The sequence below is a fragment of the Undibacterium sp. TJN25 genome, from assembly GCF_049339885.1.
In the GTDB taxonomy this organism is placed as follows: domain Bacteria; phylum Pseudomonadota; class Gammaproteobacteria; order Burkholderiales; family Burkholderiaceae_D; genus Undibacterium.
In genome coordinates, this window is sequence record NZ_JBMPPM010000006.1 from 1 (window position 1) to 57,671 (window position 57,671).

Genomic DNA, 57,671 nt, shown 5'->3' on the forward strand with positions numbered 1-57,671 from the left:
GTCCTCTAACTGACATGGTGTCGCTCCTCTTGTGAAGGCTCGACAAGCGTATCACTTCATCTTGCTACCTTGGTCCAGCCCGAGGGGTTCAGTCCAAAAGTGGGTCAGTTTTCAGTGCAAATCAACATGGGTCAATTTGCATGCAAATTGACCCATGTATATACCCTTTACATAATAGGCGCCGTTCATTCTGGCGAAAAGGTTTGCACCACGGTGCTTCGGATTCTAATGCAATTTCTAGAAGAATTTCAATGCAAGTATCCACGACATTGATGACCCTCTGCAAATCTCCAGGGACGTCAGTCAGCCTGCGAAATGGTGAAGCATCTTGTTCAACGTTACGCTGGGTGCCCGCGTCGCTTCGGATCCGCTTGTATACATAAACATACAAGCGCACGATGTTAGTTTAAAAAGTTGGCAAATGTGCTATCTTCTGGAGACTCCACCCTGATGGGCTTGAAGAGAAATGAGCGAACAAGAATCCTTTCCAGACAGTAGCTTCAAGGCACAGGTCGACAAAGTAATCGCCGTCCAGGATTATTCGCCTCTTAGGAGCTGCGTCCGACTGATCGGGATCTCGGACAAGAGCTTTAGTAACAAACTATTCAACACTGACGGGGGTTGCCAGACCTACGTCATCGATTTAAGTTGGACCGATCTTCTGCCGCGTCTACTACTCGATCCGCGGGCGTGGATGAGTTTTTCATTGCGGAGGAGGCCCCTTGAAATGCTGGAAGACGTTCCTCCTGATATATGGCTGGATATCCAGTTCACGAAGGAAATTGGAGAGACCAGCAGCTATGCCTACGAGGCGTTTGCCGACTCGGAACCGACCTACCTAAGCATCAAGAGCGTCCGCTTTATAGTAGGACCTAGGGTGGAACCCATTGCATTTGGGACTGCCAAGCCGATTCAAGCCTCGACCGGCAGTGCGGCGGCGCGCTTGACAGCCTTCCACGTTGGGCAGGGAATGTGCTCACTCATGGAAGACGGCAATGACGGCTACCTGCTCGACGCGGGCGCTGGTACTCCTGTACGGCGTCCGATCTACAGGGCAGGGGTGAAAAATAGTGGCGGGCCATTTCAAAACGATCTGTTGCCGCTCATAGGAGCATTGTCCCTTAATGCGATCGTCTCCCACCCCGACTCTGATCATTGGCGGTTGCTGGATTGGGACAGCACCATTCTAAGTAAGCTAACTTCAGTGTATTTGCCAGCGGGGCAACCGGCCCTTGCATTTAGCTCTCCCGCAATAAAGAAGAAAGTCATCGGTATAGGCGACTCGAATTTCTCGTTTAGCGGAGGCGATTCACTGGAGGTGCGGCGCAGCCAGCCAAAGGTTTCTGATAAAAATGGGGAATGCCTGGTTTGTGTTGCATATTGCGGGGGGAAGAAAGCACTCATGCCTGGTGATTATGTTTACGATCGAATGGCCGTGGACTTCAATGCTAATATCCAAGCCATGAGGATTGGGTTCTTCGATGCAGTCGTCGTTCCCCATCATGGCGACCGTGCCAGCGCTTCCGCTATAGTTTCACCCAGAAATCCAAATCTGTCCGTGGCTTTTTTTTCGGCCGGTACGCACAGTGGTTATGGCCACCCCACAACTGCATCGCTCAATGCCCACCGCGCGAAGAATTTTGATATCGTCGACAACCACTGGTACGACGACATCATCGCAAAGCACCTCCTACCTTGATGGAAATTTACCACCCTTGAAAGGTCGCACGTGAATAGATCTACGATCGGAGCAGGCCGGTTAGCCTGTGACCTGATAATGAAGGGTGGGGTGACCAGTGGCATCGTGTATCCACTGGCCATATGCGAACTGGCCAAAGCCTACGAATTCAAGAACATCGGAGGAACGTCGGCAGGTGCGATTGCGGCGTCCGCTGCTGCAGCTGCCGAATATGGCCGCGGCAGTCATCTGCGCAATCCGGATTCGTTCGAGGACCTGGCGAAATTACCGGCGTGGCTTGGAGAAAAAGGCCGACTACTCGGGATGTTCAAACCGGACGCCGAATTCGCGCCGCTGGTTGAAATCATTTTTCCCTTGTTATCCAAGGACAACATTTTCCTCAAGGCTGCCGATTTCATTTGCGCCGTGCTCGCAAATTTCGGCGCGCAGTTGATCATACTTATTGCTTTGTTTTCCCAGGTACACAGGTTTTTTCCAGAGGATCTCCCGGCTACGGCCAAATGGCTAGTGCTGTTGATGGAATGTCTCTGCCTTGCCATGGTTTTTTTTGTGCTAGTCGGCATGGAAATCATACAACTGATTAAGCTGCTTCCGGCGAATGGCTATGGAATTTGCAGTGGCTTTGTCCCTGGCATTCCAGGATCCAGCATGGAAGGTCCGCTGACGAATTGGCTGACCCACTATTTAAACGACCTTGCGGGAAAGCCATTGTCCGAAGGGCCGCTCACTTTTGGTGACTTATACGGAGTGCGGGAGCCCGGCATTGATCAGGGAGCAAGTGGCAAGAATCCAGGGGTAATCAACCTGGAAATGATATCGACAGCGCTTAATCTGGGGCGGCCGTACCGCCTCCCTTTCCAGGCGCCTAATGCCCACACTTTTTACTTTTCTCTAGAGGAGTTTTCTAAGCTTTTCCCCCGGGAGGTTGTCGATCACATGGTGCGCCACGCTTACAAGTCCAAAAGTCCCTTGCCGACTACGCTCGATAAGCTAAAACTATATGGCTTTCCCGAGGCGGAAAACCTCCCGGTAATCGTTGCGACCAGGATGAGCTTGAGCTTTCCGCTCCTGCTGTCGGCCGTTCCGTTGCATGCTGTGGACCGTACCCTCGAGGAAAACCAGGGCGTGGATGGAGCGGCATGTCGAGCCGAGCGCTGCTGGTTCTCTGATGGCGGTATCTCCAGCAACTTCCCGATCCAGTTCTTCGATGTCCCGATCCCAATGTGGCCGACCTTTGCCATCAATCTGAAGCAATTTCATCCCGACTATCAAAACGAAGAAGATGCGGTATGGATGCCAACAAAAGCCAATTCGGGTTGGCAAGTGAGTTGGACCAGGTTCACGCATACTGGAATCAGCGGCATGGGCGAGTTCCTGGGGGCCGTTGTCAGTTCAATGCAAAACTGGCAGGACAATACGCAACTGAGTCTTCCCGGGTATCGTGACCGCGTTGTCCATGTGAGCCTGCACGACGACGAGGGCGGGCTGAACTTGCAGATGCCGCCGGGAAAAATCGACATCTTGTCCAGACGAGGCAAAAAAGCTGGCGAGATGCTGGTCCAGAGATTCGGGACAAGTCCCTATACCGCCTGGAACGAACATCAATGGATAAGGTTCAGGTCTTGCATGAGCGTGACAGTGAATTGGGTCAATGCAGTCAATGACGGATATGATTCGGCGACATCGAGTGGCGAATCAATGAAAAACATCTTGGCGCGGCCGGAAGGCCCCGCATTGAAATCCTACCAATTGAAAGCAAACAAACTTAAGAATGCCCAAGCGTACATGAATCAATTTTTCACACTTTCAACACAATGGCGGGAGCAAGGCGCAGGTTTTCAGAGCAAGGCGCCTGCGCCAAGCCCGGAATTGCGCATCAAGCCGAGGATCTAGGCAAGCAATAAGTTTTGTGAATACATCATTTTTTCGCTTCAGATACATGATGACCGTTTATCAATTCCGGATTTGTCTTGAGCATGTCCATGACCAGCGAGAAATCATCGTTTGACGAGAATACAAGACGTCCTGCCACGTCTACTTGTAACGAACTGAACCCCCACATTGTCGATGCTCTATTAAAAGGGTTTGCCTGTTAGCAGTGATTCGAGCCAAGATCTGTCCCCCTGAATTTCCCACTTCACCGCCAAAACCTCCCTAGAACTTAGTTCCCACACCTGAAAGAACCAAGTTTCCATCCCGAAGAACTAAGTTTTAACCTGTGCCCAGGGACGCCGCGTGGCAAAAACACGCCCAAATAAATATTTTGCTAGGCATAATTTTTTATGCTGGGCACAAGCCCAGTATCTTTCGACAAATACCCTTACGGTTCAACCATCGCATCCCGCGACAACTATGAGGAGAGTCCAATGCTAGAAAACCCAACCCCCAATCTGAAAATCCTGCGCCTTAAACAATTGCAGATGCGTATCCAGCAGAGCCGCTCAACGATATACGACCGGCTGAATCCGAAGTCGCCGAGATTTGACAGCAAATTTCCGCGCCCAATCAAATTATCCGCTTTGTCGATTGGATGGATTGTGGCCGAGACCGATGAATGGCTAATCGGTAGGATTGCCGTTAGTCGCAGCGGTGGACGGCCTGCACATGCGAAGAGAGTCACTCAGATTTGCGCAATAACTTTACAAACCACGGGATAAATCACACGCGCAGAAATCACGATATGTGATCGTTTCGCAGAGAAAATACGGCAGTTTAGCCAAAGATGGCAGATGTCTTGTTTGTCTATTTGATACTGGCCTCGGGTTTGAGTGCCGATTTGGCCTTGTAGATCATCGGTCAATATCGCAATCAAGTTCTTCCGGGTAGTAAAGTGCGTCGGCATTGCCTGCGCCACGACTATGCCGCCGAGCACCTAGCCTGACGATTGCTGGGAAACAGACTGTCGTTTATCCTAAACCTGGCAGACAACGGGATTCCGTAGGACAGTGTAACTTCATCGAATTGATCCGAGCTTAAAATGATTGTCCCGAAGTGTCGGATTTTGTCAGGGCAACGGCCAATTAATTTGCTGCTTGCTGGGATCGGAAATTTCGTCGTCCACGACCCGTTTAGCGACCGCAATGGCATTCAGTTCGGCTTCTGCACGCGTGTCGACCGGCGAGACAGTGCTTGCTTTGAGCAACGGCACATCATTTTGTAAAATGACGAAAGCACATTTCCATGCCCTGCTGATCAACTGGATTCCGGTCGCGCAAATGGTGTAGCCAGCATGTTCAAGACGGATTTCAGTATTCATGCGCGCCCACCAATGCCAGTTGCGGATTCTGCAGTATAGTAATGAGCACTTGATTCTGCAGTGAAAAAAGCAGAGTATATGCGCGCTGCGAGTACCTTGGAAAATGGAATCGAAAAAGCTCGATTTCTTCGCTGAAGCGATCAAAAAGCTGCGGGTATTGAGTGCCATCTATATTTCGTGTCCCAGAACTTGGGGCGCTGGAACACAACCTGTCGAGGTGTAAGTGAAAGCTCAAATACAGTTGCCTGATGAACTATTGATCGATTATTTGTTTTTTTGCAAGGCGATCGCTCAAGCTATATGTCCGGCAAGAGAACTAGAACTAAAAGGTGTTGATTGTATTACGGGTAAACGGGTAACGAACAACTTCACGCGGCCCGTACCCGGGCGTGGGGATGAGAAGTGGCCAGTTACAGCGGCTTGGCAGTGTGTGCTGCTATCCGATGATGGCCGCACGCTCGATCAACGTCGCATGGATCAACTGGATGCCCCTGCATCGTCTACGCCGCTTCTCCCATTTGGTGGCGAGTTGCGCCACAATGTGTTCGAACTTACGTTGCCGTACAAACTTAGCGACAAGGAACGTCAGATGATGGAAAAGCTACTGGCGGACTTACCTGCGTTACGTTATCCGATGTCGGAAGATGAGGTTGCGACCTTTATGCGTGCCTACTTTGACCTTCCGAATCGGCCTTACTGGGAGCCTATTCTGGTCACAGCCGCGACGATCGAGCAGCGCCAGGTGGAGCAGGACGCAATCATGCTACGTCATCAGAAAGCGCTTCAGGATGAACTCACGCGCGGGCGAATCGTAGCAGTCGACTCTAATCACGTTCCGGTCGCAAGGTTTGCTTTTGGCGCCTTTTTACCGAGAGACCAAGCGATTGCATATTTGGACCAATGCGGGATTTTGCATTGTGATAAGCCAGTGGACAATCACCGCGTTGCGGAATCCCAGACTCCAGCAATTCATCCGGAACCGCTTAAGGGCGAGCAGGGGGCCGTAAGTAAACTAAGGCTCAGCGATAAGCAACGGCATGAAATCGTCACCCTCCACAATGAATTGAAACGTAAGGGGGTTAAAGACTTCTGCAAGCAAGTCGTGGAGAAATTTGGTGTTAGCGACAGCTATGTCCGAAGATTGGTAAGACAGGCCCCGACCAAACAGAATGCAGATCATCACATCGTCAAAGTGTGGGGTACACATAAGAAGCGGAAATAGTTCCGCCCTGGGTTCCGCCCAGTTCCACTCTAGACGCCTGTAAGCCCTATTAGATCAGGGCAAACAAGATCCTCCAACAATTCCTTGCGCGGAACAGCGGTTCCGCCTCGACTATCCGTCACTTACGGCGCAAGCCGGACCACGGTGGGCGACGACAGATAAATCGTCCGCCACAATCAGTGATGGAGAAAGTTATGAATAACCTGAAGCAGACGGCCGCTCTGCACCAATCCAACGCAAGCTGTCTTAATGTCGCGGAAACCGCCAATTTGATGGCCCGTCAGTTAGGCCAGGCGCTTCGCATCCTGCGAATGAAGCAACTGGTCGAGCGCACGGGGCTGTCACGCGCCACGCTGTACGTTTTAATTTCGACGGATCCGACCTTCCCGAAGAAAATCAAGCTGACGGAGCGTACAGTCGGATTTCTTGAATCGGATGTCGATGCCTGGATCGTGACACGTGCCCAATCGCGCTTTGCCGCGCAATAAGGGGGTGCTATGAAACAGATATTTTTAACTCATGCGCCCTCACTTGCCCATACAGTTGACGATTCGACGCATCTCCATTTTGATGGTCTGATTGGATCGAGAAAATTTGCGTTGGCGGTTGCTATGGGGGCTACTTTGGCGTCGCTCAGCATAGCCATGTATGCCGGCTGGCAATCTGGCAGCCTGCTCATTGAACGCCTCATGCGTATGGCCCTTGTCGGTATTGCTGTTTTGGTTGTGCATTGGCTGCCGTTGGCCTGGTCCACATTTCGCCGCATCTCGCAGGTTTGTGCTTTCGCGTTGTGGATTGTCGCTACCGCAGTCGTTTTGTTCGGACAGGCGACGTTCTTCATGAACTCGCAGCGCCATGCCGGCGATCTGCGTGCAGCAACGATCCCAGAGCCCGCCGTGCCGACAAATATCGCCCTTCACCCTGGGCGCTCTCGGGCAGAAATTGCAAGAGAGTCAGCAAAAGTCAGTGCCGACCTGGCCCGTGCGCAGGGGCAACCCTGCGCCGGCGATTGCCTGACGCTGAAGGTGCGTCAGGTTCGCTTGGCTTCAGAAATCGCGGCATTGGGTGTCGAAGCTGACGAGGCAAAGCGTCGCGAAGTCGAAGAAGACCGGCGCAACGAACGGGCCGACCGAAGTGAAGCGTTGCGCGCGGCCTTGCGTGCTGATCCTGTCGCGTTCTCGGTCGCATCATGGCTTGGAACGACAGAACGCCGCCTTGAATTGATCATCGGATTCGCTTCTGCGGTCGCACTCGAAGGTGCGGCCATCCTGGGCTGGACATTCGTAGCAGTCTTTTTGGGTCGTGATGCTGGTCGCAGCGTGACCGTACCCGACTATGCGCACGGGACGCCTGAATCTGACCCTGCAGCGGAGGTTGAGTCCGGCCGTACGGTTATGTCCGACTGTAACCTCGCCAAGCCGGATCGTACGGGCAGTCGCGAAACGATCGCATCCAGCCACGAGGCGACTGCGCGGGAACGTGAAGGGCTTGCGCCGGGTCGGACGAGTACCGTCGGCGAGAGCGCCGGTAGTCTAGTCACGTCCGAAGACAATCTTCTGCTCAAAAAAATCCATGAGGCTGTCGTGGCAGAGCAACTCAAGCCGACGCAGGAAGCCCTCCGTAAGTTTCTTCGATGTGGGCAGCTGAAAGCCGGCAGCCTGGCTCGTCAGTACCGCGCTCGTTTCGGCGGCATGCGCGGACAAGATGGTCGCATTGAAAACATCAGAGAAGCGTTGCTAGACGGTGCGGTTTTCCGGGTCTCGCCGGACATGGCGCACATGCAGAAAGGGGGCTAGTTACCGGTACCGAGGGTGGCGGTGCCGGCCATGGCAGACGGGTAAGGAAGATCAAATTTTTCCGTCGGTCTAATTGTTGGGGGCATTTTGACCAAAACAACTCACTAAAGCGCTCGTAGACAAGTCACTAACCCATTTCTAGGTCGCGATCGCTTGGCGGATCAATTAATCATAAATATCAATCGGTTGAAGCGCATGGTGACAACTAACTAACTAAACAAAGAAAAATTAAATTCTAAAACTATCGTGTTTGGCGCCCGGATCTTGGAGGTTTGCGATGATTTTTTTTATTGAGTTGCTTAGTGGTTTTTGTAATCGCTTGCTGTAAATGCATTGCCAACCAAAAGTCAGACGCAGCGCATCGAACTGATCTGGTTTTGTAATTTTAAGGAATATAGAATGTCGAAACAGAATAAATTTGGCAATAAGGAAAATCCGCGGGAAGCTTTGCCGTTGCGCTACGATGATCAACGGCAGGGGCGCTCCCACTCGTTTTCGAAGTGGAATGACCAGCAGTATATCGCCCAGTCGAAGGCAGTAGATCGGATGCGCGAATGCAATAAGTTGGACGTGCAGACTGCATCAGATGTCACATCGGTACCCAAAAAGTGGGTTTATCTGGATTGGCTGCTAGAGGGTGAGTTGACGGCTCTCGCTGGCCCACCTGGATCTGGAAAAACCACCTTTGTATGTGCACTAGCGGCAGGCGTTACCATTGGGAAGCGCTACTCACTTCACCCAGAATTAAGACCCAGCGGATCAGGGCACGTCATCATCATTAACAGAGAAGACGACCGTGCCAAGGGCCTCAAAGCTCGCTTGCAAGCTGCTGGAGCGGATCTTGATAAGGTTCACTTCATCGGAGTCAAAGTCGCGTCCGGCGATGACTCCCCTTTTTCGTTTTCCAGTGAGCGAGATATGAATCGCCTCGAGGGATTATCCGAACAACTAAAAAATAATGTGGGGTTGTTAATTGTCGATCCCATTTATTTCGCCGTGGATGGCGATCCAAGTTCCAACCACAATGCGCGACAGGCGTATGAGCGCTTAACCGCGTTATCAAAACGTTTGAAGTGTGCAATTCTGGGAATCTCCCATACAGCTAGGAATACGCAAGGCAAGGATCTACTCGGACGAATCGCCGGCCCACCAGCGTTGCGGGAAGTGCCACGTGCCATCATGTTGCTGTCGAAAATTTCAAATGGGCCAACCGAAACTGGTGGTACCCATGTACTCACGCACGCAAAAAACAGCGAAGGGAAAATGGATGGTGGCTTCGAATATCGAATTAAGGCAGTCGAAATGTCTGGTCAGGACGGCACAATCGAAACGCCTAAATTTGTCGTTACTCGCCAACTATTTGATTCTGCTGACGATATCCTTGAACAGGCTGATCGTGGCATAACAGTTGAAAAATTGAGTAAGTCGGAGGTTGCCGTGAGGTTTTTGCGTTCGGTACTCAAGGGTGGACCAAGACCGTGGATTGAGGTCAAAGAACTTGCGCAGGACGCCGGCGTCAAAAACGGCACGCTAATGAATGCCAAGACCTTTTTGAAGATCGATACCGAAAAACGAAAGGGTGATGGTCGCTCAGTATGGCGTCTGCCCGATTTCGAGGGTTCAAGCAGTCCCGTGGATTGAGCGGCAACTGCAACTTCAATTTTTTCGGAATTATTGTTGTAAATCGATGTAGTGTCCGGCAAGGCACTGCATCTCTTATGCCGCATCGGATTCGATCTTGTCCAGATTGCCGTGATAATTCCCCAGAGTAATTGATCTCACGCGCCTGCATGCATTCAATCATTTTTCAATGCTTTTTGATTGACACTCGATCGATATCGGAGAAAATAAATTGCGGTATATGGTGGGATGCTTTATGCAGGGTTTATATATGGCTTTACTTGATGCTTTATGCATTGTTTTATATCTAAAGAATTGACTGCATTAGACATGGCGGTCTTAGCGACGATCAGTCGCCTACTGCGAAAGGATCGGCCAGGCAGCCCTGTTTCGCTCCAACGAAACCAATAACTGAGACGACATCGTCCTATTAGTCAAGCATTCGTTGAGGGTTTTATTTGTGCTCAGTACTTGATCAAATTTCCACGTAATTCCATCCTGGAACCTCTATCCCATTCAGGGATCATCATCAACGGCAATACACAATACACGACGCAGTGTTCACGAACTCAGGTAAAAAAATACTCAACACGATGATGATTTGAACCCATCACTGGAGTATTTACATGACTCGCCACGTCGACAATCCGAATCTGAACATTTATTACGAGAGCACCTACCTGGGATTACCTGTAATGTTCGAAAAGGGACCGTTCATAGGGGAATATCTTGATCGACTTTATCAAACGATGTTCCGCGCGATCCATCAATACCGACGCGTTTTCGCTTTCCGCTGTGACCTTTGTTTTCCCGAGGGTCATAATGCATATAATCTCTCGTACGAGAACGAAATCGTTGACCGTTTCATCGAATCATTCAAAGCAAAGATCAGGCACAATCGTCAAATCGCGTTTCGAGAAAACAAGTATGCACACGACACTGTCGTGCGGTATTGTTGGGCACGGGAACTTGGCGGGCGACATGGTCGCCCTCACTATCATTTTGCTTTTTTCCTGAATTTCGACGCATTTCGCACAGTTGGCAAGTTTTCCTCTGAAAGAGACAACATCTTCAACCGGCTCCAGGGAGCCTGGGCAAGCGCTTTAAGCATGCCATTTGATGCGGCGGTGGGGTTAGTCGAGATACCGAAGAATCCCTATGTCCACATTTACCGCGACGACCATGAAAGCATTGCTGCGTTCTTCCACCGGGCAAGCTACCTGTGCAAATTAGCTACCAAGGCATTCGGCAATGGCGGCCATGGATTTGGGGCAAGCAGAACTTAGCCAGAATGTTTCACATTCTTTAGAGATCGAGTCGGTATGTCCCAACAAGGCTGGATCAATACGTGAAGCCGCGGGCCAAGCATGGGGAGCGAACATTTTGGAGAGGTGATATGCCAACTCCAAGGATTAACAAAGCAGGAAGCGATTTTTTTGCTGAACCAAGAATCCATCGTGCTCGGGCTCCAATGATAGCTTGGCGCAAAATGCTGATAAGTCGCTTCCGGACAGGCCTGTGTATTTCACTAGCCCCTTAGTAGCGGTGGCGTCACGTGGTTCGGTCTGATCGTATGCGTCCTCAATTGCGTTAAGCACTTCGATGCTGATAGGACGGTTAGTCGCGAATACGAAACCGATTTCGCGGACGAGTGCTGACCCGTCGGTCGCCTTACGAAGTTTTTCAAACCGCTTGGCGAAGCCACTTAGAGTGACTTTAAGTCATCATTCACCAGTCTTGTCAGATGCTGTCTCTCTCTGCTAGGCAGTACTGGCGGTCTAGAGATATATAGTACAGTCGCAAACTGTTTCATTTGTCGAAATTCGCAAAAACTTTGCTTCAGAAACTTCAACATCAGCCTATATTTTTGACGGTGTCGGCCTGCCAAATGCATTTTGGCTATCGAACATCCAGGTCCCGGGGCGGTTGGACTTCAGTGGTACGATCCGAGGCCGATAAACGAGCGAAATATTCCGGTGTTCTGGTACACCGAAAAATTCAATGTCGCACGTCCTACACTTCGCTACTCTTAGAGTTGGCCTCTCACCGACCAGTGCCGGCACGGCAAATTTCTTACCGGTTGCGGATACGCTATTACCCCTGTCTAAACGGATACAGCGAGGTCAAGGACATTGTCTTTGCACCTTATTTGTTGCAGCTTCGCTTCCATTCCTGTATTACGTCATCGTTAATTGGCGCGTCAAGGCCGTTTTCTTTATGAAATATCTCGATCTTGGCGTCGAGACATTTTTCGCGAGAGGCATTACTATTGGCGGTAGAGATCTGTTGTCCGCCGGCGACCCCACCTGGAACCTCGACACCTTCCTTATAGTTTTTTTCTTGCTCAAGCTTGCCGTCATAAAACTGTCGGTAAATTCCATCCAGCTTCCCGTCTTTGTAGTTTTCCTCCTTGTACAGGAAAAGCTTTCCAGTAGAACTGGTAACGTAATTTTTGTGGACGCCGTCGTACAGTCCGTCTTTGAAGTGGTATTCGTCATACGCAAAGCTCAAGTTTCCCGTCGTTTGAATTCCCGATGCTTTTCCGTCTTTCCAGATTAGATCGGTTATCAATTTCTGACCCGTAGAATCAAATTGCTTCTGAAAGCCATTTGCTTTTCCATCGATCCAATTCAGGTCAATTAAAAGCACCGATCCATCATCGCTCCAGCGCTTTTCCTTACCGCTTTTCACACCATTCACGACCTCGATTTGGCCTATCAACTTATTATTGGCCGGATTGAAAATTTCTTCAACACCAGTTTCTATTCCATTCTTCCATTCGATTTTCTGTTGGAGATTGCCGGTTTTTGGATCTAATATTTTTTGTGTTCCATTCTTAACGGGGGCCTCCGTCATCGCTATCCCCATGAGACCTGATTTGATTCTATCTACGTCGACTTTGACTTCTACCTCTCCTTTATCTTGGAGGTACGCTAAAAAATAGGCGACTTCAATTTCCCGTTGCTTGCCGTTGTAAGTAACGGTGTAACTCCCACTGCAGCCACATTGCTTCAGCTCGTCGTTTCGAGAGGAGGTCTTAATGTTGGTCAACGCTGGAGATCCGGATATGGCGGCGCTGATTTCGCTATACCACGTAGCAGCATTTAAATGTGATTGAATTATTTCAATGGCTGTATCTTTATTTTTGCTGTCATTGCAGTCGACCTTGCTTCCGCATGCTTGCAGCAGAAACGAAATCAAGCAAATGGCCGTCATTGATAAGACTTGCCGATAACATATATTAATTATCATAATTGCATCTTTCTTATTTATTGGTTAAACCAGATTGATTCGGTTTATTTCTATAAGGAAATTACTAGTATATCAAAATAGCTACTTAAACTCTGTAGACCTAAAGTCATCATAAAAGCAATCTCCGGTTTGTGCAAACCAGAGACATTCAAAAAATTAAAAGTGAACTTGCCCGGGTCAGATTTGGCGGGAGGCTTCGGTATGCGCGTGAGGAACTAGCGTTATCCCAAGAACGATTAGCTGAAATGGCTGGTTTGCACAGGACTTATATCGGCCAAGTCGAGAGAGGCGAGCGAAATATTTCGATCGACAACATGGAAAAACTAGCGACCGCAGTCAACATGCAACTTTGGGAAATGTTGCGTCCGTGATCTCATGGAATTCTAAAATATAGGGGTGGCATGTGTGCTAGCGGCCACCCAAATACGTATTCGCTGAATATCCTGTCGGCTGCACCAATACGAGAGCTGCTATTCAGATTTCGTGAACTGTTGAAGAACCAATTTTTGTTGAAGTTTTCCCTTGAGTCCACTTTCAACTGTTGCTCGGTCTTCTCTGATTTCTGGTTCGCTTGCGCCACTGGTTTCATCAATTTCAGAATCGGGGAACAATTCCTCAGCAATCGCAGAAACATCTTCCTCGCTCTCCTCAAACGCCCCATTCCCCAATCCCGCCCGACAAACCGCATCCAGCGCCGCCTGGTCATAGCCTCCTGCCTTGCGTCGCTCATTCGTCTGCCTGGCCTCCGCAATCGCCCCCTCCAGCGTCATCCCGTCCCGAATGGTCAAATCCACGTAATAGATCGCCGTCCGATAGCTCATCATCGTGCTCTTGCCCCGGAGTCGCAGTTCCAGCGGCAGGCAAGCGAGCAAATTCCCCGACACCGCCTGGTAATAACTCAGCCGCGCTGCCAGCGTACGAATGCTGTTGAACCCCGTCGTCCTAAAAATAAACGTCCCCAGTTCATCCTCCTCTCCGATCTGGACGTTCAGGCGTCCAAAGGGCTTGCAACCGGATTTCGCCAATTCGCAACCATCCGGCGAAGGGCAGAGCAGGGTTTGCATACCGGTCTCCGTGCGGCGCCGGCAGGTCTCGCCGTCCCCCACACAAACCGGCCGCCCGCTCTGCCGATCAAACAAACTGTATTCCGCCCGCAGGTTCAGGTCCGGTTCGTTGAGCAGCAAACGCACCGGGATAGCCCGCAATTTGCTGTCCGTCGTTCTCTGGCGCAGCTCCTCATCCAGCGGATGATTTACCCAGGCATCCCAGGTTTGCACCTGGGATGTAATCGTGAACTGATCGTCTTTCTCGGGAATGCGCTTTCCCTTTTTCTCGACCACCCGGCCGATCGAAATGCGGCCCAAGATGGGCGGTGTAATAGCTAAGCCTTTGATCATCTCGTGCTCCTTGAAGTAATGAATCTGTTATGGAGGTAGTTATTGTGAAAATGTCGGTTGCAGCGCCCATGCACGTCGAAGACAGCGGAGATTTCTCTGTTGGGTACTAGTGATGGCGGGGTACCAAGGGGGATGTGAATCGTAAGTAGGCGGGTGCCACCGCTGACTCACACCGTGACCAGGAAACGCCGGCTCCCCGGCTTGGTCAACGGATACCGCGCCGCCAGGTCGGGCTGTTCCAGCAGCAGCCTGTCAAGATCGATACCGCTGCTGTCCTTCGATCGCTTCCAACTGACGCTGCCGGTCTCAAACAGGGCTTTTGTTGCATCCCGCATGCGCTGCTGGATCCTCTGCTTGAGCTCCGCCTCGATCTGTTCGCGCGCCGCAATTTCTTCCCGGACAGTCACCAGGTCGGCAAAGGCCGCCGAAAGGTTCCGGTCCTGGCTAAAATCCAGGATATTGCCGTTGTCTTGCGGGTACAGGCTGCGCAAGGCAATATCAGCTGACTCACTGCCGTCAGCCGGCGGCGCCGTGTCGGTTTCGACGTACTGCCAGAACTGGCGTTCCAGCTCGATCAGTCTGGCGATCAAGGCCTCGTCCCTGTGAATGCGATAGACCCGGATCTCCTGGCCGCAGACTAGCAAGCAGACATCCGCAGTATGCTTGCCGGTGACCGCCAGTTGATGCTGTACTTGGCACTCGACATATTCCGGCACCCCATCCCGCCACAGCCTGGCGCCGAACTCTCCTGCAGTCTTGCATTCCAGGATCTGCACATCCAGGGTGCCGACGACTTCCCGGTCGATATTGGCCAGCATCCAAGCCTTGTCCGGATCTGGATGCTGCAGCACGGCATTGATCTTGCGGACCCGGTTCCCGGTACGGCGGGTGTAATGCGCTGCGACGATCGGTTCCAATAAGGTCCCCCAGTACATCGGACTGGCTTCGTCGTTCGGGTCCACCTTGGGCAGGTTGCCGCCCCGGCCGGTCTTGATCATCCACAGTTCCAGCTGGGACTGGTAGGGGTTCAGTCCCACCGCGGCGCCGGCGTCACTGCTGCCGATGCCGCCTTTGCGCACGGTCAGCCAGTCGTCCCGGCTCAACTCACGCGTCTTGATCAGTTTCAGCGCAGGACGGGGTCCTTTGACTGTGCGGCTTCTTTCAGTGATACCCATGTTGGGCTCCTCAATAGAAATAAAGAATAGAAATACGGAATAGAAAAACGTGAAATGGAAATAAGGAACAAGAGACAAATAAGAAATTGGAAGTAATAAATGCAAAATAAAAAGCAAAAAGACCCGGCGAGCGAACTCGACCGGGCCAGGATGGCAGGCGTTATCAACTTCGTGTCCCTAGGACACCCAAAGGCACTCGTTATTTTGAGAAAACATGGAGATGTGCTGCTGGCTCTGAATGAGACACCTGGCTCGCTGGCAGGACAGTCAGTTCGCCATCAGCAGGGCCTGGTCCAGCGCCTTTTGTTTCAGGTTGGCGCCTTGGCCGAACCAGGCCGATTCCAGCCTATGGTCAGCACTCTTCGCGCGGCGTTCATGGTCGACATACTGGGTGATCGCATTCAATAGGCCGAATGCGGTACTCTTGGACGACACTAGTTCCGCTCCCTTGCCCTGGCCGTCGTATAGCTCCTGGACTTTCTTGATTGCCCGTTCATTGGTGAGACCGGTGGCCGTCGTGGCAGGATCGGTAAAGACGCGCAGGAAATAGTTCATTGCTTCGTGTGACTTCACCCGGCGTTCAGACAAGGTCTTCATGCGGTACATGAAACCTTCCAGCACGCCGGCGGTTTCCAGTTCGAAGCCCGAGATTTCGGTCAGGTCGCGGTAAAACTCCAGGATTTCACGCGGTTGCACGACCTGGTAGCGTTGGCTTACCACCGACAAGGGGGCGTTGGTATCTGAGCGGAACAGCACTTTTTGCTCTGGAAAGCTCATGACGGCGCCCAAGCCGCCGGCACTTTCGGTGATGAAGCGGACTGGGGTTTCCTTGATCTCAAATGAGATGCCGGACTGCTGAGCCCAGACTTCGATGGATTGCTTGGCGCTAAGACGATTGCCCAGGCAGTGCCAGGGCGTGGCATCGACATAGGCCATGGTTTCGACGAGGTGAGACATGATAAGACTCCTTGAAGGGGATGCGCACGACGACGCCCGCTGATCGAAATCAGCGGCGCGTCGCCATGGCATCGGGATTTATGGATGGCAGATTGGCCGAAGGGGAATAAAACTGAGTAAAACGAAGATGTTCTGCTGCTATTGCATTGCCAATGCCAATGCCAATGCCAAGGACGATGGAGATCTAAAGCAATTCAGGTGCCAGAGGTTAGGTCGATTGGCTAAGTTGTACTAATTTGGATAGGGTGGATGATGCGGAGGGGGACGAAGAGCTGGAAAATAAGGCAGCTTGGATTGAACCGAGATCAGGTGCGTTTTGGACCACCGCTGAAACTATAGTCGCAGGAACGACAGTGGTAGTTGTCCAGTACATTGTCATCGACTACCTCGCCGAGAGCGGCGCCTACTGCACACCCCGTGGCGCCACCCACCAGTGCACCGAGGATGGCGCCACTGATGCTGCCTAGTAGTGCACCTACTGGGCCGATCAACATGCCAGCCGCTGCGCCGGCCTCGGCACCACTGAGAGCTCTAGCGGCACCCGCAGCGGTACCTGCCACAGTGCCGACGGCACCGCCTGCTTTCTTACCGTAATTCCTGGTTTCTATTTGCTCGGAGTCGCATTGAGGGCAATGGAGTTTCATTGGCTGACTCCTGTGTTTCCCTTGACGGGTTTGCCGAGCAATTGGCGTAGTTTCCGCACCCTGAAAAATACCAGGAAAAAGAAGGCGATCAGGGACAGACACGCCGTATCGATGTCGACTCCCACATCGCCGCCGCCGGCGATCAGGCAATAGCCGAATAACGAGATGCCGAAATAAATGCTGTTCTTCAGGTAGCTGCGCGATCCGGGGCGAGCGATCGCCTTAGCCAGAAAGGGACGGGTCTTTAGGGGTTCGTTGAGATCGTCGACGGATTTTGCAGTGAGGACGAGATAGAACATCATGCTGGTGAATGTGGCGACGACGGCGTCGAACATGGTGAAGAAGGTATTTTGGACCATGGGATTCCTTGTAAATAGTAGGTAAATTGGGATGAAGACCGGATGATGATGAATACTGCAAGGCTTCAGTAAAGTCATATAGGTCTGAAATATTTTTGATTAGTCGGTTGACGGAACAAAGGAATTTTCTTCACCTACTAGCTTCTAGCTTATTTTTCGCGAAGAATTGTCACCGAGTTGCGAACAAATAAAACGGTCCGCCTAGTCTGTCTATAAGCGATAATGGCAAGAAATATTGTCAATATGAATTGCACCAAAAGAAATATTGGCGGAAAATATTAAAAAAATAACCTAGGGCTAGGTAGATAATTTGCCTTTCAGCGACAATATCCAGAGGTAATTTAAGTTTGCTACTAGAGCTCGTGCCAGACGCCATGCTCAGTCATTCGTAATTGGATAGACAACGATTTAAGTGGGAGCGAGCAATTGACAGAACAAAATACCATTGCCAACGAGCAAGGCGCGCCGCCATCGAGCGCGTGGGTGCGCTTCCTGCGCACATACGGGCCGACGCCGAACAACTTGACAATGTTCGACGAATACGTGGCTGGTGCCGTCGGACGGGCAAAGGTACAGCCCATCGCGCTCAGCACGCCAATGCTTGAACCGATGAAAGTGCACGTGGCCTCGGGTAAGCCCGGTTCGATGCTGATCGCTGGTACGGCTGGCGATGGGAAGACTTACCACTGCCGAGCGCTTTGGACATCTATGGGGGGCGATCCACGAGAATGGGCTGCGAAGGGCAATGTCAAGGAACATCGCCTGGTCGATGGTCGTCTGGCCGTCTTCATCAAAGACCTTAGTGAGTTTAACGGCGAGGAGAGCGACGCCCCGTTGGCCCGTCTTGAAAAGTCGGTGCTTGGTGGCGACGATACCGAGATCGTCATCTTGGCAGCCAACCACGGGCAGGTGCTCGACAGGCTTCGCGACTTGGGTCGTAGGCAAGGGCGCAACCACCCCTTGCGCAAGCCATTGCAAGAGTTTTTTTTGCAGGCGGGCCAAGAGCCCGAGCGTTTAGCCGTGTTCGACCTAAGCCGCAGTGTGGGCCGGATGGCCTTAGAGGAGGTGGTCGCGGCCGTAGCCAAGCATGCCGAATGGAATAACTGCGCCAGATGTTCATTGAAATCCGGCGGCAAGATCTGTCCAATCTATGAGAATCGCGAGCGCCTGCTCGGCACGGGCGATGGTGCTCAACTGGGACGCCGCCTGGGCGATTTGGTGGAGATCGCTAGGCTCAACGGGCAGCATTTGCCAGTCCGAGACTTGCTTGCATTGTGTGCAAACATGATTTTGGGGCACCGCGACGCCAAAGACGGCTTGATGTCATGCGCCGAGGTCGCAGGGATTCAAGAGCAAGGAGCCGTGGATCGCGCAAGCGTCTATGGCAACGCGTGCGGAGCCAACCTGCCCAAGCGGCGGCTTGCCGACCGTCCGGTGTTTAAGGCGATGGCAGCCTTTGGCGTGGGTGATGAGACCACCAATGGGGCCGATGGCTTGTTGGTCTACGGCAAGGACGACGTGAAGCTCGCGCCAACGTTCGCCCGCTTGATCGGCAGCGATTCGGTCTACGGAGCTACGCCGAGGCTGCTTAGTGCCCAGGACAAGTATCTTGAAGGTGAAGAAGCTGCCCGTATCGACGGCGGGGCCGCTGGCTTCATGGAGTTGCTGCAGGAGCAGCGCCGCAGGCTCTTCTTTACCTTGCCGCTAGGCGAGGATGGCTATCCATTCTGGGCCATGACGGTGTTCCGCTTCGCGGGTGAATATTTGGAGATGCGCGCGGCGCTTCAGGACAAGAAGGCGGTTGCGGAGACTGTGCGTGGCCGACTTGTGCGGGGCCTTAATCGCGTAATGACAGGCCTGCTGATCGACAACGTGGATCGCATCTTCGTCGCTAGCTCAGGAGGCTTCACCCAATCGCGCGTCAGCGTGCTGTGCGATACCGAGGCACCATCGCGGCGCGTCAACGGTGTTGGCATGGCTATCAAGATCGACGCAAAGACTGGTCGCCCTTTGTTGGACGTATCGCTAGCCCAAGGCGCTGGCAATTCCGTGGCATTCGATCTTACGCCTGTGCGGTTTGAGTTCCTATCGCGTGTCGCCGAAGGCGCGCTGCCTGGCAGTTTTTCCAACGAGTGCTTGGAGGATATGCTTGCGTTCAAGGCCAAATTGCTGCGCAAGGCCGAACTCATTAGAGGCAGGAGCCATCACGACGACGAGGAGGCGGGAGCTGATAGCGGCTCGTTGACGCTCAACTTTATCGACATTGAACAAGGTGGCCACGGGTTCTCTCGGCCTATCACCGTGAGGATTTCGGAATGAGGCAACGCATTGAAATTGAACGGGTCGATTTCGCCGTCGATGAGCACATTTGGGGGCACCGCCTGTATGACGAGCAGCTGCCGCACTTGGTGGTGCTGGAATTTCTCGGCGTGTTGGGGGCAAACCTTGACAGTCCGCTGACCGCCACGCCCAGCGACAAGGTGCGATACCGTCCCCAGCATCAAATTCGCCTTCGCGGCCTGCTTTTCAATAATCCTTTTGTCGAAGCGATCCGCGAGCGGTCCATCACCGACGACGAGAAGTGGCGCGAGTGGAGTGCCTTGTTTGCACAAGACGCGACCAAGCTTGGCGACGAGGACATGGGGTACCTGCGCAAGGCGTTTTCCAGCTTCGATGATTTTGCCAAGGCCGTCGAGCTGCTGCGCTCTTCGGCGTTCGAGGCTCGCAGCAACAAGCGTTGGAGCTCCAAATTCGTCTTTCCTTTTGGTCCCGACGCGATGTTCGAAGACTTGCGAATCGATTCGGGCGGGGCGAGCAACGACCGCCGGTTTTTCGCCCGCACTGGCGAGTTACTCTATTTGATGCTTAGTCGCGCGGCTCGTGGGCCGGAGCTCGGCGAGCAGCTCTCGCAGCGCCTCTTCAACCGGGCGGCGCCGATGAATCGACTTGTGCGGGCGTTGCAGGGCGAACCCCAGTTGGCCTCGAATTCGCGCGACGTGGGCTACCTGCCTCACGCGTCCAACCCGCGCTTTGATCAGCTCTGCGAGGACTGGTTGGCGATCCTTGCTAAGGACATGCCGATCTATGATGCGTTGGAGCACTTGATCACCTCGGCGGGGTTGAACCTTCTGCTGTATTTCCTCGAGCAGGCCAAGGCCCAAGCGGGCGACGCCGACCCCGCGGAGTTCGTCTGCGAAATCGTCTCCAAGGAGCGGACTAAGGTTCGAGCGCTATCGGGCGACAGCTACCAGCTCAATCAAGGCCTTTCTCTCAAAGCGGTCCGGGCTTCAATCGAGCAAGCGCGCATGCTGCCCGAGTGGGAGGCCGCGTCCAAATTGGACTACCCCGATGCCGAGCGGGCTAGCATCATGCGCGAGCTTTTCCAGTGGCCGTCGAGCGATTCGGACGAAGAGGCAGACTACACGCGCATGTCCGGCGACAAGCTGATCGAGACGTTGGTGGATATGGCGCTCTCGCGTCATGAGCAACACGTCGGGAAGATTCACGCATCGTGGTCGCGGGCCATTGGACTCAGTTCGCGGCGTCTTGCCCGGCGCACGCGATACGCCCCCAACGACCGGCTCATCAAGACGTTGGTGGTAGCCATCGTCGATGACCGCATGCAGTTCGATGAGTTCCTGGCCGAAGCCAAAAAGCGCTACGGAATCGTCATTGGCGACGCGGAAGGCTCACGCCTTGTCGCCGACAAGAAGGTTGACCAGGAGGTGCTCAGTGAGAACCGAGCCAATCTCGAAGCGCGGCTGGTTGGGCTCGGGCTGGTGCGTCGGCTCTCCGACTCGTGCTCGTTCGTGGAAAACCCATTTGGACTCAAGGGAGAAGAGAATTGCTGACCGATCGGATCATTGGGCGCGTCGGCGCCGACATCCTGGCTAAGCGCATTAATGACGCTCGTCAGGCCGACGGCTCGGTGCAGGATTCGGCGGCGCTGTTCCGCCTCGACAAGCTGTCATCCTCACAAGTTGCGTCGGTCGCGCGCGCGGTCCTGGCTAACCACGACTTGACCGCCTCTGTCGATCTCATGATCCCCGAGGCTTTGGTAGAGGGCCAGGGCTTGCCGCCCGAGGCGCTGATCCAGCATAACGCAGGCTTCGTGCGCAACAATGCCCAGACGAGCAAGGAGGCGATCCTCACCGCCAACGGCAATGAGCACAATCTGGCTGATACGCTGGGTCACGTCACCGCGTTGGGCGCCAAAGAGCTGCGCGCCGACGAGGAAGCTTGGGTCGATGCAACTTGCCACGTCGCGGGCATGACGCCGGTTCCCGAAGACCGCCAGGTGTTTCGCTCGGCCCTCAAAGGCTTGATCTCGGCCAGCGACCTATCGCTTGTGCAGCTCGGCGACTTCTGTGCCCACATCACCGAGGCGATGTCGTCGGCTCGTGGCTTGCCAATTCGCGATGCCATCGGCTGGTCTCTGCCGAAGGTCGGTCTGCCAAGAGATACGTCGTTTTTCGCTAACGCGAGAACTTATGGCACGTCATACAAGCCGTGGAAAAAGGCATTTGAGAAGCTATTCACCCACCGCGCGCCGCTTCTGTTGCGCCTGCGACCAAATGGCCAGCCACTCGATCCAGATGAGATGCGCCAACGCCTGGCGGACAACGCCGCCGACATTTCCGACGCCGCGCGCGTGACCCTGGAGGCATTCATCAACGCTCCGATAGGTGACAGCCAGCCAGCCGCCGAAGTGGCCGAACTCGAATGGGAAACCGATGGCGTATGCCACATTTTCGACAAGCCAAAGGAGAAGCTGCAGGGCTTGGCCGAGCACACGTTGAAGTTTTTCGAGCACGACTGCGAAGACGCCGAAGCACTCGACGAGAAGTGGAAGCGCCACCTTGAAGATCTCAAAGCACGTGAGAAGCGCTCCGAATGGAACGATGATGACAAGGTGTTCTTCGAGCTGCACCGGCGCCACATTGAGCAGTCGCGGCAGCTCCATGCACGTTGGGAGAAGGCGATCTTCGGCAAGGCTATCGAGTGCAATGACTTTCTCGACGGTTTCGCGGGCGTAGCCCACCACCTCTTGGCCGGATCTGGCGACACGACAGGGGAACGTTTCCTGCGCTTCACCGTCAACAAGGGACGTAAGGAGTGGCGCGAGCGCTTCAACTACGATGTGGGATCCTATTTCTCCGCGATGTATCGCGGGTTGAAAGAGCTGATGGGCTCGAGGGTGGATTGGAAGGTCGAGCGCATGGGTACCGGCAACCTGCCTGATCCTCTCTTCGACTACGAGAAGTTCTTTGCGAAGGAAAAAGAGCTTCGCGGAGCAACGCTCAAACCTGTTTCATCGCTAGCCCGGAACGCGGTCCAGATCAAATTCGACGTGGCGCTCGTGCAGCGAGTGGGCGACCGCGAGACGGCTATCGACAAAACGCAACTCGTGTGGAGCTACCGTCCCGAGTCCATCGGGCTGGCGATGGTATCCGATATGCGCCGCCTGCTAGAAAAGGGCGCGGTAGGTTGTACCGAGGTTCCACGCCGATTGGTTAGCAAGAAGGGTGGCGTGCAAAGCGTCTCGTTGCTTGACACGGGAACGCTTGAAGCCACGTTCTCGCGCGATGCCGGCTCGCTGGTTCCGCCGGCAAACAAACTGCGTAGCTTGCGGGCCGAGATCAAAGACCGTATCAAGGAGCTCGCGGCCGAGGGGCGGTTGACTAAGGAGCAGCGCGACGAGCTGCGTACAGCTTGGGATGTCTTCGAGACTGACTATCTCTTGGCCATGAAGGGCTTTGTCGATACGGGTCTGCAAGGCGAGGCTGTCATGCGCCAAGCGGAGTCGTTCGCGGCGCTGCTCAATGCGTTGATGATTCACGCTCGAGGAGATGTGTGCCGTGCGAAGCTAATGGCCGAGGTGCTCTCGATTGGCACGGCCCGCGTATCCGGCGAGCAGCCGTCGCTCATCATTCCTCCTTGGCACCCGGAGCGCATGAAGGCGCTTGCGGTGAAGATCCGTCGCGTAGCGGGTTTGGCGACCCATTTGCTCACCAACGATAGCGTGTTGTTTGGGCATCGCGACATCTTCTTCCGGGAGTTTTCCGAGGAGCTCGCTCATCCGTTCTATCCCGAGATCGCGGTCTTGCAGCGCGGCAGCGAGCCGTTGCTCGTCTCCGAAAGCAGTACTGTCAACGGATATAGCCTTTTTGAACGGCCAGTCCGTGGTGAAGAGGATTCGATGACCGATGTCGATCCAACTGTTGCCGCCAAGCAAGCGCGCGAGCTTTTGGAGCGCTACATAGGCCTGCAGCCCCACGAGGCGGCCAATCTCAGTGTGCTGCTCTACAACGCAGATGCGGCTGAGCTTCCGTTGGCCACCGTGCGCGAGCTCGCCGGCCTGCAAACGGAGGATGACTTCCAATGCAATGTGTCAGTTAGGCACAGTGATCCAGCCAAGCTGCGCCGGGTCTATGCAGAGTTGGTCAACAAGGCCGGCGACGATTCTGACATGCCGGTGGTCAGCGAGACCTCGGACAACTTCATCTCCAAGCTGCGCATTGCAGTGACTCCGGCGTCGGCGACGCCAGGGCAGGACGAAGGCGGATTCAAGCCCTTTGACGTGGCGTTCCTGCACGATGTGGTGTCGCGCACGGCGGTCGAGGAATGGCTCCCCGTGGACTGGACCAACGATCGGCCCAGCCTCGAGCATGCCCCCTCGCGCTGGTCCTACCGCAGTGTCTCGGGAGAGAACGAGCTCAAATCAACCACGTTCCTGACCTGCCCGTGGCAGACTGCCTCGGGCTGGGCTTATATCGGCGCAGTAGCCGCTGTGCATCGCCAGACGGATGCGCCTGTGGGAGCCCGCTATCTGCCCGCGCGGCGGATCTCCTTGCAACACGAGGCTCTGGCTTCGACTATGAACGACGCCCACGCGTTGGCCGAGTGGGTCGCCACCTATGATGAGCTGCTCGACAAGCGTCAATTGCAGCATAATGGCATCACGGTCGTGCGATACCGGCGGGCGTCCACCAACGGGCGCAACATGATAGTGAGCTCGACTTCCGAGCTGCGCCTCCTGGGCGTGCTGATCCGTCGGCGCCTTGGGGAGCTAAGTCTGTCACTTGGCGGCGATGAGCTCGACACGGTCGCCGCGAGGATGAAGAAGGATGCTCTGTCGGTCTCAGGCGACATCGTCCTGCGTGCCGCCAAGCGCGGCGTCTCCGCCGGTGAAATGCTCGGGCTTGTCCTCAGCCGCCACTTGGTCGTCGAGGAGTTCGCTGCCCAGGCCGCTGTCGGCCGGTCGTTCAGCGTGTTTTTCTTGCTAGACGACTATGCCGATTGGCTGGCGCAGCGCGAAAGCCGGATCGCCGACATCCTGGCCCTTTGTGTCGAAGAGGTCGATGACAGGATTCGGTTGCGCATCTCTGTGGTCGAGTCCAAATATGTTTCCGCCGATGGTGCTGCCGAGGCACGGCGTTCGTCTAAGGCGCAACTCATGGCGACACTGACTACGTTCCGTGCCGCATTGTTTGGCGACCCCGGCCGCCTTGACCGCGATGTTTGGCTCTCACGCTTGGCCGACTTGCTGATCGATGCTGAAATTCCGCCTGGCCTCTCAGGATTGTTGGAGCGGGCGCGGGCGAAGCTGCGCGAAGGCGACGTGGACATTGCGCTACGTGGTTACTCGCATGTTTTTATCCATTCCGTTGAGGCGGGCCAGTCTCAATCGGCATCCGAGCAAATCGAGATCGACAACACAGACGACGTTCAGGCCTGGCAGGAGATCTTTGACCGACCGGAGCTGCGCAAACTCGTGGAAGCCTACGCGGCTGGAGTCGGTGCCACCGATGCGAGGGCCTTGCTGGGTGGCGCGGAGCCGTGGAAGTCGGTCGAGTTCAACCGCCCCGCCGCGCGCGTTGCTTGGCACGCGATGATGGAACAGCTTGTGCAGCAGCCGGAGCCGGCGCAAGAAGCTATGGAGTCGGTTGACCCTGTTCAACCGACTCCAGCGAGCCAGCCGATGGCGACTCGTTTGGACGTCACACCTTCAACGTTGTTCGCCCACGTCGAGGCTGTTGCTCCCGCTTCGGTTGTGGCGGCAGTGGGGCCACACTTGTCGGCTTTGATTGCTGCCAAGCAGGCTGGATTGACCGTGGCGGACGATGAACGCGAAGCGTGGGCAATGGAGACCACCAAGAAGCTAAAAACGGCCTTGAATAGCTATGGCTTACAGGCTGCGGTATTGGGTACACGCATGACGCCCAATGGTTGCTTGGTGCGCTTGGCTGGCTCGGACCGCCTTAGGATCGAGGATATCGAGGCCAAGCGCACCCAACTGCTCACCACTCATGCAATCAATTTGGTGACCGTGCAGCCTAAGCCCGGCGAGATTGTGGTGACGATTGCGGGCATCAAACGACATGCGGTTTCGTTGTGGGACTTGTGGGGTAAGCGGCAGCTAAATCGCAACGTGGCTGGCATCAACACATCATTCGTCCTAGGGCTTCAAGAGATCAATGGCTCATTGCTCTATTTGAATTTTGGAGGCGAGTTTGGTGGGTTATCGTCGCATGAACCGCATTCGCTAGTGGCTGGAGCCACAGGTAGCGGTAAATCGGTTCTGATCCAGGCGATTCTTCTGGACATCGCTGCGACCAATCCGAAGGAACTTGCCCAAATTGTCCTCATCGATCCGAAGATGGGCGTGGACTATGCTGCGTTAGAGGACTTGCCGCATATGCGTGAGGCCATCATCACGACCAAGGAGCGCTCAACCGAAGTGTTGGCGACCCTTGTCGAAGAGATGGAAAATCGATACAGGACGTTCGCTCAAGCCCGCGCGCGGGACTTGGCTACGTTCAACTCCAAGGCTTCTTCGGATGCACGCTTGCCAATGGTTTTCCTGATTCATGACGAGTTTGCGGATTGGATGCTCGATGATGGTTACAAGGGGGCTGTGAGCGCGGCTGTTCAACGACTCGGAGTGAAGGCTCGTGCGGCAGGCATTCACTTAATCTTCGCGGCACAACGGCCAGACAAGGACGTCATGCCAATGCAGTTGCGAGAGAACTTGGGCAACCGTCTGATTTTGAAGGTGGCTAGTGAGGCAACCTCAAAGATTGCATTGGATCGACCTGGTGCTGAGTTGCTTCTAGGTAAAGGGCATTTGGCTGCAAAGCTGAACGGAGAACAAGGACTGATTTTTGCTCAGGCCCCGTTTTTGACAGATGATGACATTTCCCTTGTCGTTAGCGCAATCGCACACGACGACAATGACGTAAGCAGCGGATCATGATCACAGAAATGAGAGGTTCAATTGTCTGAGAAATTAAAGGAACATCTGACTAGACAGGGCGTTGCAAAGCTACAGCCGCTGCTTGGGAATCAGATTGTCGATCTGCTGATTCACGTTGGTCAAGAAGCCTTAGCGCCACAGGTATTGGCCGAATTAATTATCATGTCAATGGGGCCAGCATCGATCTTGAAGGATGACGTGACGAGACAAATGCTTCTCGATCACTTGCATGATGACGATGTCCGTAACTTGTGTAATATTCTTAGCATTCCTAGCGACATCCCAAGGACGTCACTAAATGGTGTAAATTTTCAGCGACCTACCGCGGCATTAAAATTATTCGAATGGTATGGAGTTGCATATCCAGAAGATGGCGGTCAAAGAGACGAATTGTCGCGCAATATTTCTTCTCAAGAGAAACTGGGCTTCTTTCAGAAGCCGGCCTATCGTCAGTTGCGACGAGTTCTTGAAAATGAGGGAAGCAAAGTCCTGGTCCACATGCCTTTTGGCGCAGGAAAGTTGCGAGCAGTAATCACGGCTGTCTTGGAAGCTTTTCGATCAGATTCTGAAGACAAAACGGTTCTTTGGCTGGCGTCCGACACCTGTCTGTGCGAGGAAGCTTTTCGGGAAATTGAGACAGTATGGAACCAGTTTGGCTTGCGAGACGTCACTGCATATAGGCTGTACGGAGGAAGAAAAATTTCTCCGCTCGACTCGGTAAGTAATGCGTTAGTCGTTGCTGATATAAAGAGTCTTGAAGGTGCTTTCATGACGTGGGCCCGCAACGGAGTAAACGTTGATGAGTCGCTTGCAAGTTTTGGCAGGCGCTTGAGATGCCTTGTTCTTGCCGACGCTGAACATATAGTACTTCCAGAGATCAAACGCATCATTAGTAAAATGAGCTCAGCGGGAGGGAAGTTCAATATCGTCGGTATATCTGCGACGCCAGGCCCTGCTACTGAAGCAAATACGCCGATAAAGGTTACTTTCGATGCTTTCAATGGTGTTGTTGTAGAAATTGATGACATTGATCCACTATCCGCACTCCGTCTAAGTTGCGGAATAGATCCGATCAACCTTTTTCGAGTTCCATCGCCGATAAAGGAATTGAGCGACGTAGATGACCCAATTTCGCTTCCAGAAGTTGTTGCCAATTACTTAGCTTCAAATGTTGATCGCAACAAATTTTTACTAGATAAATTATTAGACATTTCCAAAGAGGAAGATAGAATTGTATTTTATGCAACAACTGCCCTGCAGGCACGCATGTTCGCAGGGTTACTTGGGCTTAAGGGCACGCCCGCCGCAGCAGTGACCGGTGAAATGCCACCAGAACGACGTATTCAGGAGATGGCTAGATTTGAAGGCGATCATCAGAAACAAGTCCTTTGCATTCACGGAGCGCTCGTCTCTTCTTCGAGCGTGCAAGGTATAACTGCCGTAGTAATTGCACTACCGACGACCTCAGGAGCACTTTTACATGAAATGGTTGGGCGCCTTGTTACTTTTCGCGGAATCCCGCAAAAGCCCCTCAAAGTTTACGCTGTCCAGGATCCTGTACCCGGATATCTCCGTCTTGTTGAAAATCTCGATCGTTGGGATCGGATGCGCCCATAGGAGTTCAATATGTCATTTCCAGTAATACCTCAGAATCTGTCAATTTCAGCAATGCGTAGCTCCGGGTATCGTGATACAGCGCACGCCCTGGCGGAGCTTATCGATAATTCGGTTCAGTCTGGGCTCGAGTCAACTAATGAGGTAACGCAGGTGGAAGTTATCTGCGTTGAAGAGGCTAAATCATCGTCTAAGCGCCCCTCTATAGCCAAGATAGCCGTGCTCGACAACGCTGGTGGCATGTCCGTCGAGACGCTGAGAAAAGCGCTTCAATTTGGTAACGGTTCAAGGCTGGATCGTAAGAACCAATCAGGAATCGGTAAATTTGGCATGGGCCTGCCAAACTCATCCATATCGCAGGGTGAGCGCGTAGAAGTGTGGAGCTGGCAGAATGGTCAAGTCATTTATTCCTATCTTGATGTTGATGAAATTCGTAGAGGCGAGCTAATAGAGGTTCCGGAGCCGACATCAACTACTATTCCTTCAAAGTGGCTACGCCTCTTCATGAATGGGATATCGAAGAGCGGGACCTTAGTTGTTTGGAGTAAATTAGATCGAATAACGTGGAAGCAGAGTACGACGCTACTGCGTCACGTCGAATTTATTTCTGGGCGAATTTATCGTAGATTCATCAACAGCAAACGTGTTCAAATCAGACTTTCGGCATATGACAATGTAGAAACAGAGCCCGTTTCTCGTTGGGAAAGCTTCGTTCGGCCAAATGATCCAATGTACCTTATGACGGGTACTAATTCGCCATCTCCATACGACCAAAAGCAGGCCTTTGAACCTTTCGAAGCCACTGTAAGAATTTCCGTCGGATTTCGTGAGAATGTGCATGACGTGCTCGTGCGAGCTTCAATTTGCAAGCCGGAGGTGCGTGCTAGCGGGGGAGGCGCGCCGATAGGAAAACATGCCAAGCGTAATCAAGGCGTTTCATTGTTGCGCGCGGATCGAGAGCTTGAGCTAAGTAAGTCGTTTGAGGTTGTCGATCATCGGGAGCGTTGGTGGGGAATTGAAGTGGAGTTTCCACCCGCACTTGATGAAATATTTGGTGTTACTAACAACAAGCAGGCAGCGACTGGATTTCTACGAATGATCTTGTCAGATGATGCCGATGCTGAAAATATGTCGGTTGTCGACTATAAGCGACAATTGGAGCAAGAAGGTGACCCACGATTGCCTATGTACGCAATCAGTGAAGAAATAGAAAAACTACTCAAATCACTGCGTCGAGCGGTTGCAAAGATGCGAGAAGGGGACACAATCGCGAGCCGTGTTGAAACGCTAGCTTCTACAATCGAGAAAATTGCGACTGAGTCGGTCAAAAAGCGACGTGAGCGAATCGGCAATACGGGATTGAGTGACAAGCAAGAGGATGAACCGGAAGAGGCACGTACCGAAAAGCTAACCGCTGACATAGTTGATGATGGTGTCGAAACAAAAGAAGCGCGCAATATAGCTGTCGATTACGTAAAGAGGCATACTAAATTTCGAATTCGACATGCGGATTTACCTACATCGGCTATGTTCGACGTAGCGGCTTCGGGTGGCGTTATCGTATTGACGTTCAATACTCGTCACGAAATTCATTCTAAGGTTTTTTCGGAGTTCAGTAAGACAGACGATATCAACCCGCTTGCTAGAGAAGTATTGTCCATGATGATTGCTTGGGCGCGATTAGAAGATGAGGCCGGCAGTCCGCGGATTAGGTCGAACTTAGAAGAGGTACGCGAGAGCTGGGGGCGTATGGCCAAGGATTTCTTTGAAGCGGAAGAGGGCTAATCCGTGGGCGGGCGTGAGGCCATCAGAGGATTTGCCATTCAGACTCTAATTTGTCTGTTGGATGCTTTGGAGGCAGACTCTAATTGGATCGCTGTGACCATTGAGCCGGACTCGGATAATGACAAGGTCGACCTTCTCTGGGAGTATGAGGGGCGAAAAACGGCTGTTCAAGTCAAGTCTTCAAAGAATCCAATTGGTCGCGCAGACGTAAAAAAGTGGTGCGCAGATCTAAGAGCAGAAAAAGGCGCGGACCATTATGAACTGCGACTCGCAGGTCTGGTTTCTGCAGGAGCATTGAGCGGCAATGATTTGGAGGGAGTATCGGTTCCGACACCCACGTCAGTCGTAGTGCAGGATTTGATGGAACAGGCAATTACCAAGTTGGATCGATATTTGATCAACTCAGGGATCGACACTGTTCCACTGCCTGTTCGGGCGTCGTTAGTTGATATTTGCGCAGCAAAATTGATTACTGGATCGGTAAGTGGGAGTCGCGTGGAACGCAAGGGCTTCGATGGATGGTTATTACATTGGATAACAACCGCCTATCCTGAAGCATTGACCGTTCGACTTTCCGCCAACTGCGAGGTGCTTTGGGGCAGTGTAGACTTTCTTTCTCCGATACTTGGAGAAAGAGCGTTTCAATTAGCTACGCCATTGACAGTGTATAACTCCGGTCGTGGCGTGGCGATTGTAGAATGGATCATTATCCATGTTCGCACGGCCACTACGCGAATGCTTTACAAAGCATGTAACTTTCGTCAAGACGGAAAGATCCGACCATTTTCGGATTTTGCAGTGGGGCCTGGACAGGTTCTGGAAAAGGATGTTTTGTACTCGCCCGTGAGCAAGAGTGGATTCGAAATCGGCGCTTGGCCGCTAGGCAATTGTGAGCTTGAGTTATTTGTTAAGTTCGGTAACGACGAGACGCCTAGAACGATCAAGAAAGCGACTATGACAATTGCTGGAACCCATATGGCTCTGTTGAATCGTGAAGACGGCGCGATGACGTTCAGTATTTCTACTCTCGACACTTATTTGAATTCGTTCTAAATAGGCGTATGTGTAATAGCCTATAAACGTAGTGATGGAAATGATGGCGCTCTGCGTTTTCAGTACGCCGAATGCGACGCAGCAGCGTGAGGTGATTACCCGCAGTTCGTCACGCTTGCCGAGGACTCAAGCTGAAGAAATCGAAATGGTGGGGGAAGGAGCGCCGCAGATTACTTCACATTTAGCGGCTCCATGTTTCATTTCCTGGAAGCGTTGGCAGTTGCGCTCCGCGAAATCTGTAAAATAAAAACAACATTTTCTGGAGGAGTTCGATGGGTTCGTCGCCATTGTGTGTACGATTTTCTGAAACTTGGTTACGGTTGCGGTGATTTACTTATGGCAAACCACACATGCGCCATTGCCTTCGTCGTCACCATAGATGTCGTCAATGTCCTCAAGAGTTTCGATGGGGCGCAAAGGATTGATCGGACGGTTGGCTAGATCTCTTTGCTTACGGCGTTCAAAGTCAGTGAGGATTTGAATTACGCGGGCGGGTTTTTCTAATTCATTCAGCGGCTCTCCTTGGGTCCAGGTAAATGGGGAACCATGTTCTAACGCGTTCTTCTCGTATTGCTTGGCCTCCTCGAAGGCATCAGGATGGCGTTCTTTGAGTCGCACCCATTCAATTTTTTGCTGGAAAAAGCAAAACGTGCAACCGCTGCGTGAGCGCCAGTCATAATATTTTGGGACGCCGACGCCGGACGATTCTAATATATCCATCACCCCCTTCTTGTCGATTCCACCCTCGCGGAAAGGAAGGCGAACTTTCAAGTTCTCATGCTTTGATGTATAGCCTTCTCGATATTCCTCGTCGGCGCGGATTGCGACATAAGTTGTGACTGTATCCCCTGCGGCCAGCATAGGTCGAATCCATTGTTCGAATGGTGCAAGCTTCAACTGTCTGGTGCACCAGCGTGTTTGAGCCGATGGCAGAAAGTGTTTGTATTCGCGCAGCCAGAAATCGAAGTCGCGACGCGGGTTTAGCCTAGCAATTGGCTTGCCAAGAAAACCTTCAAGACGGCCTAGGAACTCATATACCTCGGGCAGTTCTTTTCCAGTGTCGGTGAAAAAATATTCAACGTCGAGCTCAGGGTAGTTTTGGCGTACGAAAACGGCCAAGGCCGCGCTGTCTTTTCCACCAGATATTCCTAGAACATGCTTTTCAGCCATGGGACTTCTCCATTTTTGCGTCGTCTTCAAGAGTCAAGCGCATTCCCGCTTTCGCCAGGGCAGCGAGCAATATTTCGGTACTGTGGCCTTCAGCCAATAGGGTCGTGGCCAATTTTTCGGCCATCGACTCGACAGCGTCGCGATGTCGATCGGGGATGGAAAACGAACGAGAGATGGTGCGGGTTTGAGCACCGGCACCGATGACAACGGCGAATGCTTCGCTTGTCGGCTTGCGGCCTTTGACCGATACAAAGGCTTCGGCTTGCCGGAATCGAAGGGCAGCTTGTGCGATATCCAAAAGAGCGTGGTCAATATCACGATCGTTCCAGTCGCGCGGAGGTTTATTTGCAGCAAGGCTCAGAATTCCTTCGATGCTTTCCTTGCTTCCGTTATGTTTTGCTAATCGCGCTGCGAAAGCATCTTGGCGGAGGTCGCCAGCCACTCCATTCAAAACTTCTGCGCGAGCGCGCAAACGATCTAACCTATCGGCGGGAGCATCGAGGGCCTCAAGCATTGAAGTCTCGATGCGTGCAAGCAAGTTGTCATAGGCCCGTGCGATCTCGATGATAGGGCTTCGAAGGGACTCGACATAGGATCTACCTCCTTTGTTTTCAAGAAGTGCAGCCAGGTCGATGAACAAAACCTTATGAGGATCGCTGGCTTTGAGCAACGTGTCGCGAACGTCCCGAGCGATGTCGCTGATAGTATGGGTACGTTGGCTCCATGCCGGCAAGCCAAAGACCAAAGCCACGAGGCCGCGCGCGGCTTCCAACGGGTCGCGAGTATTGGCAGAAGCTCCTACTTCGGTAAGAATGTCGGAGATGCCTGAAAGGATGCTTGCCTTTTCTTGGTCGATCAAAATCCAGCGCATAGAAAAGCGCGAGGAATCTTGAAGGTATTCGTCAATGTCCGCATCGGTTACGCGTGGAATAAACATGCCATCCTTATACAGGGCAAGATTGCCTTTATGGGCAAGCAGGAACGCTGTAAAGATCACCGGCATGACGCCTCTGCGGACCCCATAAGGAGGTGTTGCCCAAAGGTCATGTATTTCAGAGACCTTCACCCTGGTGTTCGAATCGACGAAGAGCTTGCGTGTCACATTCCAAAGAGGGGAAAAAGTCGATGCGTGCTGATCATCTGGAGGCAAGAGGCGCCACGTTCCATCGGAGTCCTGCCGATGCAAGCCCGTGGTTCGAAGCAACGTCTCGTAGAGGCCTCGTTCGGCAGGATATCCCGCAATGCCGAGATTTTCTTCCTCTTCATGGTCGAGCATGCAGTAGAGTAGGTCGCGGCGAGCTTTGACACTGTTGCTTGAAGGGCTATCACGGTTCAACAACTCGCTCCATAGTTCGGGAGCGGAAGGGTAGACGGTATCGGCCAGGTTCGACGCAATAGGAGATAGACGCCCGCTGGTATCGATCTCATCCTCGCCAGCAATCCATCGCGCATTAGTCACTGCTTCGCGAAGCTGTTCTTCCAAATGCGCGCGAACCGACGAAATTCGAGCTTGGACCTCCCGGCGTGCGACGGGATCGCCATTGAGTTCGTGGCGCGACTGGACAATTTGGAGCGCGAGGAGCTCAGAGCCAAGGTCTTCGATCTTCGCATGATTGCGTGGTATTCCAATGACTACAGGCCATGGCTGCATTCTTGAATGTTCGTGGCATTTGCGGACCACAGCCTTGTTGTTTGTATTTGATCCGGGCAACGCTAGAAGAAATAGGCCGAATTCGCCGTTATGGGGCTTGAACTTGGTGGCGGTACGTTGGACGTCGTCCAAACGGCAAAGCGCCATGTTCATCCACCGCATTGTGCCTGTTTCGTGATAGTGCCTTTTTGCGATGACAGGGTAGAGGTTGGTTAGGCTCTCAAGCAGGGAGAAGTCGACACCAGACATGCCAGCCTGAGCTTGCGAAATGGCATTGTCAATATCGAAATCGCTGCCCTCAAAGACGGACCATGCTCCGATGTGTTTTTTGAATAGGATGACTCGCCAATTGGACAGCTGCTCCAGGGCAGTTTCGACCTGATCAAGCGTGTGACCATAGAACAGTGATTTAAGAACTTTTGATTCTGCCGCAAGCCCAGATCCATTGCGGAAAAGATCGATCACTGCAATGTTTTTGATGAGCTCGACATGCAGTGCATCGGTAGTTTTTGCTTCGGCGCGCTCGACGGCCTCCACAGCCTGAGCCCAGCGGTGGCCATCCGGGGAGGATAGGATGGCTGGTTCCAAGTTGGCGCGCAGGTAGTCCCAATAATCGTTAGGGCGATACCAGGATGATTGAAGTTGTAGTGTGGATTCTAAATAGGAACGAAATCCAGACGGCTCAACCGAAGCCAAAAAACCGAATGTGCTACGCTCATTTTGTCCAAATTGGCGTTTGGAGATCGGGCCTAGCAGAGCTGCCATGGCCGGATGCAGTGGCCAGCAGGCGTACAGACTTTTGGAGAAGCTATCGCCCACAGCAGGGCGTCGCGCGCGGATGGAGTCCGCGATCTCAATGGATGCAGGCATCATCCAGGTGGCAGTGACTTCAGCATGGATGGCGCGTCCAATCAACTCGACAACCTCGTCGCTCGCAGCGACTAAGGGAATGTCGGAGTATCGACCTTGCACTTTGACCCAGTCGTCGCGAGTCCCGATGCCAAGCCGGGCGGCATATTGGCTGAATGATTGGTGAAGGATGCCAATGACGACAACCTTTCCTGAGGTCCGAGCCGCAGCTTCTGCAAGCTCCTGGAAGAAATAAACGTCGTCGCCCACACCTAGTGCGGAGGCTTCGAGGAACTTGCCCATCTCATCGATGATGATCAGGACGCCGTCACTCTTCTTGGACTCGGCAGCTTCGCAGATGTCGGAAATTAGAGTCGAAGGATTTGTTTTTCGTCCGTCATGGCTAAACCCCTGCGCGTGACGTAAACCTTTGGCGAGCTCGGATACGACGCTTACTCTTTTGCCAACGATGGGGATGGTCAACCAACCCTTGCGGCAGGGTAAGGCTTGATCAAATGACGGGATACCTTCCAGCTTCAGTACATCGCGAGCTTTTGCGCGTAAATGTTTGTCCGAACCAAGAGCGCTCGCGAACGCCACCGCCAGCGACGACTTGCCGCCACCGAAGGGACCGGTCCAAGTGAATGCGCGCTGATTGCTCTCCAGCAGTTGCTTGCTCATGCTGCTTAAAACTGCCGTCGCTGTTCCATGGCAGATGTAGCCATCCAAGGCGTCGGGACGGCCAAGATCGATATCGATGCGTATTGACCGTTGATAATGCCGTGAGACGTGGACGATGTCCGCGAGTTTGGTGTTTTTTGGGTTAGGCATAGGCCTTCTCGATCATGCGTTCGCTGAGGTTTTTAGTCTTGTTGATGTTGCGATGAACTTGCCTCAGGCCTGCCGTGTCGGTCCAAGAAAGCGCGCCGCGAGTGAGGTCCTCAAGCGCAAGAAGACGCTCGGCGATCGAGTCTTCATCGAGTTTGAATACGCGTCCGGGCGATCCTTCGCCGAAAGCGATGGCTTCAAAGGCGAGTGAGCTTAGTCCCGGCGCAGCCGATTCCCAAAAATCCAAAAGCGCGTAAGTGAACATTCCGTCGTGCAGCGTGGCCTTCGGACCTCGACGGAAGGCGAAGTGGCCTTTGCGCTCCTCAAAGATCAGTCCCAATTCGCCAAGCATGGGTTCGGCGTAATCCTCGGGGGAGCTGCCTGCGGACCGTGGAGCATAGCCGCGAAGGCACGTTTCGATATCGCGCGACAGGGTCGCCGGAGAGAGCTTGCGATTGGGATCCAAGCTTCGTGCATATTCGGCCAATGGAGCTTCGAGGTCCTCACGCGAGAATGTCGGAGTGGTGACATGGTTGAAGATCCACTTCCATGTGGTCGCCCGGTTACCTTTTCCCGCGAGCCACCAATGCGCATACCAAGCCGTGGTGGGGTTCTCTGAGTAGGGATCCAAGCCGCCGTCTTTCAAGATGGCGTTGGCGGTATCGGTGACTTTGTAGGCACTACTCGGCGCATCTTCCTCTGTCATCACGTTGCACGCCAATGCCCAATGTCGGATCGAGGCGACCATGTTTTTGCCGACGCCGAACTCAGCGATCGCATTGTCGTCGGTGAATGTTGATTTTAGGATGACGCCATCTGATTTCGCTTGGTCAAAGGCTTTTTTTAGCCACATTTGACGGAGTGGAAATGTCTCGTGTCCTGAAAAGTGCGCCTGAACGCCTTCCGATATAGTGTTCTTTTTCATGTAATCAATTATAACTGGAGACTTTCACCAGTGGGAAATTTCCCCTGCTCCAACGTAGTAAATTAACTGGAGAGTGTCCCCAGTAGGCATGTTGCCACTATGTTCAGATTGATGTGCAGACGTCTGCACGGATATTATGGTTGCCGTTGTTTTAATAGCACTCTTCAGCGATTGCAATGGGCAGAAATGCCAAGGTAAAGTAATCTCGGGAAATGCTGTGTAAATATACAGTATTACTTTAATTCCGCGCAATTAGTGAAATATCACTAAATAGTGGGCATACTGGTGCGGTTTAAGCTGGTGCCATCACGATTACTACTTCAATGTTGGAGCTGTATGGCATTCCGCCCGCGTTCGGTTATAGGACCGTTAAAGCGTCTCGCTTTGGTTGGGAAATCGGACTACGCGGTCTCCAGTCGAGTTCGCGCCTCAAGCTCGTTACCATGACTGCTCTGTCCCGCTAACGTGCTGGACGGTAAGCTTCATCGCACTTAAGTTGAGGAGATGAAACTGAGTATCACGTGCTATGGTTAGCTCCGATAATCATAGATTGGCATTTGCGCATTTGAGCTGTTTTGGCGTGCGTAAGCCTGAAATGTATTGCCGTCACTGGTCATCAATTTAGCTATCTTGATTTTACGACTGTAAGAAGTGCAAATGTATTGTTGTTTCTGAATCGGTCGCGTTTCAACTGGTATCTGAAGAACAAGTTTCCTACAATTTGGACAAGTTAGGTCAATGTAGTTCCGGCTCATGGTAGTTCATTCTTCTTTTGGAGCTTAATTATAACGAAGAGAAATATCCACTACGCGCTTAGACCTCTCATTTCGCAATTGTTTCGCTGTGTCTGACAAGGCGATGGCGAAAATCGGCTACCTTGCATGAAGTCCGTTACCCCCCCCCCACACAAAAATATGGCTCTCTCGCAAAAAAGACAAAAGATTCAGACCAAAATTAAGCCGCCTTGGTTTTAAACGACGTTAATTCTGTCGACAACGACAAACTTTCAAGGAAGTCTGCCCACGCTTGCATCATGCGGCGCCTCTCCGGTAAATGTTCTGCGTAGTTATACGCAGCTCTAATTGCATCACGTTCTGCATGAGCAAGTTGGCGTTCGATCGCGTCTCGATTCCATCCTTGCTCATTCAAAAGTGTGGATGCCATGCTGCGAAAGCCGTGACCTGTCATTTCGTCGTTGGAGTATCCCAGACGGCGAAGCCCTGCATTTACCGTGTTTTCGCTCATTGGTCGTCCATTGGTTCTAGCGCCGGGAAAAACATATTTCCCATGCCCAGTCAAAGGGTGAAGTTCGCGCAAGAGGGCGAGCACTTGTTTCGAAAGAGGAACGACGTGCTTTTCTCGCATTTTCATTCTCTCAGCGGGAATGCGCCATTCTGCTTCATCAAAATTGATTTCGCTCCATTCGGCTTTGCGTAACTCGCCGGGTCTAACAAAAGTCAGAGGCGCTATCTGCAACGCACATTTGGTCACTAGTGAGCCTTCGTAGCCTTTTATTGCGCGAAGTAGCGCACCAATCAATTTGGGATCAGTAATGGACGCATGATGCTTTGCCCTGGCTGGGGGCAGGGCACCGCGCAGATCTGCAGCGGGATCGCGTACCGCACGCCCAGTTGCGATGGCATATCTAAATACCTGACTGCAATTCTGCAAAGCCCTGTGGGCCGTCTCCAGCGCACCTCGCTCCTCGATTCTGCGCAGCATTGCGAGAATCTCTGGGGCCGTGATTTCCTGGATAGGGCGTTTTCCTAACCAGGGGAAAACGTCACGCTCAAGCCGGCGGATGATCTTGTCCGAATGGGTTTCGACCCAATTTGGCGCGAACTTTACAAACCATTCGCGGCCAACCACCTCAAATCCATTTTCCCCGTCCAGGACGTTTGACGATTTGGCGGCTTTCCGATATTCCCCTGGGTCAACATCATTTGCGAGTTGTTTTCGGGCGGCGTCACGTTTTTCACGCGCGTCTTTGAGGGACACGTCGGGATAGACCCCGAGTGAGATCCTTTTTTCTTTTCCATCCACGCGATATTTGAGGCGCCACCATTTCCCACCTGATGGGGCGATCTCGAGGTACAGGCTGCCAGTATCATACATCCGGATCGGCTTGTCGCCAGGCTTGGCATTTCGTATTGCTGTGTCAGATAAGGGCATGGGGGCAACTGTTTATGGTGTCAGAGGAGTTGCCCCCAATGTTGCCCCCACCAATGCTAGATGTCAATGATATTGATTGGACCGTATAAGACAAAAAAGCCGCATCCTCATAGAGAGAAATACGGCTTTTTGGACATCTTTGGAACTCTTAAAACTAATTAATGGTGGAGACGGCGGGAATCGAACCCGCGTCCGCAAGCACTCTACAGACAGTTCTACATACTTAGCGCTGCCATTTGATTTAACCTGTACGACGCGGACGCGCACGCTGCGGACAGGCGAGTCACCTATTATTTAGTCCCAAGCCAAGTGACCCGACTTGAGACGATTCCCTATGAATGACTCTACTGCTGTTGCCAGCCTACCCTAGGGAAGAAGTAGTGTAGAGTTAACCGGTATTAAGCGGCTAATGCGTACGAGTTATCGTTTGCAGTTATAAAGTTCAGATTGTATTTACGAGGTAGTCTGGCCTCGGTATGCCCTGCGCTGCTTTGCAACCCACGTCGAAACCAGGTCGTCCCCAAAACAGGTCTTCATTGTAACACTGATGTCATTGCAGATGGGGCGAGGGCCGTGCTTTTCAAGCGCGGCCCTCGTTTTGTCTTTTGCTCCGGCAGGCGTTTAGCCGCGGATGCTTTCGCGTTCGGCTTTGCGGTAATGCTGGCGCAGCGTGACGATGGTGAGGGCGGAGGAGAGCAGCATGGCGGCGCAGACATAGGCGATTTTGGAATCGGCCAGCACCAGGGCGATAATGCCGACGATGCCATAGATGTATGGCGACGCTTCGTACCAGGTCTTTTCCAGGTTCATGCATTTCTCCCAAAGAAATATTGAATTATTTGAATTGGAGTGTATAGGAGAATTGTTACCAAGTGTTACTTTAGTTTCCTGATGTAATCAAAAAATTGTTTTGCAATGCAACAGTTTTGTTGAAAAACGAAGCTTGTCTGCCTCGTTTGCCTGTTTTATTGCGGTGCGGTTTTGTTTGTTTTTAGCGGTCCAGCTTGGCGCGGATGAATTCCAGCAGTTCCAGCGGGCTGTCCATGATGGCGTCTGCCTTCCAGTGCGTGGGTTCGGTGGCGCCGCAGTAGCCCCAGGCGGCGGCGATGGTGACCATGCCTGCGGCGTAGCCGGCCTGGATATCGCGCAGGTCGTCGCCTATGTACCAGCAATTGCCCGGGGCAATATCCAGCCGCTTGGCGGCTTCCAGCAACGGTGCGGGGTGCGGTTTGGCGTGCGGCGTGGTGTCGCCGGAAACGGTGCAGGCGCTGTGCTGCAGGCCCAGCAGCGGCACCAGCGGGTCAGTGAAGCGGGCCGCTTTGTTGGTGACAATGCCCCAGGGCACGCCCAGCTCATCCAGGCCTTTCAGCAATGCAGACACGTTTTCAAACAGGCGGCTGTGCACGTTGATGGCGGACTCGTAGTTGTTCAGGAACTCTACCTTCAGCGCTTCGTATTCCTTGCTCTCCGGCGTGATGCCGAAACCGGCGCCGATCAGGCCGCGCGCCCCGGCGGAGGCGTACTGGCGCAGGCTTTCGTAGGCGGCCGGCAACAGGTGCCGGGCTTCGCGCATTTTATTCAGGGCCGCGGCGAGGTCGGGCGCGGTATCGGCCAGGGTGCCGTCCAGGTCAAACAAGATTGCTTTTGGGTTTTGCATGATGTGTTCAGGGTGGGCGCAGGAGCATGTCCTGCGCCGGGTGTTAATACTGGCTCATTGCCGGGCGGATGGCGGGGGCGGCGAGTGTCTGGAGTAGGATCAGGCAGGGCGCGTGCAGGCCACCATGTAGTTGACGCTGGTGTCCTGGTTTAGAGAATAGATCTGCGTCAGCGGGTTGTAGCTCATGCCTTTCATCGCATCCAGCTGCAGGCCGGCGTTGCGGATATCCTGGCTGAGCTCTGCCGGCGTGATGAATTTGGCGTAGTCGTGCGTGCCCTTGGGCAGCAGCTGCAGCAGGTATTCTGCGCCGATGACGGCAAACAGGTAGGACTTGAGGTTGCGGTTGAGCGTGGAAAAGAAGACCTTGCCGCCCGGTTTCACCAGTGCGGTGCAAGCCTTGATGACGGAAGCAGGGTCGGGCACGTGTTCCAGCATTTCCATGCAGGTGACAACGTCATACTGGCCGGCTTCACGCGCGGCCATATCTTCGGCGGCGATTTTTTCATAACGTACCTGCACGCCGGATTCCAGGCCGTGCAGGTCGGCGACTTTCAGTGCCTTGTCGGACAGGTCGATGCCGGTGACCTTGGCGCCTTTTCTGGCCATGGATTCTGCCAGGATGCCGCCGCCGCAGCCGACGTCGATGACATTCTTGCCGGCCAGCGCTACGCGGGCGTTGATCCATTCCAGCCGCAGCGGGTTGATTTCATGCAGCGGCTTGAATTCGGACGTCGGGTCCCACCAGCGGTGGGCGAGGTCGCTGAATTTCTGGATTTCTGCTGGATCGGCGTTGACGGTAGACATAGTGTGTGAAGGCTTTGCTGTGCGTTGGTTGCAATGGCTGCTTTTGCTGCTGTGAAACGGCAAAGGCAAATCCCGATTTACGACATTGTAGGGGAATCGCCACGCGGGTGCAGCAGGAATCGTCACGCCGGGCAGGGAAAGGCAGCGCGCAAAGAAAAACCCCGCCGTGGCGGGGTTTTTTTACTACCAGCTAATTACTTCACTGATTAGTTTGCGTTGCGTGTACCAACTACTTCGATCTCTACGCGACGGTTTTGAGCACGGCCGGCTGCTGTTTTGTTATCAGCAACTGGTTGTTTTTTGCCCTTGCCTTCAGTGTAGACACGGTTCGCTTCGATACCAGCGCTTACCAGGTAAGCTTTAACAGCTTCTGCACGGCGTACCGACAGTTTTTGGTTGTAAGCATCGGAACCGACGGAGTCAGTATGACCAACAGCGATCACTACTTCCAGGTTGATACCTTTCAGTTTGGATGCCATGTCGTCCAGTTTAACTTTAGCTTCTGGCTTCAGAACCGCTTTGTCGAAATCAAAGAACGCATCAGCTGCGAAAGTGACTTTTTCTGAAGTTGGCGCTGGTGCCACTACTGGAGCTGGTGCTGCTACCGGAGCTGGAGCAGGTGCTGGCTCTGGAGCTGGTGCGGCTGGTTTGACCAATGGAGCGTCGCAACCTGGAACCGCGTCAGCTGGTGTCCAGTAGCCTGTGCGCCAGCACAGACCGAATGGGTCACGAGCAATAACGCCACGGCCATCTTGCACATAAGCGCTAGTTGGCTTGTTAGCTTGGATGTCAGTGATTACTTGAGCTGATGCAGAAATGGCAACCAGGGCCGACGCTGCGATAACGAGCTTTGCTAAATTTTTCATATTTCTCCTCTCGGGTGAGATTACCGCAGATGGACTGCGCAACTAAACTGCAAAATTATTACTTAAATTACTAAAAATTACTAAAAGCGATACTACCACGTCCTGATGACATTCTTGTTTCAACTTACTTAAACAGGCACTGGCAAACAATAGTGGGCAAGAAACTTTTATTGTGAGGCAGACATGGTCTTAAGCCTACATTCTGCCATAGGAACGGCTTACGTACGAAAACTGTTAAATTGCTAAAGTAACATTTTGTCAAATTTGTCGCGTTTTCACAACGATTTATTCGTGGTAAATCGGCTAGACGTTTCATCTTCTCTTTTGTTTCTCTGCAGCACGCATCAAAAGAATGCACCAGTTGCAGCGCCAAGTCTGTTACCTGGCGCACCAACTTGTTCCGTGCTTGCACAAACATGATACCGGAATAACAGTTGTCGCGAGTTTTACTGGCGTTTCTCCTGATCAAGAAAACATTGACAATTTGTGCATCCTTCCGGTCATGCCTGCAATTGTCCGGCGCTGCGGTCTTTTGCGGGCGCCAGGCTTGGGTGCGCTGCCCGGCGCCGCAGTATGCGTTTGCAGGTTTTGCGTTTTGGGTGCCCTGACTATTCCTTCACTATCCGCTTCCTCCTCGTTTACTGCTGTTTGCAGGCGTCCAAAAACCGTAAAACAGTGGTTTACGGGCCTGCCCATGCTAAAATCAAAAGTTCAGCGCTAAAGGCTGGTAATTGTTTATATGTAACTTATATGGCTGGTTTTATATAGGCAAAACATGGGCAGTTGCCGGCGAGCGTAGCGGTTTATAGACCCGCTGCGTTTTTGGCGCGTTCGTTTTGCATTTGTCTTATAACCCAAGCTCTAAATTGCCCGGCCCGCCAATGGATCAATTCGCTAAAGAAACACTCCCGATTTCCCTTGAAGAAGAAATGCGCAAGAGCTACCTCGATTACGCGATGAGCGTAATCGTCGGACGTGCCTTGCCGGATGTACGTGACGGCCTGAAGCCTGTGCATAGACGCGTTCTGTTCGCGATGCACGAAATGAACAACGTGTATAACCGCCCCTTCGTCAAATGCGCGCGCGTCGTGGGTGAAGTCATGGGTAAGTATCACCCGCACGGCGATGCGTCGATCTACGACACGCTGGTGCGCATGGCGCAGGACTTTTCGCTGCGCTACACGCTGGTGGACGGCCAGGGCAACTTCGGTTCCGTCGACGGCGACAACGCCGCGGCGATGCGTTACACCGAGTGCCGCCTGGACAAGATCGCCAATGAAATCCTGGCCGACATTGAAAAGGAAACCGTCGATTTCGTTCCCAACTATGACGGCAAGGAAAAAGAACCTTCCGTCTTGCCTACCCGCATCCCCAACCTGCTGATCAACGGCGCGTCCGGTATTGCGGTGGGTATGGCGACCAATATTCCGCCGCACAATATTACCGAAGTGATCAACGGCGCGCTGCATGTGCTGCGCAACCAGGATTGCACGATTGATGAGCTGATCGAGATCATCCCTGCGCCGGACTTCCCGACCGCCGGCATTATCTACGGCGTTTCCGGCGTGCGCGACGGCTACCGCACCGGCCGCGGCCGCGTGGTGATGCGCGCCAAGACCCACTTTGAGGAATTCGGCAAGGATGCGCGCACCGCGCTGATTGTTGACGAGCTGCCTTACCAGGTCAACAAGAAATCGCTGCTGGAACGCATTGCCGAGCTGGTGCGCGACAAGAAGCTGGACGGCATTTCCGACATCCGCGACGAATCCGATAAATCCGGCATGCGCGTGGTCATTGAACTGAAGCGCGGCGAAGTGCCGGAAGTGGTGCTGAACAACCTGTACAAGCAGACCCAGCTGCAAGACACCTTTGGCATGAACATGGTGGCGCTGGTGAACGGCCAGCCCAAGCTGCTGAACCTGAAGCAGATGCTGGAATGCTTCCTGTCGCACCGCCGTGAAGTCGTCACGCGCCGTACCGTGTTCGAACTGCGCAAGGCGCGCGAACGCGGCCACGTGCTGGAAGGCCTGGCGGTTGCATTGGCCAACATCGACGATTTTATCGCCATCATCAAAGCCGCGCCAACGCCGCCTCTGGCGAAAGTGGAATTGATGAACCGCGCATGGGATTCTTCGATGGTGCGCGAGATGCTGACCCGCACTGCGGCCGATAACCCGGGCGGCATCGATGCATTCCGTCCTGAGAGCCTGCCCAAGCATTACGGCATCCAGACCGACGGCCTGTACAAGCTGTCCGACGACCAGGCGCAGGAAATCCTGCAGATGCGCCTGCAACGCCTGACCGGCCTGGAACAGGACAAGATCGTCAACGAATACAAAGACGTCATGGCCGAAATCGCCGACCTGCTGGACATCCTGTCCAAGCCGGAGCGCGTTACCGTCATCATCACCGACGAACTGACCGCTGCCCGCAACGAATACGGCGAAGGCAACAAGGACGTACGCCGTTCGCAGATCGAGCATAACGCCACCGACCTGGAAACCGAAGACCTGATCACCCCGCAAGACATGGTGGTGACCCTGTCGCACACCGGCTACATGAAGTCGCAGCCGGTCTCCGAATATCGCGCGCAGAAGCGCGGCGGACGCGGCAAGCAGGCTATGGCCACGAAGGAAGACGACTGGATCGAACAGCTGTTCATTGCCAATACGCATGATTACATCCTGTGCTTCAGCAACCGCGGCCGCCTGTACTGGCTGAAGGTGTGGGAAGTGCCGCAAGGTTCGCGCAACTCGCGCGGCAAGCCTATTGTCAACATGTTCCCGTTGCAGGATGGCGAGAAAATCACCGTGATCCTGCCGGTGTCCGGCGACAACCGCAGCTTCCCTGAAGACCGCTATATCTTCATGGCAACCAGCCTGGGCACTGTGAAGAAAACGCCGCTGAACGATTTCAGCAATCCGCGTAAAGCCGGCATTATTGCGGTGGACCTGGATGAAGGTGATTTCCTGATCGGCGCTGCGCTGACGGACGGCAAGCATGATGTGATGCTGTTCTCCGATTCCGGCAAGGCCGTGCGCTTTGATGAAAACGATGTGCGTCCTATGGGCCGTACTGCGCGCGGCGTGCGCGGCATGAACCTGGAAGACGGACAACAGGTCATTGCGCTGCTGGTGGCAGAGAATGAACAGCAATCGGTATTGACGGCCACTGAAAACGGTTACGGCAAACGTACGCCTATCACCGAATACACGCGCCACGGCCGCGGCACCAAGGGCATGATCGCGATCCAGACATCGGAACGCAATGGCCGCGTGGTGGCAGCAACGCTGGTCGGCATCACCGACGAGATCATGTTGATCACGACCGGCGGCGTGCTGATACGCACCCGTGTGTCGGAAATCCGTGAGATGGGCCGGGCAACGCAAGGCGTGACGCTGATCGCCGTGGAAGACGGCACCAAGCTGAGCGGCCTGCAGCGTATCGTGGAAACCGATGCGGATGTTGATGTGGAAGGCGAAGCAACGGATGTCGCTGATGCTGGAGCGTCGGACGCGGCAGCAGACGCAGGCAGCGCGGAGTAAACGCAATGACGGGAACCATCTACAATTTCGCACCAGGCCCCGCGGCATTGCCGCGGGAGGTCTTGCAGCAGGCCGCGGCAGAAATGCTGGACTGGCACGGCAGCGGCATGTCGGTCATGGAAATGAGCCATCGCGGCCCGGAATTTACGTCCATCATCACTGCCGCGCAAAGCGACCTGCGCGAATTGCTGGGGGTTCCCGATAATTACAAGGTCTTATTCCTGCAGGGCGGGGCGATCGCTGAAAATGCCATCGTGCCGATGAACCTGGCGGGCCTGAAGCCGCAGCCGGCGACGGCCGACTACATCAACACCGGCTCCTGGTCGGTGAAGTCGCTGAAGGAAGCGGGCAAATACCTGAACGTGAATGTGGCGGCCTCTTCCGAGGCGGACAAGTTCGCCACGATCCCGCCGCGTGACAGCTGGAGGCTGACCAGGGATGCTGCCTACGTGCACATCTGCGGCAATGAAACCATAGACGGCATCGAATACCAGTACGTGCCCGACGTCAGCGCCGATACCAACGGCGCACCGTTAGTGGCAGACATGTCGTCGCATATCCTGTCGCGCGTGATCGATGTGTCGCAATACGGTGTCATCTATGGCGGTGCGCAAAAGAATATCGGTCCTGCCGGCCTGACCATTGTCATCGTGCGCCAAGACCTGCTCGGCCATGCGCTGCCTTTCTGCCCGTCGGCCTTCAACTGGAAGACCGTGGCGGACAATGATTCCATGTTCAACACGCCGCCGACCTATGCGATCTACATCGCCGGGCTGGTGTTCCAGTGGCTGAAGCGTCAGGGCGGCGTTGCGGCGATAGAGCAGCAAAATATCGCCAAGGCTGCCTTGCTGTACGATTATCTGGATTCGGGCGATTTTTATATCAACCGCGTCAATAAAGCCAACCGCTCGCGCATGAACGTGCCGTTTTATTTGCGGGATGAATCGCTGAACGCGGCCTTCCTGGCCCAGGCCAAGGAGCGCGGCCTGCTGCAGTTGAAGGGCCATAAATCGGTGGGCGGCATGCGCGCTTCGATCTATAACGCGATGCCGCTGGAAGGTGTGCAGGCACTGGTCGCTTTCATGCAGGAATTTGCAGCACAGCATGGCTGAGCGGTACAAATACTTGCCAGTGAATCAAGTGGCCCAAGTAAAGAAGTAATTGTAGTGATTATAGAAATTCAAGTAGCTCAAGTAATCTGCCTTTGATGTACCTTTCCGGCTTTTCAAAAAAAGGCCGGGATGCCGCCGGAGCGGGTATCGCGTTCTCCAGCATTGCCAACCGGGTTCACCTGCCTGGTCGCATCGAATTGACAAGGCTTGCAGAACTGCCGGCCCCGCCTGTATCAGTGCAACAAGTGCACAAGCGCATGCGGGGAGGGCGCTAAACCAGGTGTAAATCAATGACTAGCGACAATAAATTACTGCCTTTGCGCGAGAAGATCGATGCGATAGACGCACAGATCCTGGCCTTGCTGAACGAACGCGCTCGCGTGGCGCAGGAAGTCGGGCATGTGAAGGCAGAAACCAATGCCCCGGTGTTCCGTCCGGAACGCGAAGCGCAGGTCTTGCGCAATGCGGCGGCAAACAACCCCGGCCCACTGGAAAACGAAGATATCCAGACCATTTTCCGTGAAGTGATGTCGGCCTGCCGCGCGCTGGAAAGGCGCGTTACCGTGGCCTTCCTGGGCCCTGTCGGCACCTTCAGCGAACAGGCGGTGTACCAGCAGTTCGGCCGCGCCGTGCTGGGCCTGCCTTGCGTCTCCATCGATGAAGTATTCCGCGCCACCGAAGCCGGCACTGCCGATTTCGGCGTGGTGCCGATAGAAAATTCTTCCGAAGGCGCCATCAATCGCACGCTGGACCTGCTGCTGCAAACCAGCCTCGTCATCAGCGGCGAGCTGTCTATCCCCGTCCACCACAGCCTGATGACCAAGCTCGGCAATATGGACGGCATCACCCGTATCTGCGCGCATTCGCAGGCGCTGGCGCAGTGCCAGGCCTGGCTGAACCAGCATTATCCGCATATAGAGCGCCACGCTGTTGCATCGAATGCCGAAGCTGCATTGATGGCCAGCAAGGACATCAGCGTGGCAGCCATTGCCGGCGAGATTGCAGGCCAGCAATACAACCTGCAAGTCGTCAGCGCCCATATCCAGGACGATCCGCATAACCGCACGCGCTTTGCCATCATCGGCCGTCTGCACACCACGCCTAGCGGCAAGGACCAGACCTCGCTGGTGCTGGCCGTGCCGAACAAGGCCGGCGCCGTCTACAAGATGCTGGCGCCGCTGGCAACCCACGGCGTGTCGATGACCCGCTTCGAATCCCGCCCCGCGCGCACCGGCAATTGGGAATATTATTTCTATGTCGATGTCGAAGGCCACGTGATGGAAGAGCGCGTCGCCAGGGCGACCGCGGAGCTGAAAGACAATGCAGCGTTTTTCAAGGTGCTGGGTTCTTATCCCTGCACCATTTAGATAGTCTAGATAGTCGTAAGTAAAAACAGCGCGGACAGCGGTGTCCGCGCGGGCGCTGGCGTCGTATGTACCTGCATGCGTAAGCGCAAGATCATTCATTTTCCTTCCGGCCTGCGCCGGACACATTTTGGAGTAAGCATGTCTATCAAATTCGGCCCCGAGTACGTCCGTGCAATCGCCCCCTACCAGGGCGGCAAGCCTATCGCCGAAGTGGCGCGCGAGTTCGGCCTGGATGAATCCAAGATCGTCAAGCTGGCCTCGAATGAAAATCCGCTCGGCATCCCCGATTCCGCCAAGGAAGCGATGATCAAGGCCGCATCCGACATCGGCCGCTATCCGGATGCCAACGGCTTTGAACTGAAAGCCACCATCACCGCCAAATACGCCGTGCCGCAGGAATGGATCACGCTGGGCAACGGCAGCAATGACATTCTGGAACTGGCCGCGCACGCATTTGTCGAGCCGGGCCAGAGTGTGATTTTTGCGCAGTATTCGTTCGCGGTATATCCGCTGGCGACGCAGGCCGTCGGCGGCCGCGCCATCGTCGTACCGGCAGTTGCCTATGGCCATGACCTGGATGCGATGCTGGCGGCGATCACGCACGACACCAAGCTGATCTTCATCGCTAACCCGAACAACCCTACCGGCACCTTCCTGCCGGCTGCAGCGATTGAAGCCTTCCTGCGCAAGGTGCCGGCTTCCGTCGTCGTCGTGCTGGACGAGGCGTATAACGAATTCCTGGCGCCTGAACTGCAATACGACTCCATTGCCTGGGTCAAGCAATATCCCAACCTGCTGGTGTCGCGCACCTTGTCCAAGGCCTACGGCCTGGCGGGTTTGCGCATAGGCTTCGGCATTGCGCAGCCCGGCATTACCGATTTGCTGAACCGCATACGCCAGCCCTTCAACGTCAACTCGATGGCGCAGGCCGCCGCCGTCGCCGCGCTGAACGATACCGCGTTCCTGCAAAAAAGCGCCAAGCTGAATGCGGACGGCTATCAGCAGCTGACGCAAGCCTTTGATGAGTTGAAGCTGGAATACGTGCCTTCCTTCGGCAACTTTGTGCTGGTAAAAGTCGGCAATGAAGACGGCGCCGGCGCCCGCATCAACCTGGAGCTGCTGAAGCGCGGCATCATCGTGCGCCCGGTCGGCAACTACGGCCTGCCGCAATGGCTGCGTATTTCCATCGGCTTGCCGGAAGAAAATGCGGCCTTCATCGCTGCGCTGAAATCCATACTCGCGGCTGCCTGAAAGGAGTCCAGGTGAGCTTCAACAAGGTCGTTATCTTTGGCGTGGGGCTGATAGGCGGCTCCTTCGCGCTGGCGCTGAAAAAGGCCGGCGCCGCCGCGCAGATCGTCGGCGTTGACCGCATTCATGATTCGCTGGTGCGGGCCAAGGAACTGGGCATCATCGACCAGGCGGCCAGCTCGGTTGCCGATGCCGTGCAGGGCGCAGACCTGGTGCTGATCGCCACGCCGGTGGCGCAGACGGCGGCCATCCTGGCTGCGATCAAGCCGCATTTGCAGCCGGGCATGATCGTCACCGATGCCGGCAGCACCAAGTCCGATGTGGTAGCTGCGGCGCGCGAGGTGCTGGGGGAGCAGGTGGCGCAGTTTGTGCCCGCGCACCCGATAGCCGGCCGTGAAATGAACGGCCCCGATGCGGCGCTGGCGGACCTGTACCAAGGCAAAAAAGCGGTAATCACCGCATTGAAAGAGAATGCAGCGGAAGATGTTGCCAGGGTGGCGACGGCATGGCGGCTGTGCGGCGCCATCATCCATCATCTGACGCCGGCAGAACACGACCAGGTATTTGCCGCCGTCAGCCATCTGCCGCATCTGCTGGCGTATGCGCTGGTGGACGACATCGCGCGCAAACCGCATGCGGACCGGCTGTTCCAGTATGCCGCCAGCGGCTTTCGCGACTTTACGCGCATCGCCGGCTCTTCGCCGGAAATGTGGCGCGACATCTCGCTGGCCAACCGCGATGCGATGCTGGAAGAACTGGATGCCTACACCGCCAAGCTGGCGGTGCTGCGCGAACACCTGGCCGCTTCCGAGGGGCCGGCAATCGAAGCGATTTACGCCAATGCGCAGCGCGCCAGGCACAACTGGATCAGCGCGATAGAGGCGGCGGAAAAACAAAACAAGGAAGGCGGGGATTAAGTCCTGCCAGCACATACGATGAGCCAAGCAAAGCAATATCCCCACTATATCGATCTGGCCCCTGTGATGAAAGTGCAGGGCACGGTGCGCCTGCCAGGGTCCAAGAGCATTTCCAACCGCATCCTGCTGCTGGCCGCGCTGGCCAATGGCACTACGCAGATCAGGGATTTGCTGGCCTCGGACGACACGATGGTGATGCTGAACGCGCTGAATACGCTGGGCGTGCACTGGACGCAGCAGGAGGGCACGCAGGATTACACGGTGCAAGGCATCAACGGCGTCTTCCCGGTGCACCAGGCCGACCTGTTCATGGGCAATGCCGGCACGGCGATCCGCCCCCTGACTGCGGCGCTGGCCGTCATCGGTGGCGACTACACCATACACGGCGTGCCGCGCATGCATGAGCGCCCCATCGGCGATCTGGTGGATGCCCTGAATGCTGTCGGTACGCAGGTGGAATACACGGGCGTGGCGGGATTTCCGCCGCTGCACATCCGCCGCGGCCATATCCATGCGCAGCGCCTGCAGGTGCGCGGCAACGTGTCCAGCCAGTTCCTGACGGCACTGCTGATGGTCGCGCCCCTGATGGCGCGCGAACATGCGGTGATGATAGACGTCATCGGCGAACTGATCTCCAAGCCGTATATCGAGATCACGCTGAACCTGCTGCAACGCTTCGGCATCGCCGTGCAGCGCGATGGCTGGACCTCGTTCACGATCGCCGCCGGTCAGCATTATGCGTCGCCGGACGTGATCCATGTCGAGGGTGATGCCTCATCCGCCTCCTATTTCCTGGCCGCCGGCGCCATCGCTGGTGGCCCTTTGCGGGTAGAAGGCGTGGGCCGCAACAGCATCCAGGGCGATGTGCGCTTTGTGGAGGCGCTGGAAAAAATGGGCGCCAGCATCACAATGGGCGACAACTGGATAGAGGCAAAGAGCAATGGCATATTGAAAGCCATAGACGCCGACTTCAACCACATTCCCGATGCCGCCATGACCATCGCCGTCGCTGCGCTGTACGCCAACGGCACCAGCGTGTTGCGCAACATTGCCAGCTGGCGCGTCAAGGAAACCGATCGCATTGCAGCAATGGCGACCGAGTTGCGCAAGCTGGGGGCGATTGTGGAGGAGGGTGCGGATTACCTGTCCGTAACACCGCCTGCGGTCATCCAGCCGGCTACCATCGATACCTATGACGATCATCGCATGGCGATGTGCTTCTCGCTGGCGACCCTGGATGGCGCGGCGCGGCGCGGGGCGGCTATGCGGATCAATGATCCTAAATGTGTAGGGAAGACGTTTCCGGATTATTTTGAGGCGTTTGCGGGCATCCGACACGAGGATTTGTTTTAAGCCGTAGCGGGCTTGGGCGCTTTTTGGGTTTGCTTTGGTTTTTAGTTTGCTAGTGCGTTCTGCTTTGGTTTTGGATTGCTGGCCGGGGTAGCCCGGCGGCTACTCACTTTCTTTGCTTCGCCAAAGAAAGTAAGCAAAGAAAGGCGACCGCAGACTTGCCCTTCAGGTGATGCCGCTTCGCGGCATCACATTTTGCTGCATTACAAAAAATGGGAAACAGGCGAAACTCGCTGCGCTCAGACACACCTGTTTCTGATCCATTTTCTGTAACGCAGCAAAATGCAGCGTCCCGAGCGGGGGTAGGTCAAAAGCAACCTCAAAATCAACAGCAACAACAAAGTCAAAAGCAGCAGCAACCAGACTCTCTTTTTTCGAAAGAACCTAAGTTTCTAAAGCTGTGTTGGCTTGGTATGGGTGTTGGGGTTGTTTTTGAATTTGTTGTTGACGTTGCTTTTGACGTACCTCCGCTCGGGACGTAGCATTTTGCGCTCTGCCGAAAATGGATCAGAAATGGGTGTTGTCTGAGCCGAAGGCGAGTTTCGCCCATTTCCCATTTTTGGCAGTGCGCAAAATGTAATGGGGCGTAGCCTCATCACCCGAAGGGCAAGTCTGCGGTCGCCTTCTTCTTGCCTACTTCTTCTTGGCGAAGCAAGAAGAAGTAGGTAGCTGCCGGGCTACCCCCGGCCAGCAATAATAAAGTTTAAGTAACGATTGCCAAGATAGCTTTGCCCAATACTTCCTTTTTCTGGGCAAGCATGAAAAAGCAAGTGGCTGTCGGGCCACCACCGGCCTTTACTCACGAAGTGAAGCATATTTACTAAGCATTGATCCCAACAATTGCCCCAAACCAATGAGCTTCAAGAGGAAGGTTCCGACAGAACCCCTGTCCCACCCGCAAACCATGGGATAATGTCAAACATCCCATATCCCCCCAACACTGCTTCAATGTCCAATCATATTCCCGTCATTACCATCGACGGCCCCACCGCGTCCGGCAAAGGCACCGTCGCCCACAGGGTCGCCAAGCACCTCGGTTTCCACTATCTGGATTCCGGCGCGCTGTATCGGCTGACGGCGCTGTCCGCCAAGCGTAAAAATATCGACCTGGCGGATGAGGTCAACCTGGCCCGGCTGGCGTCCTTCCTACCGTGCCGCTTTTCGCGTGGCCATGTGCTACTGGAAGAAGAAGACGTCACCGACCTGGTGCGGGCAGAGGAAGTTGGCGTGGCGGCATCAAAAATTGCCGTGCTGCCGGCCTTGCGCGAAGCCCTGGTCAATCTTCAGGTGTCTTTCAGGCAACTGCCGGGACTGGTGGCGGACGGCCGCGACATGGGCACCGTGATTTTCCCCGACGCAACGCAAAAAATTTATCTTACGGCAAGTGTCGAGGCGCGTGCACAACGTCGCTATAAGCAATTGATTGAAAAGGGATTTTCTGCTAATATGGAAGACTTGGTAAAGGATTTGGCCGAACGCGATGCAAGGGATAGTGCCCGTGCAACCGCTCCGCTGAAGCCCGCGCCAGGCGCATATATCCTCGATACGTCCGATATGACAGCGGATTCCGCTGTCCAGACCATCCTGGATTTATACGAAGCAAGTGTGGCAAAAAACGGAAATCCCGCTGTGTGATTTCCGCCGGCATGCGGTGATGTCGCCGATGTTGTAGTGCGATTCCCGTCGCCGGTATAAGTGCCCGTTCCAGCGCAAGGCTGTCACGGGATTGTTTAACCTAACCCAGTTATACATCGCATTGTGTGATGTTCTGGCTAACTAGAGTAATTTATGTCTACTGTTTTCATGAACCAAGATTTTGCTACCGGTGCAGACAGCTTCGCAGCATTGTTCGAAGAATCCCTGTCACGCCAGGATATGCGTTCCGGTGAAGTGATTTCTGCTGAAGTCGTACGTATCGACCACAATTTCGTGATCGTTAACGCTGGCCTGAAGTCTGAAGCATTCATCCCAGTTGAAGAATTCAAAAACGACCAGGGCGAACTGGAAGTTAACATCGGTGATTTCGTATCCGTAGCGATCGACTCACTGGAAAATGGTTTCGGCGACACTATCCTGTCCCGCGACAAAGCAAAACGTCTAGCCTCATGGCTCGCGCTGGAAAAAGCGCTGGAGTCCGGCGAGATCGTTACTGGTACTGTCAATGGCAAGGTCAAAGGCGGCCTGACTGTTCTGACGAACGGCATCCGCGCCTTCTTGCCAGGTTCCCTGGTTGATACACGTCCGGTGAAAGATACAACACCGTACGAAGGCAAGACCATGGAATTCAAGGTCATCAAGCTGGACCGCAAGCGTAACAACGTTGTGTTGTCACGCCGTGCAGTGGTAGAAGCTTCGATGGGCGAAGAGCGTCAAAAACTGATGGAAACCCTGAAAGAAGGCACAGTGGTTACCGGTATTGTTAAAAACATTACCGACTACGGCGCGTTCGTGGATCTGGGCGGCATCGACGGCCTGTTGCACATCACTGATCTGGCATGGCGTCGTGTACGTCATCCTTCCGAAGTGCTGACAGTCGGTCAAGAGATCACTGCAAAAGTTCTGAAGTTTGATCAAGAGAAAAACCGTGTGTCCCTGGGCGTAAAACAGCTGGGCGACGATCCTTGGACTGGCCTGTCCCGTCGTTACCCGCAACACACACGTCTGTTCGGTAAAGTGACTAACCTGACCGACTACGGCGCGTTCGTTGAAGTGGAACAAGGTATCGAAGGTCTGGTACACGTTTCCGAAATGGACTGGACGAACAAAAACGTTGCACCGAACAAAGTTGTTCAACTGGGCGACGAAGTGGAAGTCATGGTTCTGGAAATCGACGAAGAACGTCGTCGTATCAGCCTGGGCATGAAACAGTGCAAAGCCAATCCTTGGGATGATTTCGCGATCAACCACAAGAAGGGTGACAAAGTTCGCGGCGCGATCAAATCCATCACTGACTTCGGCGTGTTCATCGGCTTGTCCGGCAACATCGACGGCCTGGTGCATTTGTCCGACCTGTCCTGGAACGAAACTGGCGAAGAAGCAGTTCGCCGCTTCAAGAAAGGCGATGAGCTGGAAGCCGTTGTTCTGGCAATCGACGTTGAGCGTGAACGTGTTTCCCTGGGCGTTAAACAGCTCGAAGGCGACCCATTCAACAACTACACTGCAATGAACGACAAAGGTGCGATCGTTACCGGTACAGTGAAATCTGTTGAAGCCAAAGGCGCAGTCATCCAGTTGGCTGACGACGTTGAAGGTTACCTGCGCGCTTCCGAAATCTCCCGCGACCGCGTGGAAGATGCCGGCACTCACCTGAAAGTGGGCGACACAGTAGAAGCGCTGGTTCTGAACATCGACCGCAAAGCACGTGGCATCCAGTTGTCGATCAAAGCAAAAGACAGCGCTGAAACGCAAGAAGCAATGCAAAAAATGTCTACTGACTCCAATGCAGCTTCCGGTACGACCAGCCTGGGCGCACTGCTGAAAGCAAAGCTCGACAACAAAAACTAAGTCATTGAGATCCATAGATGACTAAGTCGGAGTTGATTGCTCGCTTGGCTGAGCGTTATCCGCAGCTGGTAGCAAAAGATGCGGATTACGCGGTCAAAACGATACTTGACGCGATGTCGGATGCGTTGTCCACCGGACAGCGCATCGAAATTCGCGGCTTTGGCAGTTTTGCCTTGAATAGCCGGCCACCGCGTATTGGCCGCAATCCCAAGTCCGGGGATAAAGTGATGGTGCCTGAAAAACGGGTGCCGCATTTCAAGCCGGGCAAAGAATTGCGGGAAAGAGTGGATGCAATGGTAGGGCAACCGATTCATGACGACTGAAGCCCAGCTCATCGTTCATGATGAGATGTGTTGCAGATAGCAAAGAAATGAAAAACGGCATATCGCTTACCCGGTATGCCGTTTTTTTTCACGTACAATTCTGTTTTCCAAACATTAACAGCGGTAACTTAAGTTACGATGTGTTTTCGGCGATAACGCCCGGTGTACCAGGGTTTTAAGCCTAATAATGAGAAGAGGAAGACAATGAAGATTATTTCCAAGATTGTTTGGGCAATTATATTAATTGCATTATTCGGTTTCGCGCTGAAAAATAGTCAAATAGTCACGCTGGAATATTTTTTGGGATACGAATTCACTGCGCCCTTGGTCTTGCTTTTATTTGGATTTTTCTTGGCTGGCGGCATCCTTGGATGCCTGGCCATGGTGCCGATGGTGTTCCGCCATCGCAGGGATATTTCCAAACACAAGAAAACCATCGCCGAAATTGAAAAAGGACGCCAGGCCGACCAGAAGGCCAGCTTGCAACCGCCTCCGCCGGACAGCGTGTAGCGCCGTATCTGTACGGCCAGTGTGCGCCGGCACGTGATAGATAAACGAAGAACAAGAAAACATGGAATTTGAAATTTGGTGGTTGCTGGGCATCCCGCTGTTTTTTTCGCTGGGCTGGATTGCCGCCCGCGTCGATATCAGACAACTGCTGTCTGAATCCCGCAGCCTGCCGCGCGGCTACTTCAAGGGCCTGAACTTCCTGCTGAACGATCAGCCGGACAAGGCGATTGACGCCTTCATTGAAATCGTCAAGCTCGACCCGGAAACGGTGGAACTGCATTTTGCGCTGGGTAACCTGTTTCGCCGGCGCGGCGAGACTGAGCGCGCGATCCGTGTCCACCAGAATCTGCTGTCGCGGCCCGATATGGCGCTGGAGCTGCAAACCCAGGCGACGTTTGAACTGGGCCAGGATTACCTGAAAGCGGGTTTGCTGGACCGGGCGGAAGAAACTTTCACCCAGCTGCTGGCAGGCCAGTATTCCGCGCAGGCCAGGCGCGCCTTGCTGGAAATCTACCAGCGTGAAAAAGAATGGGCCAGGGCGATAGAAGCGGCGCATGCGCTGCAGGAATCGGGCGCCGGCGGACGGCAAAAGGAAATCGCGCAATTCTATTGCGAAATCGCCCAGGATGAACTGGTGCATACGCATCCGGACGCTGCGCTGGCGATGCTGGAAAAAGCATTGGCCGAAGACCGCAACAATGTGCGCGCCACCATCCTGATGGGTGACGTCCACATGGCCAACGGCGACCTGGAAAAAGCGCTGCTGACCTGGCGCCGCGTCGAACAGCAAAGCGTGCCGCACGTGGCGCTGGTGGCGCAGCGGCTGATGGACGGCTACCGCAAGCAGGAAAGGCCGCAGGAAGGCCTGAACCTGTTAAAAGGTTACCTGGCCGAGGCGCCTTCGATTGACTTGCTGGAAGTCGTGTTCAAGGCGACGCTGGAACTGGATACCGTGGAAGCGGCCAATCATCTGGTCAGCGACGAGCTGCGGCGCACGCCGACGCTGCTAGGGCTGGACAAATTGCTGGACGCCCGTATGATGGCAGCACCGCCGGAATTGCGGCCCGAATTGTCGCTGGTGAAGAACCTGGTGCAGGGCTATGCGCAAAAGCTGGCGCGTTATCAGTGCTCGCATTGCGGCTTCAAGGCTCGTCAGTTCTACTGGCAATGCCCGGGCTGCAGCCGCTGGGAAACCTACCCGCCGCGCAGGACGGAAGAATTGAATGTCATGAATTAGGGCGATGACATCGGATATTGAATCCAGGTATTAGAGACGTTGCATCATTGTCAGACTTAATTTTTATATTGCGATCAAGAAATGAAAATTACTATTATTGGAACTGGATATGTTGGCCTGGTCACTGGCGCATGCCTGGCAGAACTCGGTAATGAGGTTTTTTGCCTGGACGTGGACCAGCGCAAGATAGATATCTTGAACAATGGCGGCATCCCCATCCATGAACCGGGTCTGGCGGATGTAGTTGCCCGGAACCGCGCCGCCGGCCGTATTGTGTTTTCCACGGATGTGGCAGCCAGCGTGGCCCATGGCGACATCCAGTTCATCGCGGTAGGCACGCCACCGGATGAAGACGGCTCCGCCGACCTACAATACGTGCTGGCCGCGGCCCGCAACATCGGCAAGCACATGACTGGTTTCAAGGTCATCGTCGACAAATCCACCGTGCCGGTCGGCACTGCGGACAAGGTCAAGGGCGCTATCCAGGGTGAGCTGAACCAGCGCGTTTCCGACGTCAAATTCTCGGTCGTGTCCAATCCTGAGTTCCTGAA

Annotated in this window: 42 protein-coding genes and 1 other RNA gene (1 of these 43 running past the window's edge); 27 read left to right on the plus strand and 16 right to left on the minus strand. The window is 54.1% G+C overall.

The features are described 5' to 3' along the window. Nucleotides 1-466: 466 nt before the first annotated feature. From ACO0LO_RS15630 to ACO0LO_RS15640, 3 genes are all read left to right on the plus strand, one after another. Nucleotides 467-1,699, plus strand: coding sequence for a hypothetical protein (locus ACO0LO_RS15630; protein ID WP_422965171.1), 1,233 nt, complete (start codon nucleotides 467-469; stop codon nucleotides 1,697-1,699). A gap of 90 nt (nucleotides 1,700-1,789) precedes the next feature. Continuing rightward, nucleotides 1,790-3,592: a hypothetical protein gene (locus ACO0LO_RS15635; RefSeq protein WP_422965172.1), complete on the plus strand. Its 1,803-nt coding sequence runs from the start codon at nucleotides 1,790-1,792 to the stop codon at nucleotides 3,590-3,592. Between the two features lie 473 nt (nucleotides 3,593-4,065). Beyond that, complete coding sequence (locus tag ACO0LO_RS15640; RefSeq protein WP_422965173.1) at nucleotides 4,066-4,356, plus strand: helix-turn-helix transcriptional regulator; 291 nt, start codon at nucleotides 4,066-4,068, stop codon at nucleotides 4,354-4,356. Nucleotides 4,357-4,703: 347 nt separating this feature from the next. On the opposite strand, the gene ACO0LO_RS15645 is transcribed toward ACO0LO_RS15640, so the two are convergent. After that, on the minus strand, nucleotides 4,704-5,123 hold the full coding sequence (locus ACO0LO_RS15645) for a hypothetical protein (protein WP_422965174.1): 420 nt from the start codon (nucleotides 5,121-5,123) through the stop codon (nucleotides 4,704-4,706). A gap of 55 nt (nucleotides 5,124-5,178) precedes the next feature. On the opposite strand from ACO0LO_RS15645, the gene ACO0LO_RS15650 reads away from it, so the two are divergent. From ACO0LO_RS15650 to ACO0LO_RS15670, 5 genes are all read left to right on the plus strand, one after another. After that, nucleotides 5,179-6,177: a hypothetical protein gene (locus tag ACO0LO_RS15650; protein ID WP_422965175.1), complete on the plus strand. Its 999-nt coding sequence runs from the start codon at nucleotides 5,179-5,181 to the stop codon at nucleotides 6,175-6,177. Nucleotides 6,178-6,371: 194 nt separating this feature from the next. Beyond that, nucleotides 6,372-6,665, plus strand: coding sequence for a helix-turn-helix transcriptional regulator (locus ACO0LO_RS15655; RefSeq protein ID WP_422965176.1), 294 nt, complete (start codon nucleotides 6,372-6,374; stop codon nucleotides 6,663-6,665). Between the two features lie 9 nt (nucleotides 6,666-6,674). Next, nucleotides 6,675-7,973 carry a hypothetical protein gene (locus tag ACO0LO_RS15660; protein WP_422965177.1) on the plus strand — a complete coding sequence of 433 codons (1,299 nt, stop codon included), beginning with the start codon at nucleotides 6,675-6,677 and terminating at the stop codon, nucleotides 7,971-7,973. A gap of 399 nt (nucleotides 7,974-8,372) precedes the next feature. Next, nucleotides 8,373-9,614, plus strand: a complete 1,242-nt coding sequence (locus ACO0LO_RS15665; protein ID WP_422965178.1) for an AAA family ATPase — start codon at nucleotides 8,373-8,375, stop codon at nucleotides 9,612-9,614. A gap of 605 nt (nucleotides 9,615-10,219) precedes the next feature. Continuing rightward, on the plus strand, nucleotides 10,220-10,879 hold the full coding sequence (locus tag ACO0LO_RS15670) for an inovirus Gp2 family protein (RefSeq protein WP_422965179.1): 660 nt from the start codon (nucleotides 10,220-10,222) through the stop codon (nucleotides 10,877-10,879). A gap of 859 nt (nucleotides 10,880-11,738) precedes the next feature. On the opposite strand, the gene ACO0LO_RS15675 is transcribed toward ACO0LO_RS15670, so the two are convergent. Next, entirely contained in the window at nucleotides 11,739-12,809 is a 1,071-nt protein-coding gene (locus ACO0LO_RS15675) for a toxin-antitoxin system YwqK family antitoxin (protein WP_422965180.1), read from the minus strand. Nucleotides 12,810-12,976: 167 nt separating this feature from the next. Between ACO0LO_RS15675 and ACO0LO_RS15680 the strand changes: the two genes are divergently transcribed. Then, nucleotides 12,977-13,216 (plus strand): helix-turn-helix domain-containing protein, encoded by a 240-nt coding sequence (locus ACO0LO_RS15680; protein WP_422965181.1) that lies wholly within the window; start codon nucleotides 12,977-12,979, stop codon nucleotides 13,214-13,216. 99 nt (nucleotides 13,217-13,315) lie between these two features. Here the strand turns inward: ACO0LO_RS15680 and ACO0LO_RS15685 are convergent, their stop codons facing one another. The 5 genes from ACO0LO_RS15685 to ACO0LO_RS15705 form a co-directional block, all read right to left on the minus strand. Beyond that, the gene (locus ACO0LO_RS15685; RefSeq protein WP_422965182.1) at nucleotides 13,316-14,242 is read right to left on the minus strand and encodes a hydrolase or metal-binding protein; all 927 of its coding nucleotides are present in this window, start codon (nucleotides 14,240-14,242) and stop codon (nucleotides 13,316-13,318) included. A gap of 167 nt (nucleotides 14,243-14,409) precedes the next feature. Further along, nucleotides 14,410-15,417: a YqaJ viral recombinase family protein gene (locus ACO0LO_RS15690; protein ID WP_422965183.1), complete on the minus strand. Its 1,008-nt coding sequence runs from the start codon at nucleotides 15,415-15,417 to the stop codon at nucleotides 14,410-14,412. Nucleotides 15,418-15,684: 267 nt separating this feature from the next. Then, nucleotides 15,685-16,374 carry a DUF932 domain-containing protein gene (locus ACO0LO_RS15695; protein WP_422965184.1) on the minus strand — a complete coding sequence of 230 codons (690 nt, stop codon included), beginning with the start codon at nucleotides 16,372-16,374 and terminating at the stop codon, nucleotides 15,685-15,687. 305 nt (nucleotides 16,375-16,679) lie between these two features. Then, nucleotides 16,680-17,018, minus strand: coding sequence for a hypothetical protein (locus ACO0LO_RS15700; protein ID WP_422965185.1), 339 nt, complete (start codon nucleotides 17,016-17,018; stop codon nucleotides 16,680-16,682). Beyond that, nucleotides 17,015-17,377, minus strand: coding sequence for a hypothetical protein (locus tag ACO0LO_RS15705; protein WP_422965186.1), 363 nt, complete (start codon nucleotides 17,375-17,377; stop codon nucleotides 17,015-17,017). The genes ACO0LO_RS15700 and ACO0LO_RS15705 overlap by 4 nt, the downstream gene beginning before the upstream one ends. Before the next feature lie 426 nt (nucleotides 17,378-17,803). On the opposite strand from ACO0LO_RS15705, the gene ACO0LO_RS15710 reads away from it, so the two are divergent. The 6 genes from ACO0LO_RS15710 (at nucleotide 17,804) to ACO0LO_RS15735 (ending at nucleotide 31,085) form a co-directional block, all read left to right on the plus strand. Continuing rightward, a complete protein-coding gene (locus ACO0LO_RS15710; RefSeq protein WP_422965187.1) occupies nucleotides 17,804-19,696 on the plus strand; it encodes a hypothetical protein in 1,893 nt (630 codons plus the stop codon). Continuing rightward, the gene (locus ACO0LO_RS15715) at nucleotides 19,693-21,228 is read left to right on the plus strand and encodes a hypothetical protein (protein WP_422965188.1); all 1,536 of its coding nucleotides are present in this window, start codon (nucleotides 19,693-19,695) and stop codon (nucleotides 21,226-21,228) included. Before ACO0LO_RS15710 ends, ACO0LO_RS15715 begins: the two co-directional genes overlap by 4 nt. Then, nucleotides 21,222-26,633 (plus strand): FtsK/SpoIIIE domain-containing protein, encoded by a 5,412-nt coding sequence (locus tag ACO0LO_RS15720; RefSeq protein WP_422965189.1) that lies wholly within the window; start codon nucleotides 21,222-21,224, stop codon nucleotides 26,631-26,633. Before ACO0LO_RS15715 ends, ACO0LO_RS15720 begins: the two co-directional genes overlap by 7 nt. Before the next feature lie 21 nt (nucleotides 26,634-26,654). Next, the gene (locus ACO0LO_RS15725; RefSeq protein ID WP_422965190.1) at nucleotides 26,655-28,250 is read left to right on the plus strand and encodes a DEAD/DEAH box helicase; all 1,596 of its coding nucleotides are present in this window, start codon (nucleotides 26,655-26,657) and stop codon (nucleotides 28,248-28,250) included. Between the two features lie 9 nt (nucleotides 28,251-28,259). Then, nucleotides 28,260-30,032 carry an ATP-binding protein gene (locus tag ACO0LO_RS15730; RefSeq protein ID WP_422965191.1) on the plus strand — a complete coding sequence of 591 codons (1,773 nt, stop codon included), beginning with the start codon at nucleotides 28,260-28,262 and terminating at the stop codon, nucleotides 30,030-30,032. A 93-nt stretch (nucleotides 30,033-30,125) separates the two neighbouring features. Next, nucleotides 30,126-31,085 (plus strand): hypothetical protein, encoded by a 960-nt coding sequence (locus ACO0LO_RS15735; RefSeq protein WP_422965192.1) that lies wholly within the window; start codon nucleotides 30,126-30,128, stop codon nucleotides 31,083-31,085. A 330-nt stretch (nucleotides 31,086-31,415) separates the two neighbouring features. Here the strand turns inward: ACO0LO_RS15735 and ACO0LO_RS15740 are convergent, their stop codons facing one another. The 9 genes from ACO0LO_RS15740 to ompA all read right to left on the minus strand — a co-directional run bounded on the left by ACO0LO_RS15740 (nucleotide 31,416) and on the right by ompA (nucleotide 42,007). After that, complete coding sequence (locus tag ACO0LO_RS15740) at nucleotides 31,416-32,255, minus strand: phosphoadenosine phosphosulfate reductase family protein (protein ID WP_422965193.1); 840 nt, start codon at nucleotides 32,253-32,255, stop codon at nucleotides 31,416-31,418. Beyond that, a complete protein-coding gene (locus ACO0LO_RS15745; protein WP_422965194.1) occupies nucleotides 32,248-35,586 on the minus strand; it encodes an ATP-binding protein in 3,339 nt (1,112 codons plus the stop codon). Before ACO0LO_RS15745 ends, ACO0LO_RS15740 begins: the two co-directional genes overlap by 8 nt. Then, complete coding sequence (locus ACO0LO_RS15750; protein WP_422965195.1) at nucleotides 35,579-36,508, minus strand: DUF4007 family protein; 930 nt, start codon at nucleotides 36,506-36,508, stop codon at nucleotides 35,579-35,581. The genes ACO0LO_RS15745 and ACO0LO_RS15750 overlap by 8 nt, the downstream gene beginning before the upstream one ends. Nucleotides 36,509-37,462: 954 nt before the next feature. Further along, complete coding sequence (locus ACO0LO_RS15755) at nucleotides 37,463-38,680, minus strand: tyrosine-type recombinase/integrase (RefSeq protein WP_422965196.1); 1,218 nt, start codon at nucleotides 38,678-38,680, stop codon at nucleotides 37,463-37,465. A 162-nt stretch (nucleotides 38,681-38,842) separates the two neighbouring features. Then, nucleotides 38,843-39,202, minus strand: a transfer-messenger RNA (tmRNA) gene (ssrA, locus tag ACO0LO_RS15760). A 99-nt stretch (nucleotides 39,203-39,301) separates the two neighbouring features. After that, nucleotides 39,302-39,490: a hypothetical protein gene (locus tag ACO0LO_RS15765; RefSeq protein WP_422965197.1), complete on the minus strand. Its 189-nt coding sequence runs from the start codon at nucleotides 39,488-39,490 to the stop codon at nucleotides 39,302-39,304. A 181-nt stretch (nucleotides 39,491-39,671) separates the two neighbouring features. Beyond that, the gene (locus ACO0LO_RS15770; RefSeq protein ID WP_422965198.1) at nucleotides 39,672-40,337 is read right to left on the minus strand and encodes an HAD family hydrolase; all 666 of its coding nucleotides are present in this window, start codon (nucleotides 40,335-40,337) and stop codon (nucleotides 39,672-39,674) included. Nucleotides 40,338-40,436: 99 nt separating this feature from the next. Further along, nucleotides 40,437-41,141, minus strand: coding sequence for a bifunctional 2-polyprenyl-6-hydroxyphenol methylase/3-demethylubiquinol 3-O-methyltransferase UbiG (ubiG, locus tag ACO0LO_RS15775; protein WP_422965199.1), 705 nt, complete (start codon nucleotides 41,139-41,141; stop codon nucleotides 40,437-40,439). Between the two features lie 206 nt (nucleotides 41,142-41,347). Further along, entirely contained in the window at nucleotides 41,348-42,007 is a 660-nt protein-coding gene (gene ompA, locus ACO0LO_RS15780; RefSeq protein ID WP_422965200.1) for an outer membrane protein OmpA, read from the minus strand. Between the two features lie 881 nt (nucleotides 42,008-42,888). Here ompA and gyrA point away from each other — a divergent pair. From gyrA to ACO0LO_RS15840, 12 genes are all read left to right on the plus strand, one after another. Then, complete coding sequence (gene gyrA, locus ACO0LO_RS15785; RefSeq protein WP_422965201.1) at nucleotides 42,889-45,552, plus strand: DNA gyrase subunit A; 2,664 nt, start codon at nucleotides 42,889-42,891, stop codon at nucleotides 45,550-45,552. A gap of 5 nt (nucleotides 45,553-45,557) precedes the next feature. Continuing rightward, nucleotides 45,558-46,664, plus strand: coding sequence for a 3-phosphoserine/phosphohydroxythreonine transaminase (gene serC, locus ACO0LO_RS15790; RefSeq protein ID WP_422965202.1), 1,107 nt, complete (start codon nucleotides 45,558-45,560; stop codon nucleotides 46,662-46,664). Nucleotides 46,665-46,954: 290 nt separating this feature from the next. Then, entirely contained in the window at nucleotides 46,955-48,031 is a 1,077-nt protein-coding gene (gene pheA / locus ACO0LO_RS15795; protein ID WP_422965203.1) for a prephenate dehydratase, read from the plus strand. 138 nt (nucleotides 48,032-48,169) lie between these two features. Beyond that, nucleotides 48,170-49,282 carry a histidinol-phosphate transaminase gene (gene hisC, locus ACO0LO_RS15800; protein WP_422965204.1) on the plus strand — a complete coding sequence of 371 codons (1,113 nt, stop codon included), beginning with the start codon at nucleotides 48,170-48,172 and terminating at the stop codon, nucleotides 49,280-49,282. Nucleotides 49,283-49,293: 11 nt separating this feature from the next. Further along, the gene (locus ACO0LO_RS15805; RefSeq protein WP_422965205.1) at nucleotides 49,294-50,196 is read left to right on the plus strand and encodes a prephenate dehydrogenase; all 903 of its coding nucleotides are present in this window, start codon (nucleotides 49,294-49,296) and stop codon (nucleotides 50,194-50,196) included. Nucleotides 50,197-50,214: 18 nt separating this feature from the next. Further along, the gene (aroA, locus tag ACO0LO_RS15810) at nucleotides 50,215-51,549 is read left to right on the plus strand and encodes a 3-phosphoshikimate 1-carboxyvinyltransferase (protein ID WP_422965206.1); all 1,335 of its coding nucleotides are present in this window, start codon (nucleotides 50,215-50,217) and stop codon (nucleotides 51,547-51,549) included. A 945-nt stretch (nucleotides 51,550-52,494) separates the two neighbouring features. Beyond that, entirely contained in the window at nucleotides 52,495-53,181 is a 687-nt protein-coding gene (cmk, locus tag ACO0LO_RS15815; RefSeq protein ID WP_422965207.1) for a (d)CMP kinase, read from the plus strand. Nucleotides 53,182-53,334: 153 nt separating this feature from the next. Continuing rightward, nucleotides 53,335-55,050 (plus strand): 30S ribosomal protein S1, encoded by a 1,716-nt coding sequence (rpsA, locus tag ACO0LO_RS15820; protein ID WP_422965208.1) that lies wholly within the window; start codon nucleotides 53,335-53,337, stop codon nucleotides 55,048-55,050. Nucleotides 55,051-55,067: 17 nt separating this feature from the next. After that, nucleotides 55,068-55,373 carry an integration host factor subunit beta gene (locus ACO0LO_RS15825; RefSeq protein ID WP_188566483.1) on the plus strand — a complete coding sequence of 102 codons (306 nt, stop codon included), beginning with the start codon at nucleotides 55,068-55,070 and terminating at the stop codon, nucleotides 55,371-55,373. 204 nt (nucleotides 55,374-55,577) lie between these two features. After that, a complete protein-coding gene (locus ACO0LO_RS15830; protein WP_422965209.1) occupies nucleotides 55,578-55,883 on the plus strand; it encodes a LapA family protein in 306 nt (101 codons plus the stop codon). A gap of 61 nt (nucleotides 55,884-55,944) precedes the next feature. Beyond that, on the plus strand, nucleotides 55,945-57,120 hold the full coding sequence (gene lapB / locus ACO0LO_RS15835; RefSeq protein ID WP_422965210.1) for a lipopolysaccharide assembly protein LapB: 1,176 nt from the start codon (nucleotides 55,945-55,947) through the stop codon (nucleotides 57,118-57,120). An 81-nt stretch (nucleotides 57,121-57,201) separates the two neighbouring features. Continuing rightward, a protein-coding gene (locus ACO0LO_RS15840) for a UDP-glucose dehydrogenase family protein (protein ID WP_422965211.1) crosses the window boundary here: on the plus strand, nucleotides 57,202-57,671 show its 5' portion. 904 nt of this gene lie beyond the right edge of the window; the window shows 470 of its 1,374 coding nt (coding positions 1-470); the start codon lies at nucleotides 57,202-57,204; its stop codon lies off the right edge, out of view.

Excerpts from the sequence above, each read along its gene's own strand:
- hisC (WP_422965204.1), top strand. The coding sequence starts at position 48,170 with ATGTCTATCAAATTCGGCCCCGAGTACGTCCGTGCAATCGCCCCCTAC.
- ACO0LO_RS15750 (WP_422965195.1), bottom strand. The coding sequence starts at position 36,508 with ATGAAAAAGAACACTATATCGGAAGGCGTTCAGGCGCACTTTTCAGGA.
- pheA (WP_422965203.1), top strand. The coding sequence starts at position 46,955 with ATGACTAGCGACAATAAATTACTGCCTTTGCGCGAGAAGATCGATGCG.
- cmk (WP_422965207.1), top strand. The coding sequence starts at position 52,495 with ATGTCCAATCATATTCCCGTCATTACCATCGACGGCCCCACCGCGTCC.
- ACO0LO_RS15675 (WP_422965180.1), bottom strand. The coding sequence starts at position 12,809 with ATGACGGCCATTTGCTTGATTTCGTTTCTGCTGCAAGCATGCGGAAGC.
- ACO0LO_RS15660 (WP_422965177.1), top strand. The coding sequence starts at position 6,675 with ATGAAACAGATATTTTTAACTCATGCGCCCTCACTTGCCCATACAGTT.
- ompA (WP_422965200.1), bottom strand. The coding sequence starts at position 42,007 with ATGAAAAATTTAGCAAAGCTCGTTATCGCAGCGTCGGCCCTGGTTGCC.
- ACO0LO_RS15825 (WP_188566483.1), top strand. The coding sequence starts at position 55,068 with ATGACTAAGTCGGAGTTGATTGCTCGCTTGGCTGAGCGTTATCCGCAG.
- ACO0LO_RS15695 (WP_422965184.1), bottom strand. The coding sequence starts at position 16,374 with ATGTCTCACCTCGTCGAAACCATGGCCTATGTCGATGCCACGCCCTGG.
- ACO0LO_RS15655 (WP_422965176.1), top strand. The coding sequence starts at position 6,372 with ATGAATAACCTGAAGCAGACGGCCGCTCTGCACCAATCCAACGCAAGC.
- ACO0LO_RS15770 (WP_422965198.1), bottom strand. The coding sequence starts at position 40,337 with ATGCAAAACCCAAAAGCAATCTTGTTTGACCTGGACGGCACCCTGGCC.
- serC (WP_422965202.1), top strand. The coding sequence starts at position 45,558 with ATGACGGGAACCATCTACAATTTCGCACCAGGCCCCGCGGCATTGCCG.
- lapB (WP_422965210.1), top strand. The coding sequence starts at position 55,945 with ATGGAATTTGAAATTTGGTGGTTGCTGGGCATCCCGCTGTTTTTTTCG.
- ACO0LO_RS15670 (WP_422965179.1), top strand. The coding sequence starts at position 10,220 with ATGACTCGCCACGTCGACAATCCGAATCTGAACATTTATTACGAGAGC.
- ubiG (WP_422965199.1), bottom strand. The coding sequence starts at position 41,141 with ATGTCTACCGTCAACGCCGATCCAGCAGAAATCCAGAAATTCAGCGAC.
- ACO0LO_RS15730 (WP_422965191.1), top strand. The coding sequence starts at position 28,260 with ATGTCATTTCCAGTAATACCTCAGAATCTGTCAATTTCAGCAATGCGT.
- ACO0LO_RS15765 (WP_422965197.1), bottom strand. The coding sequence starts at position 39,490 with ATGAACCTGGAAAAGACCTGGTACGAAGCGTCGCCATACATCTATGGC.
- gyrA (WP_422965201.1), top strand. The coding sequence starts at position 42,889 with ATGGATCAATTCGCTAAAGAAACACTCCCGATTTCCCTTGAAGAAGAA.
- ACO0LO_RS15705 (WP_422965186.1), bottom strand. The coding sequence starts at position 17,377 with ATGGTCCAAAATACCTTCTTCACCATGTTCGACGCCGTCGTCGCCACA.
- ACO0LO_RS15685 (WP_422965182.1), bottom strand. The coding sequence starts at position 14,242 with ATGATCAAAGGCTTAGCTATTACACCGCCCATCTTGGGCCGCATTTCG.
- ACO0LO_RS15700 (WP_422965185.1), bottom strand. The coding sequence starts at position 17,018 with ATGAAACTCCATTGCCCTCAATGCGACTCCGAGCAAATAGAAACCAGG.
- ACO0LO_RS15630 (WP_422965171.1), top strand. The coding sequence starts at position 467 with ATGAGCGAACAAGAATCCTTTCCAGACAGTAGCTTCAAGGCACAGGTC.
- ACO0LO_RS15640 (WP_422965173.1), top strand. The coding sequence starts at position 4,066 with ATGCTAGAAAACCCAACCCCCAATCTGAAAATCCTGCGCCTTAAACAA.
- ACO0LO_RS15715 (WP_422965188.1), top strand. The coding sequence starts at position 19,693 with ATGAGGCAACGCATTGAAATTGAACGGGTCGATTTCGCCGTCGATGAG.
- ACO0LO_RS15755 (WP_422965196.1), bottom strand. The coding sequence starts at position 38,680 with ATGCCCTTATCTGACACAGCAATACGAAATGCCAAGCCTGGCGACAAG.
- aroA (WP_422965206.1), top strand. The coding sequence starts at position 50,215 with ATGAGCCAAGCAAAGCAATATCCCCACTATATCGATCTGGCCCCTGTG.
- ACO0LO_RS15645 (WP_422965174.1), bottom strand. The coding sequence starts at position 5,123 with ATGGCACTCAATACCCGCAGCTTTTTGATCGCTTCAGCGAAGAAATCG.
- ACO0LO_RS15690 (WP_422965183.1), bottom strand. The coding sequence starts at position 15,417 with ATGGGTATCACTGAAAGAAGCCGCACAGTCAAAGGACCCCGTCCTGCG.
- ACO0LO_RS15745 (WP_422965194.1), bottom strand. The coding sequence starts at position 35,586 with ATGCCTAACCCAAAAAACACCAAACTCGCGGACATCGTCCACGTCTCA.
- rpsA (WP_422965208.1), top strand. The coding sequence starts at position 53,335 with ATGTCTACTGTTTTCATGAACCAAGATTTTGCTACCGGTGCAGACAGC.
- ACO0LO_RS15740 (WP_422965193.1), bottom strand. The coding sequence starts at position 32,255 with ATGGCTGAAAAGCATGTTCTAGGAATATCTGGTGGAAAAGACAGCGCG.
- ACO0LO_RS15830 (WP_422965209.1), top strand. The coding sequence starts at position 55,578 with ATGAAGATTATTTCCAAGATTGTTTGGGCAATTATATTAATTGCATTA.
- ACO0LO_RS15665 (WP_422965178.1), top strand. The coding sequence starts at position 8,373 with ATGTCGAAACAGAATAAATTTGGCAATAAGGAAAATCCGCGGGAAGCT.